Here is a 56,533-nt window from a genome sequence, read left to right on the forward strand (position 1 = left end):
CCCTCGAGGTAGGCGAACTCCATCCCGACGCCCTCGAACCTGCCGCGCGCGGCGATCTCGATCCCCGCCGCCGCGGCCTGCGCGAGCGCGGCGTCGTAGTCCTCGGGCACCCAGGCGGCGTGATGCAGTCCGGGACCGAGACGGTCCAGATGCTCGGCATACAGGCTCACTCCGCCGCGCGGCTCGATCAGTTCCAACTGCTGGCCACCGGCATAGCCGAGCGCCACGGCGATCGTGTACTCCGCCGGGGCGCCGCGCAGTTCGGCGGCGCCGGGACCGAAGTGGACCTCCGGGATGGTGAACCACTCGCCGACCCCGTACCGCGTGCTGAACGCCTGGCAGGCCGCCGCCAGATCGGCGACCACCCAGCAGAGTTGGAAGATCGGACCGCGGGCGATCATCCGCGCCCCCCGAGACGGCTCATCAGACCGGGACACCATCGGTACGCGGCGATCACCGCCCTGTTGTAGTGCGGGAACACGATGTAGGGCTTGTTCTTGCGCATGCCGCGCAAGATGTGCCGCGCGGCCCGTTCGGCACTGATCATCCCGACCGGCATCCGGCGCGCCGCCTGCCGATAGGAGTACCCGGGCAGGTCGATCCCGGAATCGACGATGTCGGTCGCCACCCCGCCGGGCACCGCGACGCTCACTTTGACCCCGGCGGCGGCCGCTTCCACGCGCAGCGCGGTGCTGAGCCCGACCACGGCGTGCTCGGTCATCGCGTAGGCGGCCGACGGCGTCACCGGCGTCAGTCCCGCGAGCGAGGCCATGTTGACGATGTGCCCGCAACCCTGCGCGCGCATCAGCGGATAGGCGTGCCGCGTGCCGTGCACCACCCCCCACAGGTTGACCTCCACGATCCGCTGCCACTGCGGCAACGGCATGTGCTCGACGGTGCCGCCGAGGCGGATGGCCGCGTTGTTGAACAGGAAGTCGATACGCCCCAGTTCGGCCACCGCGCCGTGGATCAGGCGGCGTACCTGTTCGTCGTCGGAGACGTCGACGACCTGGGTGTGGATCGCGGTGTCGGCGGCCAGCCCCACCAGTCCGGCGGCGTCGATATCGGCCGCCACCACCGCGACGCCGCGTGCGGCCAGCAGGCGGCACAGCGCGGCGCCCAAACCGGACGCGGCACCGGTGACCACCGCCACATCAACCACGCCGTACAATTAAGCATCTGTGTTTAACATCGTCAATACCAGTGTTTAGTACAGTGCGGATATGCCGAGCGACGCTTCGCGCACCGCCTTGCTCGATGCCGGGGAACGCCTCATCGCCGAACGCGGCGTCGACGTGCCGCTGCGCGACATCGCCGCCGCCGCCGGTCAGCGCAACAACTCCGCGGTCCACTATTACTTCGCTTCGCGCACCGGCCTGATCGAGGCCATCGTCGAGCGGCGGATGAACTGGCTCGAACATCGGCGCATGCAACTGCTGGCCGCCCACGAAGCCGACGGCCGCGCCAACGACGTGCACACCCTCGTCGCCATGCTCGCGACACCGATCCTCGAACTGCTCGGCCACGACCGGGTCACCCACCTGGGCCGGTTCCTGGAAGTCGTGCGCACCCATCCCGTGGTGGCGGACGCGCACCGTCTCGCGGACGCCGACCGCGCCGCGGTCCGCATCATCGCCACTCGCCTCGACGCGGCGCTGACCGGCCTGCCGCGACAGTTGCGCAGGCAGCGCCTGGAGACCATGGCCACCGTCATGTTCGCCTTGATCGCCGACTACGAGCGCACCCTGGAATCGGGCGTGCGCACCGCCCATCCCGGGGACGCGGCGGAAATCGTGGACATGATCGCCGCCATGCTCACCGTGCCCGTTCCCGAGCGCGCCGTCACCGCGCCCGGACGTTGAGATCAGCGCGGTTCCCGTCGCTCAACCCAGCGTCCGACATAGCCCGACGCCCTGGAGCGCCGCCGGCTCCCGATCACCCTGTGGCCCAGCGGTTTCCGGGAACCTACGGTGCAGCCGCTCGATACAGCGGCGCACGACGCACAGTTCGCTGTGCAACTGGTGCCGCACGGCGGGGTCGCCGCGGTAGGAGAATTCGATGTCCCGCGCCAAGGTCCGGGCTTGCCGGGTCAGCAACTCCACGAAGACCCGAGCCTGGGCGAGGTCGGCGTCTTGTTCCATGCGGTGGCCGATCTGTCGTTCGATACAAGTGTCGGTCGCCCAGTGCCTCCCCGTGCCGCGGTCCTCGGCCGACAGGAGCAGAACATGATGCTAACCGAGCCGCGGCCCCCCGGGTGCCGAAATGGAACCGTTTTCGGCTATCGCGTGGCGACTCGCCATTCGACTCGGCAGTGGCCGGCCCGGCGCCAGGCCGCGCGCGTATCGTGATCGTATGGGCGTCATCGGGGAGCTGTTTCCGGGCAAGAAGCTGACCCACGAAGGCAGCGAAGACAGCGACGGACAGACCCACACGCCGCGATTCGACATCGACCTCGACACCGGAGTGGCGCGGGTGCCGCGCGCGGGCCGCCGCACCGCCGACGACCACGGCGACCGGCCCGACCGAGAAGCCTAGGACCGTCTCCCGTACTTCGGAACATCCGGACATCGGTGGCTCAGCGCATTTCGCACTCCCACTCGGCAACCGCCGCGCATCGCGCCGATCGGCAGCGGATCCGGCACACCCACCCGCACATCGAATTCTGCACACGCAGAAAACATCTCGCTGATCGCAACCGGTTACCCCGCAGACGCGCGCCGGTAGCGTCGCCGCAATGGGCAACGCGGGTGGACGACAGCGGCCGCTGAAAACCGTCACGGGAGTCAGCGGCGCGGTCAGCGTATACACGGCGGCCATCGATCCGACCGCGACCACAGTCGCCTCATCGATCGAGGTCGCGAAGCTCGCCGAACAACACCGATTCGACGCCCTCTTCGCCGCCGACCTGCTCAGTTTCGGCGCACAAGGCGCGATCGGCGCACAGGAACCGTTGATCTTCCTGTCCGCGCTGAGCGCCGTCACCTCGCACGTCGGGCTCATCGCGACGGTGACCACCACCTTCCACCATCCCTACAACCTCGCCCGGCTCTTCGGCACGCTCGACCACATCAGCAACGGCCGCGCCGCCTGGAACGCGGTGACCTCCTCGGTAGGGGAGGAGAACTACGGCGACCAGGACCTGCCCAGCCCCGAAGACCGGTACGCGCGCGCCACCGAATCCCTCGAGGTGATCAACGCCCTGTTCGACAGCTGGCGGCCCGGCGCGCTGACCCCGGACGGACACGGCGGCGCGATCCTGGACCCCACTCGCGTCCGGCCCATCGACCACGCGGGCCGGTACTTCACCGTGCGCGGACCACTGAACATCCCGCCCCTGCCGCAGCGCAGACCGGTCCAGTTCCAGGCCGGGCAGTCCGCAGGCGGCATCGAACTGGGCGCGCGCTTCGCCGAAGTGGTGTTCACCTCGCTGCCCACCCTCGAAGACGCGGTGACCTACACCAAACGCATCCGCGCCCGGGCGAGCGAACTCGGCCGCGCCCGGGGCCTGCCGCTGATCATGAGCTCGTTGCACGCCACATACGGCGCCACCGAAGCCGAGGCCAGGCGCCTGGCCCGGGAACAAGCGGAAGCGACCGACTTCGACGCCGGACGCGCCGCCCTCGCCGACATGCTCGGCGGCGGCGTCGACCTGTCCGGCCTGCCGTTGGACAAGCCTCTTCCCGAAAGTCTGCTGCCCGATGTGGCGTCGGTACACCGTAGGCGCGGCCGGGTAGAGATCTTCAGCAACTTCGCCCGATCGGGAAAGACACTGCGCGAGCTGATCATCGCCGCCAAAGACACCGGCCACTGGGCGGCGGCCGGAACCCCCGAACAACTCGCCGACGCCGTCGAAGAGCGCTACCGGGCAGGCGTTCTCGACGTCATCTCCCTCGGCGGGCTCGCCGACGAACGCACCCGCGACTTCGTCGTCAACGGACTGCTGCCGGAACTGCGCCGCCGCGGCATCCTCGGCACCGACTACGTCGGCGCGACCTTCCGCGACAACCTCGAACTTCCCCCGCTCCCGGAGTGACGCGGTGCGCATCCTGAAAACCTATGCCAGAGTTTTCGTCACCGACCTCGACACCGCCCTGCCGATCTACGAACAGCTGGTCGGCGCGAAGGCGGATCTGCGTTTCGGCTTCGAGGACGCCGAACTCGCCGCGGTCGGCGATTTCCTTCTCATCGCCGGCCGGCCGCAAGACGTCGAGCGGTACCGAACCACGGTCGGCCCGGTGATAGTGGACGATCTCGACGCCCTGCTGCGGACAGTGACCGAATACGGGGCGGAACCGATCGCCGGACCGTTCACCAGCGCCACCGGGACCTTCGTGTACGTCCGGCACGCCGACGGGGCGCAGCTGGAATACGTGCAGTGGTCGCCCGAAACGCGGGCACATGTGCTGGGACCGGATCAGGCCCCAGCCGCTAGCGGCGGGTGAGGACCGGTGTCGAGGTCTTCGACCGCTCCCCGGAGGACGCGCGCCGCGGCGGTTCGGTGTTGCGCACCCACGTGACATTGGCGACCAGATCGTCGTCGAAGACCAGCTCCTCCCACAGCAGCAGCCGCTCGGCCGCGGCCGGTGCAGGCGGCGCCGCTTGGGCAGCGGCCGGACGCGGTGCCTCGGCGGCCGGGCGGGGTGCCTCGGCGGCGGCCGGACGCGGCGCCTCGGCGACGGCCGGAGATTGCGCCGACTCGGCGGGCAGCGGCGTCACCAGCCACGCGAGCGCCCGCATCGGGCTGGAACCGTAGCGCCGACTGCCCTGCGCGACGGCGGCCACCGCGGCGGCGCAGCTGAGTACACCGGCGATCAACGCGACGGGCGTCAGCCCGGCAGCGGCCATGCGCCGATCACCGTTATCCGAAGTGGCCGACGCACCCTCACCGAACAGGCGATGCATCAACCCCGCACCGAGACCTTCACCTGGATCGACCAGGATCCGCAATTCCGGCGCCCTGGCATTCAAGTACAGCAGTCCGATGAGCACCAGGATCGCCGCGGCCACACTGGAACCCATGATCACGTGGGCCAGCACGCGGGTACGCGACCGCACCTGTGCCACCACCGCGAACACGGTGACCATCATCGCGGCCGCTGCCAGCAGACCCCAGGCGCCGCTGATGTTCACGTCACGGAATTTCGACACCGACCACTCGTCGAAACCGTGGGTGACCCCGGTGACCCGCCCGAACGCGTTCGAGCCGGCCTCACCACCCGAACCCGACGCCGACAGCCACGGCTGGAACAGCAAGGCGAAGCCGGCCGCGCTCGCGGCCGCGGCGAACAAGAATCCCCAATCCAGGCCCCGTGGTGGCTTCGCGTCGCGTGCCCTGCCTCCGGAGCCGCGGCTCCGGCCGTATCGCGCTTCGCTTACCTGCCAGGGGGTTGGTTGTACCATTGCTCCAGTTTCGCCGGTGCCGCATGAATTTCCCTGACGCTCAATGCAATAACAGTGGAATTGCCAAAAGGCCGGAAATCGCGGCACATCAATGAGATGTAATTCGATCGGGCGTCATCGGCCATCGACGAAAATCACCGTAAGCAGTGCGGCGACAGCAGGCAAGCGTGATCGATCTCCCACACATCGCCGCAGCTCCCGAGGCATACCAGCGGAGAGTGACCCAACCGATGAGTAACTTTTGGCGCACTGCGTTGAACTCGGCATACGCAGTTTCGCCGCCCCGGCGCAGAACCTCTGCTCACCTCAATTGCTGTGACAGGCTTAACAAGTGCGCAGTGGGACATCGGTCACAAACCCGCACCACACCCATTCGCGCGACCGCACAATCTTCGGACCCGAAGGGCCACATCGGAATTTCCGGACACCGCACGAAGCGGCCACACTCTCAACGCCCCTCCGCCGCCGCACGCGCGTCGGCGACCACGCCGGCGATCTCCGCCAGACGCTCCGCCGGAACCTCCACCGCACCCTCGGCATCCACCAGCACCGCGGTGGGATAGATCGCCCGCGCCAGATCCGGCCCGCCCGTCGCGGTATCGTCGTCGGCCGCGTCGAACAACGCCTCCACCGCCAGCCGCAACGCCGCCTGCTCATCGATATCGCGGTGATACGTCTTCTTCAACGACGACTTCGCGAACACCGACCCGGAACCGACCGCGGTGTAACCGAAACGCTCCTCCTGCCGCCCACCCACCGCGTCATACGACACGATCCGGCCCGCCCGCTGCGGCTCGGCGGCGTCCACGTCATAACCGACCAGCACCGGAATCACCGCCATATCCTGCAACGCCGCAGGCAGATTCGCGCGCACCATCGCCGACAACTTCGTGGCCTTGCCGTCGAACGTCAGCGACGCCCCCTCGATCTTCTCGTAATGCTCCAGTTCCACCGCGAACAACCGGATCATCTCCAGCGCCATACCCACCGTGCCCGCGAAACCGGCCGCCGAGTACGTGTCGGTGACGAACACCTTCTGCATGTCCCGCGTCGCCACCAGATGCGCCATCGTGCCCCGCCGATCACCCGCCACCAGCACACCACCGCGATAAGCGATCGCCACGATCGTCGTCCCGTGCGGCGCGAAATCGAGCTCGCCACCGGCATCGAAACCCACGTCGGGCAACAACTGCGGCGCATACCGGCGCAGGAACTCCGAGAAGGACGCCGCCGGATACTGCAAGCCGAGCGGCAGGTGACTATCGATGGTCATGAATCACCTTTCCGGGCGGAGCGTGCACCACCCGCGAACGCGACACGTGCTCGCCGCCGACGTTACCCCAACTCCACCACCGCACGGCGGCAGCCGACATCGCCCGACCCGAACCCCTAAGCCGGGTCGTCCCCGGCGCACGTATCCGCCGCATCGATCTGCAGACAGGGAACCGGAGCCCGCGTCGGCCGATAAGACGGTGCCACGCCACCCGCACGGATCAACCGGGCATACGCGTCGACGGCATCGGTCGCACGGCGCGTCAACGCCGGATCGGTCAGCACATCCACCGTGTACAGCCCGAACCGCGGCGCATACGAACCCCACTCGTAATTGTCCGTCAGACTCCAGTAGTTGTAGCCGATGACGTTCATCCCATCGGCCTTCGCCCGCTGCAGCCAGTACACCGTGTCCCGCAGATGATCGGCGCGGGTATAGCCATCCGGCCGCACCTGCCCGTTCTCCGTCGGAAGACCGTTCTCCACCACATACAGCGGACGCCCCGGAAACTGGCGCGCATAATGCCGCAACGCGTAGTAGATACCCTCCGGATGCACCGGCAACTCCCACATCGCAGGACCACCCTCCGCGCCACCCTGCGCCGCCTCCCCGGTCTGCGGCAACGGAGCGAAGTAGTAATCCACCCCGATGAAATCCAGCTTCGCCGCGATCCGATCCACGATCGGCTGATTCACCTCCGTCTCCGCACCCGCCACATAACCCAGATTGCTGGTCACCTGCGCACCCGGCCGATAGTGATGGATGACGTCGTAGATCTCGTTGTGCGCCTGCGCGATCCGATCCACCATCACCGGAGCCTCCGGCACGCTGATCCCACCCGTACGCAACTCGGTGCCGACATATGCCGCGGGCTCGTTGAACGTCACCCACAACGGATCACGCGCGGCATACCGCAGCACCACCTTGCGCATGTTCGCCAGCCAATCCTCGACCATCCCGGGATCGCGCCACCCACCACGGTCCGCCGCCCACCCCGGATACACCCAATGATCCAAGGTCAACATCGGCCGCATCCCCGCCGCCACGATCCGCGCGATCACCTTGTCGTAGAACCCGAACGCCGCCTCGTCCCAGGCATGCGGCGCCGGCTGCAACCGCGCCCACTCGATCCCCACCCGATACACCCGCACACCCAGACGCGCCGCCAGATCGATATCGGAGCCATAGCGGCGGGCGAAGTCCACCGAATCGTGATACGGATCCGCCGTCTCACCCGATGCGATGAAACGCGACCAGTTGCTGTCCGGCGCATGACCTTCGGACTGAAACCCAGACGACGCCACACCCCACAGAAAATCCGCATCGAACGCAGGCAGCTCCCGGCTCGGCTGAGCAGCGGAAACGCCCGAAGCCATCAGCACGGCCGCAGCGGCAGACAACGCGGCGAACCCGCGCCGGTGAGTCCGTATACGCATCGCCGTAGCGTAGCTGCGAGATTGCTGAGCGTCGGGCAGGAATCCGCGTGTCGCCGATTGCGCCACCGTCACGATCTACGCGCACCCCAACCCCCCGTCCCGCCCCCCCTCGGAACGCCGCACAACATCACACAAGCGAGGCAATTGACCGAGCGCAACCGCCGCCGATCGACCAGACTTGCCCACGTGACCAGATACGCATTCGATGCCGACCGCGCCGCCCTCGTCGCCACCTGGGCGACCGGACGAGGCGACCTCGCCCAGACGGTGGCCACCCTGCCCCCGCAGGTGACCAGGGACCAGGCAACCGATCTCGCGTCGAACCTCACCACCCTCTCGCGATTCCAATGGCGCACCTACACCCACCCGGCCAGCGCCGCGGGCGACCCCGACGTCCCCAACAGCGAAGCATGGCGCCGCGCCGAAGAACGCCGCAACTTCAAAGAAGTCGAAACCGGCCTGCGCAGCCCCCACCTGCCCACCGACGAAGGACTGCTCGTCTCCTACAGCGGCGTCGTCGAATCCGCCCACCGCATCGGACGCACCCTCCACGACATCGACGACGCCGCCCTGCTCGACACCGTCGCCGCCGAAGTACGCACCGAACAAGAAGCCATCGAATCCGCCGAACGCGGCGACCTCTCCGGCCGCGCACGCCAAGCCGTCGAACTGTCCCGCCCCGACGTATCCCCGGCCCAGGTCCACGCCGCGGACGCACTCCTGCGCGCCGACCCGCTCGGCACCATCGAACTGTTCACCGAACTCGACCCCGCCTCCGCCTCCGTCGCCGCGGCGCACTGGCTCTACGCCGCGGCCGAAGTCGCCGGCGAAGCCGCCAACGTGCCCACCACCGATGTCGTCGCCGAAGCCGACGACCTCGAAGCCCTGCAAGTGGAAACCCCCACCCTCGTACTCGAACGACTCGCCGCGGGCGACACCCCCACCGAAGTCGTCCTCGACCTCATCGCCGAAGCGATGGCCGTACACGAAGGCCGCGTGCCCGCGCCATGGAGCCTCGTCGCCCGCGTCGCCGAAATCGAAGCCCAAGCCCACCGATTCGGCGTCGACGCCGACACCCGCGAAGCAATGCTCACCAGCTTCCGCATCAGCCGCCTCGACCCCGCCCGCCCCGCCCTCGACCTTCTCGAGGACCTCCTCGACGGCATCCGCGGCTGCCTGCTGCTCTACGCCGCCCACACCGACCACGACGACCCCGAAGCCCACTTCGCCGAAGACGTACGCCTGGAAGCCGACGCCGACCCCGAAGACCTCCTCTGAACCCACGGGCGGGACACGGCCACGCCGGTCCCGCCCCTGAACGACTCACGGAAAGACTTCGGCAACCTCCGACGTCAACCAGGTACGCAGTGCTCGATACACCGCCTCGTGATTCAGCAACGTGAAATGATGCGCCGACGCCAGATGCATTCCCTTGCCGACGTCGAACCCGATGCGACGAGTCCGAGCACGACCCGAACCGCTGGGAGTGAGAACCAGCCCGTCACCGAGCACCCGCCCCACCGGATGCCGAGCACTGCGAGTGACCGTAGCGGTGACGAAATAGTGGTCCGCGCCCACCAGTAGCGGAACCTCGCGCACCACCCGGCGACGCAAAGCGTCCACGTCCAGATCACGCCAATCCTCATCCACCAGAGAGCCGTCTCGAAGATCCCGGATGCCCGCGCTACGGCGACGCAACAATCGCCCGAACGGACGAGTCTCGGGAAACCGCGCCAACGCCGCCGACGCGAAATGCACCACCTGCTCCAGCGGCGCACCCAGATGAGGCGAACCCAGGCACACCAGCTGCCGCACCAGCCGCACCCACGGCAATCCGGCCTCACCCGCCACGAAGCACGCGCCCCGAGCGACCAGTCCGCCCATCGAATGACCCACCAGCGACACCCGCTCGATCGGCACCGGCCACCGCTCGACCAAGCACTGCATCAATTCGCTGAGCTGCGCCGCGTTCTCCGAGATATGCAGACCGGAGTTGTACCGGACCTGCAGCGCCGAACAACCGATGTCGCCCTCCAGCCGCTCGGCATAGGTCGGCCCGCCACCCAGACGCCACGCGTGCTCGCTCTCCACCAGCCCGTGCAGGAACACCACGACGTGCGCGCCGGGCCGCTGAACTCGCGCACCGACCGACTCGGCTCGTACGGGCGCGCCGTCGATCCGGAACGTCATCGGCGCGGCCAGAATCGGTCGCGTCTGCTCGAGATCGTCACCGATCAGACCCTGCAGCGCGGCCAGCAACCCCGAGCCGTACACCGTGCGTGACGGCGCTTCGCCGGGCAGGTCCGCCGTCCGCTCGGCGACCATGCCCGCCGCCACCGCCGATCCGCTGACCACACGGTAGACAGTCTCGGCGATCGCATCGTGCATCAACTCGACCGGCGCCGCCGCCGGTCCCACACCCCACCGCACCGCGGCGAACACCCGGTGCGCGATGGCCCGGTGCACGGCGGCGATCCCATCCACCGCTCCGCCCAGTTCGTCACCGGCCAGCCGGGCCAGCGCCCTGACCTCCGCTTGCCGTTGGCGCGCGCTCTCCGTCATGACTTGAGTGTACAAGTGTGCACTGAAAGTGTCCGCGAAACCCTACGGCACGCGCGAGACGGCCACCGCCCGCTCGGTGAGACTGCCGAGATACAACACGCCGCCCTGCTCCACCACGCCGGTCACCATCGAGTAATCGGCGCCTTCCACCTGCAGGTCGTGCACCACTTCGCCCGCGAAATCGACCGCCATCACCCAGACCGTCCGCGCCGGTTTCGGCTGCACCCAGCTGGGCAGCGTCCACACGATGCGCCGCAGGATGCCGGGCAGCGGAAGAAGCCGGTCCAGCAAGGGATTCCGCGGCGATGGCAACGTGATCCAGATCAGGCCGTCGCTGCCGAGGCCCAAGTTGTCCGGGAACCCGGGCAGATTCTCGATCAACCTCTCCCACGTGCCGGCCTCGGGGCCGGACAGCCAATAGCGGGTCAGCCGATAACCGCCGGTCTCCGCGACCACCACGCTGGCGCGATCGGGCGCCAGGACCAGTCCGTTGGCGAACTGCAGATCGTCCATGAGCGTGTGCACCTCGCCTGCCGGATCCCGGCGGAACAGGCGGCCGGTCCCGGAGTGCTCCAAAATGTCGCCCATGTACTCGTCAAGGGAATACCGGCGCGACGACGCCGAGAAGTAGATCGTGCCGTCGGCATCCCGCACGACATTGCTGGCGAATCGCAGGGGTTCACCATCGATCTCGTCGACCAGCACGGTCAGCGTGCCGTCGGTGTCCAACTCCAGCAGCCCACGCTCGAAATCGCAGATCAGCACGCGCCCGTCGGCGTCGGCGTGCAGACCGAGCGGGCGACCGCCGGTATTCGCCAGTTCGTGGACATCGCCGGTGGCCGGATCAATGCTGAGAATCGCGCCGTTCTCGATGCCTGCGATGACCCTGCCATCGGGGGAGAGCACGACATCCTCGGGCCCCGCGCCGGGCAATTCGAGACGCCGGACCGCGGGAAGGGGCGGCGTGCTGTGCGTGCGGCGTGCCCGAGCAGGGGAGGGCGGCGGCGTCCAGCGCTGCGGCTGCATGGTCGAGGCAAGCATGGCCTCAGAGTAGCCGGGGGAGGGCGGCGTTCCGGGACGAAACGGTTCCGGGTAGGGGACCGCCCTCGGCGGGGTGATGAACGAACGAAAGTGGTGAGTAGATTTTGAAAAAATGTCCTTACGTAGATATGCGCATCTAACTATATGATACTAAATCACTCAATATTCCCTGACAGGCCACCACGAGTGCAGCAAGGAGGGGAGGGGGTCACCGGCAAGACTCGAGTACTCCACGCAGTGGCCCCGCGCGCTGTGACGTGGCGACCGCCGGGGCGGGGTAGTGGGACGCCCCGGCGGCAGCACCGAGTTGTCAAGGCTGATGGGTGATGGTGTACCAGAGAATCCCCAGGGTGCCGAGCGTGAACAGTGGTGCCACAAGGAATGTTTCGACCTTGTTCCCGGTGCGATCGATGACCGGAATGCTGACTCGAAGACCGAAGGGCCAGAACAGGCGGCAGCCGCGCTCGGTCAGGCAGTCGCCGAGGAGGTGCGCGAGTGCACCCAATCCGACCGCGAACGGCAGCCAGACCGGCTTGTCGGCGATCCAATGCTCCATCGCGAAGGTGCCCGCGGACGCGAGCACCACGATCGGCCCCCACGCCTTGAAGTTGTTACCGGAGGGGCACAGGTGCAGGGCGCGCACGGCCAGGGCGAGAAGGAAGAAGACCAGGCTCAGGGTGAACCAGCGACCGAGCCAATGCTCACCGGCCCACGTGCCGTAGGCGACGGCCGCGACGAAGGCCAACGAGTGGGTGGCGCCGCGATGGCCACCCGAGACCCATGAGATCACCTTGCACGCGGTGTGCGTGATCGGACCGAGGGTGTGCGAGATCGTCCCGTCGGGATGGTCGGCGTCGGGCAGCAGCGCCGCCCCGGCGGTCAGGAAGACGCCCAGCAGCAGATCGACGGTGCCGAGGCGTCCCGTCGCATCCTGGAGAGCGGGAAACGTCAAGATCGTGACCGGCAGCGTCGCCGCTGCCGCCGACCAGGCCAGCGCGCCACTGGTCGCGTGTGAATGTCCAAGCACCGTTCGAACGTTAGTTCAGCTTGCTATCTGTTTGCGAATGACGTTGTCGGCCCAGGAATCCTGAAGCTGTCATGAGCCGCAAACTAGGACGCGTGGTAACGGGTCGTGGGGGCTGATCGGCAAGAACGACTGGCGGTTGGTGGGCAACAAGTCGGGAGCTACCAGGCTCGGGTTCGCTGTGTTGGAGCCGCCCACACCCGGCCGGATCGATCGCGTGGTGGGTTCGGCGCGCTCGACATTCGATCAGCGATCCCGATCCGCTGGGATCTGATCGCCCAGCAGTACGACCAGATGGTCAAGTACGCGACCGCGCTTGCGGGTAGTTCAATCGCGGTCGGTCTGCCTGTACTGCTCGACACGGATCGGTTCGCTCCCAGATCGCATCCTGGCGAGCGCCAGGCGGCAGTCGTCACCGATCCGGCGATTCAGCTACGCGTTCGGCTCTCTCGCTGCGGCGAGGGCATCGAGCACTCGCGGGTTGGTGACCTCGAGATCGGCCCAGACCAGGTGGTGGTCGGTGTCGGTGGTCTCGACCCCTTGGTTCACCGTCTGGAACTCCCGAGAAGAATAGATTTGGTCCGGCGCGCCGTCCCAGCCCGGAACTGTTCTGGCATCGGGCTCGAGTGCTGCGCTCATACCCATGTCCTCGAAGGTGCGCCCGTACACCATTCCTGGGCGGTCGGTGTTGAGGTCGGCGGCGACTACGGTCGGGCCGTCGACCATCTCGCGTACCGCAGACCCGATCTCTCGAGCGTGCTCGGCCCCGGCGCCCTCCTCGTAGCTGTGCCCGAAAAACCCCAGCGGCGTCGGATGCAGATTCACCACATTGATTCCGCCGACGCTTACACGCTGCGCATACCGGTCGTATGGTTCGACGGATCGACCGCCGACTTTCAAGTCGAGCCGGGTGGTCGGCAACCGCTGCGCCCACGCGTTGTCGATCGGTAACCGGCTGATCACGGCGAGGCTCAGCGTCTTGCCGTCGCTGATGTGTGACGGGCACATCGGGGTCTCGTAGACGTGTGGATAACCGAGCAGTTCGGCCAGTTCCCGAGCTGTCGAGCCGCTCGGACCGATCTCCGATTCCTGCACATTTATGACGTCGGGGCGCAGCCGCCGCACCTGCTCGGCGAAATACGGCAGATCCACCTCGTCGTAGTCGAAGGCGTCCGTCGACAAAGCACGGCGACCACCGGCAATATTCCACGTGACCACTCGGAACGGCCGCCGAGGATCAGCTCCGGCTCCGCCGGACAACTGCTGACTGGCGGAGGTATCTAGTGGAGGCGAAGATGGCGTGTCGCCAGCGTCGAATCTGCCGCGGAACCCTCTGTCGGCGTCGGATAGTCGACGGGCTGTATCCTCGGCTCCACGCGGGAAAGGCCTGATGCCCTGTTCGGCAACAGCCTTTGCGATTCGGGTAATACTGTTTGCCAAAACTCGGGCGGCTTGGAGTGCTACCCGCGCAAGTTCATCGGATCGGTTCAGCAAAACAACGCCCTCGGCGTGCCCGCCAAAGCTTTCTCGTCTTGTTCCGGCGCCGTCGCTGGCGGTCGAGTGGCCATGGGATCCGTGGTCGTCGGTCGTGCCCGGGACTACGACCGGGCCGAGCTCTCCCTGCCATCAAGAGGATGTTTCCTTGCGTATCTTGTCGGTGCGGGGCTGCTGTTGGATGACGGAGTCACTGTGGCTGTGTGGCGTGCTCGCGTTGAAGGATGCGGTAGATCGTGGGCCGGGAGACGCCGAACACCGCGGCGAGGTCGGCGATGGTGTACTCGCCGCTGCTGTGCATGCGCCGCAGTTCGATGCGCTGCTTGGCCGAGAGTTTGGGTTGGCGGCCGCGGAGGCGGCCTTCGGCGCGGGCCACGGCCATGCCCTCACGGGTGCGCATGCGCAGCGGGTCGACTTCGAACTCGGCGAAGGTGGCCAGGATGTCGAAGAACATCTTGCTCATCGGGTCGTGCGGGTCGTACACCTGCCCACCGAGCGACAGCTTGATACCCCGGGCGGCCAGATCGTCACCGATCGCCCGCGCGTCCGGGACCGAGCGCGCGAGCCGGTCGAGTTTCGGCACGACGAGGGTCTCACCGGCGTGGACGGCGCGAGCGCCTGATCCAATCCGGGGGGCTGACAGCTGGTGTCGGTCAATCCATGGTCGAGATAGATGCGTTCCTCGGTGACGCCGAACTCACCCAATCGGTCGCGTGCGGTGAGATCCTGGGGTGTCGGTGGAGCATCGGGCATAGCCGATCAGCGTGCCGGACATGACCGGAAGTGTAACGGATAGAACCCCTTCGTTGAGGACCTATCCGTACGGCCTATGTGAGACACATTCGTGCTCGTGGCGGCCTGCCGTCACTGTCCCGCCGGGGTGTCCGTTGAAGGTTCGGCTAACGGACACACATCCGGCCGTTGAACACGATAGCGACAACGCGCCAGGAACCGTCTGCTACCGACCCCACCTTGCCCCTGGGGCCAGCTTGGGGAGCCCCGGCTTTCCCGCGCGTCCTACTTTGCGGCTTGTGGCAGCTTCAGGATTTCCGGGCCTTGTCGGGCAGGGTAGTTGTCCACATGCGGGGTAGGGGAGGGTTGGTGGGGTCGAGGCGGTAGTCGGAATCCGCAACGGCGGGGAGAGATCGAGCCGACTGAGTGCTTCGACGTTGCGGGAGTTGTTGCGGCCCTGAGGTAACCGACCTTGGTGCAATATCATTGCAATACGCTCCTGTGCGTATATACGCATGTAAAACATCTCCACGTCACATGCAAAATCAGACCACCTACCCATCCAAAGAGCATGGACGCCGAGGGGTAATCCTCAACGGACCCAGAAGAATCGAGTAGCTCGGCGGCGGATGGCTTTCCGCTAGAGGACGTCGCCGATGGTGACGGTGGCCGCGGCCATCACCCGGCGCGCGAGCTCGGGGTAGTCGACGGGGGCGGTGGTGTCGACGGTGACGACCGGAGCGAGTGCGAGGGGTTCGGCCAATCGCGCCCACCGGTCCCAGTCCTGCGCCAGATGCGCGTCGTCCTGGTACAGGTCCGCCCGGGCGCGGCTGCGAAATCGCGCGAGAGCGACGTCGGACGGGACCGAGCACCAGACCTCCACGGCGCGTGTGGCACCGGAGATCGCGATGCCGTTCGCGGCGTACCGCGTGTCACGAGGCTTGAACCACCAGGAGTCGACCACGACGACGCCGGATAACGCGGCGGCCAGCGCCCATACCGCTTCCATCGCGATCGCTCCGACGTTCGGCAAGACAGCGGTGCTGTCCAGCCCGGAGCTCAGTGCCTCTTTGACGAGGTCTTTGCGAATCAGGTGCGCGCGTAGTTCTCGTGCCAGCGGGGGAGCCGACGTCGATTTGCCGGAGCCGGGTAGGCCGTTGACCATGATGAGTAGTTCGCAGATGTGACGAAACCTCCACAGCGCCCGGCGGTGCCGGGTCGGCGATCCTCTCGACCGTCGTGTCGTGATTCTTGTTGCTCCATAGCATGCTCGGCAAGGCGGCGAGCACGATGGGGTGGGCAAGAGGTGAGCCGAAAGTTCGGTCAGTAACTGGATCGCTGGCTATTTCCCAAGGTTGGGGATCCGGACGATGGGGCCCCGCCTACGCTGCACGCATAGCTCGGCCTGATCGATTGCCCGCGTTGGTCGGAATCTTTGGCAGAACGTGTGGCAAATATCTGGTTTCGACACCGGGCAGGCTGAACCAGCGGTAGGCCATGTGGAGGAGGTTGCGGTGGGTGCGGGTCGCGGAGTTCATTTGTGCGGCAGTGTTCCGCTGGCGGATGCGCGGACCGTCTTCTCCGAGGCGGCGATGCGCCTCGGGAAGCATGTGAAACGGATTCCGGACGGCGAGACCGGGATACGGGACAACTGGGTGGTGTGGCAGCTGCCCAAGATGCAGGCACATCCCGACCTGGAAACCGTTCCTCCGCCGAGCCCGGAGTACGGGCCGAGCGAACGGGTGCAGCCCAAGCCCGGCGTGGACGCGGCATCGATCGACTTCGGTCCGTTGGGGTACGCGGAGGCGGCGATGGAATCCTGGCAGGTATTCCAGCAGTTGCGCGCGGACGGCACGATCCCGGCGGGCATCCGGTTCCAAGTGAGTCTGCCGACTCCGATCGCGGTGATCGGGGCGTTCGTCGCGGGCCCGCAGGGGGAGTTGGAACGCCGATACGAAGCGAGCCTGCTCGACGAGCTGGCCGCCATCGTTGCGGCGATACCGGCGGAAGACCTTGCTGTGCAATGGGATGCCGCGGTCGAGTTCGCCATTTTCGAGGGGATCTTCCCGTCTTGGTTCGGTTCGGACTACGCGACGCAGCTGGAGGAAGTGGGGCAGCGTCTGGTCCGGCTGGGCGCCGCGGTGCCCCGACCGGTCGAGCTCGGCTACCACCTTTGTTACGGCGACTTCGGGCACCGGCACTTCGCCGAACCCGCCGACACCGGCCGGCTCGCGGCGGTCGCCGGCCGGATCCTGGCCGGGCTGCAGCGGCCGGTCAACTGGATCCACTTGCCGGTTCCGCGTTCGCGTACCGACACAGACTATTTCAAGCCCCTTGCCGATCTCGCCCTTCCGGCCGAGACGGATCTGCACCTCGGGTTGGTGCACGCCACCGACGGCCGTGCGGGCGCGCTGCAGCGCATCGAAGCCGCCCGTTCTGTGGTCGCCGACTTCGGCATCGCCACCGAGTGCGGCATGGGACGCCGGCCTGCGGAGCAGATTCCGGCGCTGTTCGACCTGCACGCCGAACTGGCCGACATGCTCGGTTGAGTTCCCGGACCGCGGCGCCGGGCCTGTCTTCGGGGTTGGGCCCGGCGCCGAGGCGCGGCCGCGGGCCGGTAGGGTGATGCGTCGGGGCCGGATCAGTCTGGGAATTGGGGGAGTCGGATGCAGGATCTCTATGTGGTGAGTCACCCGCATGCGGAGCACACCGAACATGATCTCGTGGGTGGGTGGTACGACTCGGAACTGACGCCGCCCGGACGGCGCGACGCCGGTCTTGTCGCCGCCGAGTTGGTACGTCGGCGTGACGGTGCGGTACGGCCGGTGCGGATCACGACGTCGGATCTGGCCCGTTGTGTGGAGACGGCGCGATTTATCGAGGCCGAGTTGGGCGTTCCGGTGACGGTTGATCAGCGGTTGCGGGAGATCAGTTTCGGGGAAGCGGGCGGCCGGCCGAATGCGTGGCTGGCCCAGCGGCAGGTTCCCGCACCGGATCACGATCGGCTCGACCATCGTGGGCCGATCCGTGGTGCGGAGACGCGGCGTGAGGTCGCGACCCGGGTGGGCGCGTGCGTGCGTGAGTTGATGGCGGACGCCGAGCACGACCATATCGTCGTCACGCACGGCTACGCGCTGACTTTCGTCATCACCACCTGGATGATGCTGCCGGTGGAGGCGGTCGGTTTCGCGTCGTTCGCGACTTCGCCCGGCGCGATCACCCATTTGCGGCACGACGATTACTGGCGCAACCGCTCGATGGTGAGCCTGGCGGACACGTCTCATCTGAGGGGCGGGGAGGGCTGATTGCTTCCCAGAGGGTCGATGCACGCTAGTTGACATAATGTCGATTATCGGCGCGATTTCGGCGTGGGTCGGCGAGGTGGCTTACGGCTGGTTTTCCCGTTGCTCCGCGGCTTGTTTCGCCGTGCGACCGAGTCGGTCTCCGGGCTCGGGCGGTCGATGTCGTCGCCGGATCGCGGGACGCTCGGCGTGTTCGTCCGGTTGGTGAAAATTTTTCGGTGTTTCTTGCCTTGCTTGCTTAATCTTGGGATTTCTCTAGATTGGCCTCCCCTGAACTAGCTCCGAATTGCATATAAACGTCACAGTGACGAATCTAAGGGTGGGTGGTTGTGCCACCAATGGGTCCAGTGGTCGGTGATTGGCTCTGGTTGTGGTGGCCAGTTGCGGGGACGCTGGGTCGGTGCTGGTTCGTCGGTTGGTCGCGTTGTACGCGGGTTTGTGGTTGTACGGGTTCTCGATGGCGGTGATGGTGCGGGCTGGGCTCGGGCTGGATCCGTGGGATGTGTTCCATCAAGGCGTGGCGCGGCATGTGCCGCTCAGTTTGGGTGCGGTGACGGCGATTACCGGTGTCGTGGTGCTGTTGGCCTGGATTCCGTTGCGGCAGATGCCCGGCTTGGGCACCGTGAGCAATGTCGTGGTGATCGCGGTATCGGTCGACGCGGGACTGGCGTGGTTGCCGTCGTGGGATGCGCTGGTGGTGCGGGTCGGCGCCATGGGTGCCGCGGTGGTGCTGAATGCGGTGGCCAGTGTGTTGTACATCGGGGCGGGTATGGGTCCGGGTCCGCGGGATGGACTGATGACTGGACTGGTTCGGCGGACCGGTCGATCGGTGTGGGTGGTGCGCACGGCGATCGAAGTGGTGGTGTCGACGACGGGGTTCGTGCTCGGCGGCAGTGTCGGCATCGGCACGTTGGTGTATGCCTTTGGGATCGGCCCGCTGATCCATCTGATGATTCCAGCGGTGAACCGATTCCTGCCGGGATTCGCGGCGCCGAAGCCGGCGCCTGTTGTCGAGGTTGCTGCGGAGGTCCCGACCGCGTAGTCGGTTGGCCAGGGCTCCCCTACTCTCTCTCCCGCGAGAGCATCCTAATCGTCACAGTGACGCTTCTAGTCCACCAGTGACCGCTTCTAGTCGCGGATCCGGGGGGAACCCTGCGCGGTGGCCGCGGTACCCACGGTGTTCGAGACGCTGTTCGTTCGGTGTCGATCGGTCATGGCCGGCGGGGTTCGTGGCGCCACGGGTGCCGTGTCCGTGTGTCAGTGGGAGATGTGGGCTTGGATGCCGTCGAGGAGGAAGTCGAGCCCGATCCGGAAGGTATGGTCGGCGTCCAGGTGTGCGGCATCGCGGATGACGGTGGCCAGCGCGGGGAATCGGCCGGTTGCGAAGGTTCGCTGTAGATAGGGTCCGAAGGATACCTGCCACTGTTGCTTGTCCATCCCGGTGGTCCGCTCGGCGCGCCGCTCGGTGATTTCGCGGCGGACCGCGCCGATCACGTACGCGTTGACGGCGTCGACCACGGGCGTGATGGTGTCCACGTCGACGCCGTCCATCGCGGCCACCACGGCCTCTCCCCTGGCCAGCGCGTGCGGCCCGAGCTGGGGCCGTCCTCCGATCAGGTCGGCGAGCCATTCGTGCTGATGGGCGGCCTGGCGGGTGGTTTCGGCGAGGGAGCGCAGCACTTCTCGCCAGTTGTCTCCGGCGGGCCGGATCTCGGCGTAGACCGCATCGACCATCAGGTCGAGCAACTCCTCCTTGGTGGCGATGTAGCCGTACAGCCGCATCGGTCCGACGTCCAGTGCGGCGGCTACCTTGCGCAGCGATACGGCCGCCAGACCGTCCGCATCGGCCAGCCGGATCGCCGCTTCTACGATCCGTTCCCGGCTCAAGGGAGCGGGTGCCGGTCGTTGCGGCGGCTCGGGCCTCTCCCACACCAACATGCCGATGACCATACATCGCACGGTGCGATACAGTGTATCGACACGTACGGTGTATCGAAGGAGGGTCATGGGCATCGCGATCGTCGGAGCCGGGCTGGGCGGGCTGACTCTCGCCCGAGTGCTGCATGTGAACGGCATCGACGCCGTCGTGTACGAACGCGAACTCGCTCGCGACGCGCGTGGTCAGGGCGGCATGCTCGACATCCATTCCGGGCAGCGTGCGCTGCGCGAGGCCGGTCTGATCGACCGGTTCCACGCGATCGCCCGCGGCGAAGGGCAGGACATGCGGCTTCTGGAGCCGGACGGCACGTTGCTGCTCCAGGAGGACACGCCCGACGACGCCCCGCTCGATCGTCCCGAGGTCGACCGCGCCGATCTGCGTGGCCTGCTGCTGGATTCGCTTCCCGTCGACATGGTGCGTTGGGGGCACGCGTTCGAGTCGGCCGACAACGGCCTGCTGCGTTTCGCCGACGGCGGCAGGGCGTCGTATGACCTGCTGGTCGGCGCGGACGGCGCGTACTCTCGGGTCCGCGCGTTGCTCACCGCCGCCCGCCCGGCGCATATCGGCCAGAACGTCGTCGAACTCGGCATTCCCGACATCGACCGTACCCACCCCGATCTCGCGGCGATGGTCGGGCGCGGCAACTATTGGGTGCTCGGTAACGGACTGTCGCTGGCGGCGCAGCGTAACGGCGACGGCCGCGTTCGCATCGGCGTCAGCTTCTATCGCACCGGCGAGGACTGGTTCGCTACCAGCGGGATCCCTTTCGATGATCCGGCCGCGGCTCGGGTGCGGCTGATCGAGTTGCTCTCCGGCTGGGATTCGCGGTTCACCGCGCTGATCGCGGCCTGCGACGACACGGTGGTGGCGCGGTCGATCACCGCTCTTCCCGCGGGTCTGACCTGGCCGTCGAGGCCGGATGTCACGCTGGTCGGCGATGCCGCGCATCTGATGCCGCCGGTGGGTGAGGGTGCCAACATGGCGATGCTCGACGGTGCCGTGCTCGGCCTCGCGCTGGCCGCGCACCCGGACGACGTGCCCACTGCCGTCGCGGAATACGAACGCGAGATGTTCGAACGCACGAGCGTCGCAGCGCGGATGTCCGCACGTATCCAGGAAATCCTGATGTCGCCGGACGCAAGCCGGAGAATGCTCGCGTTCTTCCAACCTGGCTGACCTGTCACCGTCTGTGGTTACGGCCGTCGGGTCAGGGGTTGGCCGTGTGAGCGTGGTGGCGGTTTGGCGGACCTCGCGGCGGGATGGGGTTTCTCGGTGGGTCGGTGGGCTCGCAACGGTTGGTGCGCGCGAGGGTTTGTTGTGGAGCGTTGTCGAGGATTGTGCCGGTGAATTGTGTGGCGATGGGCAGCTTGTGCGGGTGACAATCCGGGTGTGTCCGCTCTGCTGCCCGATGTGGTCGCCGCCGACGTGTTCGCAGCCGGGTCTCAGCCCGTTCTGCGGGGTGAGGCGGTGGTGTTGCGGCCGTGGGTGGAGGCAGATGCGGCGGTGATCCGGGCGGTCTATCAGGATCCGGATATTCAACGCTGGCATGTGCGCGATGTCGTGTCCGAGGGTGAGGCGCTGGAGTTGATCGCGCGCTGGCGGGCGGGGTGGGGCAATGGTGATGGTCCGCAGTGGGCGGTCGTGGTCGGTGGTGTGGTGGCGGCGCGGGTCGGGTTGCGGGGGATGTCGCCGCCGGATGGGTCGGCGGGGATCGCTTACTGGACAGCTCCGGGATGGCGGGGCCGTGGGGTGACGCCTGCGGCGGTGGAGACGGTGACCCGGTGGGCTTTCGGGGTGGGTTTTCATCGGTTGGAGGTGTCGCATTCGGTGCGCAATCCGGCGTCGTGCCGTGCGGCGGTGAAGGCGGGGTTCGCGCCGGAGAGTGTCCGGCGTAGTGCGGGGTTGCACGTGGATGGTTGGCACGACATGCATCTGCATGCCCGCATCCGTCCACCGTAGAGATCTATACGGAACGAGCTGTCCCAGATAGCCTGTGGGAAGTGATCCGGCAGAAGGTGAAAATTGATGAGCGCTACCACCATTGCCCGCCAGTGCACCCTGTGCGAGGCGCATTGCGGAATTCTTGTCACGGTCTCCGGTGATCAGGTGACGCGGATCGAGGGCAATCCGCAGGATGTGCTGTCGAAGGGGTACATCTGCCCGAAGGCGACGGCGATGGGTGGGTTGCACCACGATCCGGATCGGTTGCGTACGCCGGTGCGGCGGGTGGGTTCGTCGTTCGAGCCGATCGGCTGGGATGAGGCGTTCCGGGAGATCGGGCAGCGGTTGCGGCAGGTGCGTCGGGAGCATGGGAACAGTGCGATCGGCATGTATTTGGGGAATCCGGCCGCGCACAGTTCGTCGGTGCTGTACGCGGTGCTGCTGCGGTCGGTGCTGTTGACGCGGAATTTCTTCTCGGCTTCCTCGATCGATCAGTTCCCGCAGGAGTTCGTGGCGTGGCGGATGTTCGGCTCGAATGTGCTGATGCCGGTGACCGATATCGATCGGACCGATCGGCTGGTGATCCTGGGGGCGAATCCGGCGGTGTCGAACGGGTCGGTGACGACCATGCCGAATGCGAAGCAGCGGATTCGGGACGTGCGGCGGCGTGGTGGGAAGGTCGTGGTGATCGATCCGCGCCGGACCGAGACGGCGCGGCTGGCCGATCAGCATGTCGCGGTGGCGCCGGGCGGGGATGTGTATCTGCTGTTGGCGATGTTGCATGTGCTGGTCGCCGAGGACTTGTGTGACGAGAAGGCGATCCGCGCGTCGAGTACGGGCTGGGAGCGGTTGCGTGCGTTGGTGGCCGAGGCGTCGCCGGAGCAGATGGCGCAGTACGCGGGGGTGGACGCGGAGACGATTCGGGGGCTGGCTCGGGAGCACGCGGCAGCGCCCTCCGCGGTGCTGTACGCGCGGATCGGGGTGTGTCAGCAGGTGACCGGCACGTTGACGCATTGGCTGGTGAACACGATCAACGCGGTGACGGGCAACCTGGATCGGGCGGGTGGTCAGATGTTCGCGACGCCGCCGATCGATGCGCCGCGGTATGCGAAGTATCTGCCGATCGGGTACGGGGCGTGGACCGACAGTTCGGGAACCTACAAGTCGTTCCGCTCGGAGTTGCCGGTGGCGGCGCTGGCGGAGGAGATGCTGACCGAGGGGCCGGGCCGGATCCGCGCGATGATCACGTATGCGGGCAATCCGGTGTTGTCCACGCCGCAGCGCGGCCGGTTGGGCGCGGCGCTGGACGGGCTGGATTTCTATGTGGCCGTGGACATGTACGTCACGGAGACGACGCGGCACGCGGACATCATCCTGCCGCCGATCTCGCCGTTGGAGCGCGAGGACGTCAACATCCTGTTCCCGGTGTTCAGTGTGCGCAACAATCTGCGTTTCGACGCGCGGGTGTTCGAGCCGCCTGCCGATGGGCTGGAGGATTGGCAGATCATGGCGCGGCTGGTCACCGAGGTGGTGCCGTTGCCGGCGCGCCGGTTCACCGCGCGGGTGCTGAACGCGGTGTTCGATCGGGTCAGTCCCGTGCGGATCGCGGCGCTCGGGGTGGCGGCGGGGCCGTATGGGGTGTTGCGGCGGGGCCGCCAGGGTTTGACCGTGGGTAAGGCGCGCGCGGCGGCGGGCGGCATCGATTTGGGGCCGTTGCGGCCGAGGCTGCGGTCGTTACTCGGGACGAAGGATCGGAAGGTGCATGTGGCGCCGGAGGATTTCGTGGCGGCGGCACGTGAGGTGCTTGCGGACGCGCGGCGGGGTATGGCGGTGACCGCGCCTGCGGACGGGTACGACTTGAAGTTGATCGGTCGTCGTCATCTGCGCAGCAACAATTCGTGGCTGCACAATGTGCCGTCGATGGTGAAGGGGCGGGATCGGTGCACGGCGTTGATGCATCCGCAGGATGCGGCGGTGCGTGGGTTGCGTGACGGTGAATCGGTGACGGTGCGTTCGCGGACCGGTTCGATCGTGGTGCCGTTGGAGGTCAGCGACGATATCCGGGCCGGGACGGTGGCGATTCCGCACGGGTGGGGGCATCAGGAGCCCGGTGTCGGGTGGACGGTGGCGGCGTCACTGCCCGGCGCGAATGTGAATCTGCTGCACGATCCGGCGTTGACGGACACGTTCTCGGGCACGGCGGCGGTGAACAACACGTGGGTGACGGTGACGCGTGCGGTTGCCGCCGACGAGGAGGGCGCCGGGGTGAGCGAGAAGGTGTCCGCGGTGACCGGCTGAGGCGGTGCGGGTGATGCCGTGTTGCGTCGGCTGCCGGTGCTGCGTGTGTGCGGTGATCCGGTCGCCGACGTCGGGTGCGTTGCTTCTGTGCTGTTCCCCTCCCCTGGTGTGCGTCGTGTGCGGGTTGGAGGCGGGTGCCGTGTTGTGCGAGGGGGCGTACCGGACATCCTTTCTCGGGGGTGCCCGGGTAGAGGACAGCGCGCGAGCAGATCTCGTCGGTGGTGCGGGCAGGTGGGTGCGGAACTGTGGTGCCTCCGGGGTGGTCGGGGCACGGAGCCGTGGCCGATCAGGGTAGCGGATGGAGCAGAAATGCCGTGTGTACACCGCGGTTCGGTGCCGGATCGTCACGCGGGTTCGATGCGGGCGGGGACGTGTTTGTGCCAGGGTGTGCCTGCGATGGGGTCGCGCCAGGTGAGGTCGGTGAGGTCGTTGGGGGCGACGCCGGTGCGGCGGGTGCCGTTGCCGGTGGGCAGGTCCAGGCCGAGGCCGTTGGGCAGGGAGGCGTGGCCGGGTTGCATGCGGTCGTTGGTTTCCACGGTGGCGACGGCGCTGCCGCGGCGGGTGGTGATGCGGGCTCGGTCGCCGGTGGTGAGGCCGAGGCGGGCGGCGTCGCCGGGGTTGAGGCGTAGTGCGCCTTCGGGGTCGCGGCGCCGCCAGGTGTCGTCGCGGAAGATGGTGTTGGCGGTGAAGGAGCGGCGCTCCCCCGCTGCCAGCACGAACGGGAATTCGGGGGTGGTGTGGGTGGCTGGTGTGGTGGCGAGTTCGCGCAGGGCGTGCAGGAGTTCGGGGATGGCCAGTGGGATGCGTTTGTCGGCGTGTGGGAGGTAGTCCCAGGCGTCGTCGTAGTCGTCGAGGGTGAAGGTGACTCCGGAGCGGCCGGCGAGGATGGCGTCGAATAGTGCGTCGGCGTCGCGGTGTCCGGCGCGGCGCATCGCGGCCGGGTAGACCTTGGCGACGCGCTGGGCCAGTGCCCACAGCACGGCCGCGGGGCGCGCGCCGTCGGGCAGGGTGGGGCCGAGGGTTTCGTACAGCAGGTAGGGGGCGAGGCCGCCGAGGGATTTGTTGGTGGCCAGCAGGGCGGCGAAAGTCCAGGCGTAGGGGCGGCGTCCGAGTTTCGCGGCGGTGCGCAGCAGGGCGAGTGTGCCGCGGCCGACGGCGTGGAGTTCGCGTAGCAGTCGGGCGTAGATCTCCGGTTCGGGCAGGGTGCCCGGGAGCGGGTCGAGGACGGGGGCGCGCAGGTGGAAGGTGTTGTGCGGGAATTCGAGGTTGAAGAAGGTGGCTTCCCATTTCTCGAACTGGCTGGCGGCGGGTAGGACGTAGTCGGCGTGGCGGGCGGTTTCGGTGAGGGCGATGTCGATGACGACGACCAGGTCCAGGGTGTGCAATGCGTCGCGGAACGCGGTGGAGTCGGCCAGGGAGTGGGCGGGGTTGGCGGATTCGATGATCATCGCGCGGAAGCGGTCGGGGTGGTCGGTGTCGATTTCTTCGGCGATGGCGTTGCAGGGCAGCATGCCGCCGAACAGGGGTGCGCCGGTGACCGGGCTGCGTTCGACCTCGCGGCTGTAGCCGGCCAGTGGTGCCATCCAGGAGTGGGGTTGCATGGCGCCGGGTTTGGCGAAGTTGCCGGTCAGCAGCCACAGCAGTTTGTTCAGGTAGGAGATGAGGGTGCTGTTGGGGCTCTGCTGGACGCCGAGGTCTTCGTAGGTGGCGACGCTGGTTGCGGCGGCGATGCGGTGGGCGGTGCTGCGCAGGAGGTCTTCGGGGACACCGCAGATGTCGGCGTAGGCGGGGATGTCGATGTGTGCGAGGTCGGCGCGGACGGTGTCGGATCCGGTGGTGTGTGCGGTGAGGAAGGTGTGGTCGAGCAGGTCGTCCTGGACGAGGATCGCCAGGAGGGCGGCCAGGCACCAGGCGTCGGTGCCGGGACGTAGTTGCAGGTGGATGTCGGCGAGGTCGGCGGTTTCGGTGCGCACCGGGTCGATGACGATCATGGTGCGGGCGGGGTCTTTGGCGATCTGTTGCAGGACGGTGCGGGCGCGGGGGACGCCGTGGGACTGCCAGGGGTTCTTGCCGAGGAAGATCGATACTTCGGCGTGGTCGAAGTCGCCGGTGGTGTGGCCGCCGGTGAGGTGGGCGTCGACCCATCCTTCGCCGGTCTTCTCCTGGGCCAGGGCGCTGGAGCGGTAGCGGCTGCCGAGGGCGCGGCGCAGGGCGGTGCTGTAGGCGCCGCCGAGGTGGTTGCCCTGTCCCCCGCCGCCGTAGTAGAAGATCTTGTCGCCGCCGTAGGTGTCCTTGATCGCGGTCAAGCGGGCTGCGACCTCGGAAATGGCGGTGTCCCAGTCGATTTCGGTGAAGGTGCCGTCCGGTTCGCGGCGCAGCGGGGTGGTGAGCCTGGTTGCGCCGTTCTGATAGTGGTCCAGGCGTAGGGCCTTGTTGCAGGTGTAGCCGGCGGAGGCGACGTGGTCTTTGTCGCCGCGGATCTTGGCGAAGCGGCGGTCGTCGAGCTGGATGAGCAGTCCGCAGTTGTCTCGCACAGGATGCAGGCGGTCTTGTGCCATGGTGCGGTGGCGGCGGGGGTGGTCATCGGTTCACCTGGTCGACGCGGGTGCCGTCCAGCCAGGGTTGCGGGTCGGCGAGGAAGGGGGTGTCGGCGAGCCGGTCGAGGTCTTCGAAGAAGGCTCGGGTGGTGCGGGCGGCCGCGGCGGTGGTGCCGACGGAGACGAATCCGGCTTGTTCGGCGTCCAGGCCGCGGGAGAGGGTTCTGTCGGGTCCGAAGTAGACGGCGCGTTTGAGTTCGGCGACGGCGACGGGGTTGCGGGCGGCGAGTCGTGCCGCGGTGGCTTGGGTTTCGGCGAGGAGGTCTTCGGCGGGGACGGTGCGGTGGAGCAGGCCCAGACGCAATGCTTCCTGAGCGGTGTAGGGCTTGCCTTCGAGGGTGATCTCGATGGCTTTGGCGGCGCCGAGCAGGCGGGTGAGGCGTTGGGTGGCGCCGCCGCCGGGGATGAGGTTGGCCAGGGTCTCGATCTGGCCGAGGCGTACGTGGTCGGCGTCGGCGGCGTAGCGCAGGTCGCAGGCGAGGGCGATCTCGTGGCCGCCGCCGAGTGCGGGGCCGTTGACGGCGGCGAGGTAGGCGACGCCGGAGCGGTTCATCCGCAGGGTGGTGCGTTTCCAGCGGTGGCCCCAGACCAGGCCGGCGCCGAGGCCTCCGCCGTGGCGTTCGACCAGGCCCGCGGCGCCGGGTAGGCGCAGCGCGGCGGCGGCGGCACGCAGGAACGGGGCGGCGGCGCGGGCGGGGACGAAGGGGTGGGGCCGTTCGATCATGCCGCTGAGGGCGGCGGGGTCGGCGTGGGTGAGGAAGCGGCCGGGCAGGCCTCCGGTGAGCACGACCGCGCCGATCGTGTCGTCGGTGTCGGCCGCGGCGGTGAGGGTGTCGAGGTCGCGGACGACGGCGGTGGTGACGAAATTCAAGGGTGGTGCGACGACGCGTGCGGTCAGTACCCGCCCGGTCTGTTCGAGTTCGATAGTTTCCAGGTGCAGGTCGGCGGCGGGCATCGGCGGCTCCTTCGGTGCGCATGTCAGCGGTCGGAAGGCGAGATCGTGTCCGCGCGAGGGTGATTCGGGGGTGGCGCGGCCCTTGTTCCCGACTATGGCATTCACCATAGTCGGTGTGTCAAGGGTTGGTGCCTGCTGCGGTGGGTGGGTCAACCGGCGGCGGGTATCAGTTCGTGCAACATGGCGAGGGCGTCGTCGAGAGGCGTGATGTCGCGCTGGACCCGGCACAGCGCGATGGCGCCTTCGAATGCGGCGACCGTCACGGTGGCCAGGCGGTGCGCGCGGTCGGCGGGCACGTCGTGGCGGGTCAGCATCCCGGCGAGGGCTTGTTGCCAGCGGCGGAAGATCTCCCCGGCGATGCGGGCGAACTCCGGGGTGTCGTCGTTGGTTTCGACGGCGACCGCGAAGATCGGGCACCCGGCCCGGAAATCGCTGTCGAGCAGGGTGCGTCGCCACATCGCGGCGAAGCGGTCCAGCGCGGCGGCGGGTTCGTTGTCACCGGTGAGGCGTTCGATGAAGGTCGACATCAGCTCGCCCGCGGTGCCGAGGGCGTCGGCGATCAGTTCGGTGCGTCCGCCGGGAAAGTGGTGGTACACCGAGCCGCGTGGGGCGCCGGTGGCGGCCAGGACCCGGTCGACGCTGGTGGCGGTGGCGCCGTGCACGCGCAGGGAGTCGATCGCGCCGTCGATCATGCGCTGCCGTGCCTGGCCCCTGGGTGGGCGTGGGGCTTGGGTGTTGCGGGATCGACGTGTGGTTGCCATACCGCCATACTATGGCGTCCACCATAGATGGTGTCGTCGTCGCGGACCGGGCCGGCCGGTCCGCGACGACGAGGGTCACGCGGTGGGCTTCTGTACCCGGTTGCCGTGGAATTCCAGCAGCGCCGTGAGGGTCTGCTCGGGTGCTTCCAGTTGCGGGTAGTGGCCGATGCGGGGCAGTTCCACCACGTCGGGGGTGGTGATCAGCTCGCGGTAGCGGCGCGCCATATGGCCGCCGGAGACCGGGTCGGTGACGCCGTCGACGAACCGGATGGGGATCTGAGCCTGCTGCAGCGCGCCCACCCAGCGCTGCCGCTGCCTGCGTCGTTCGGCCATGTAGCGGATGAGCTTGTGGCCGTTGCGTTTTCCGTGCTTGCTGCACCACAGCAGCCAGAATTGGTGCAGTTCGACGTCGGTGGGTTTGGTATCGGGCCCGAACACCGCGGCCAGGCTGCGGTGGAAGGTGCGTTCGCTACCGAGGACACCGACCAGCGGGCCGAGTGGGCTCGCCAGCAGTCGCTGCACCGGGCGGGGGCGGTGCGCTTCGGGGAACAGGCCGCCGTTGAGCAGGAACACCGAGTCCAGCACCAGGGACTCGTCGCCGGCCGCGCGGCGTTCGGCGTCGCGGGCAAGCAGCTCCTGGGCGACGCTGTCGCCGTAGTCGTGGGCGAGGATGTGGTAGCGGCCGATACCCTGTTCGCGCAGCAGATTTTCGTGGATGTCGGCTTGGTCGGTGATGCGGTAGTCGTAGTGACGGGGTTTGGCCGACCAGCCGAACCCGATCATGTCGGGGGCGATGACGCGGGCGAACCGTTCGCACAGACCGGGCCAGATGCGATGCCAGTCCCAGGACGCGGTGGGAAATCCGTGGATGCACACCAGCGTCCCGTCGGCGCCTGCGCCTCCGTCGCGCCAGAAGATCTGGTGGCCGCGATGAGTGTGGCGTCGTCCGTTCGCCCGCCAGGACGCGAACTCCTCCATATCTACCTCCTTGTCGTCGACAAGCATGGCGCGTGGGTGCGCCCGGGCACAGTAGTTCGGTGGACCGCGCACGTGTCATCTACCGTGCGGTCCATTTGCCGATCGTGCGCTCTGGGAGAATTCCACCGTGCATGTCGCGATCGGCCTGGTTGTTCTCGTCGCGTCGGCGGCCGCGTTGGTGGCGCTGGCGCGTCGGTTCGGGGTGTCCGAACCGCTGGTACTGACGGTGGGCGGGGTCGCGGCGTCGTATCTGCCGTTCGTGCCGGAGATCCACCTGGAGCCGGAGATCATTCTGCTCGGTTTCCTGCCTCCTTTGTTGTATACCGCCGCGATCCGCACGTCGCTGGTGGATTTCCGGGCGAATGTGCGCACGATCGCGTTGTTGTCGGTCGGATTGGTGTTGTTCACGACGTTCGCGGTGGCGGTGGTGGTGTGGTGGCTGCTGCCGGTGCCGTTCGCGGTCGCCGTGGCGTTGGGTGCGGTGGTGGCTCCGCCGGACGCGGTGGCCGCGACGGCGGTGGCGCGGCGGATCGGGATGCCGCGGCGGATCGTGACGATCCTGGAGGACGAGTCGCTGTTCAACGACGCGACCGCGCTGGTGGCGTTGCGGACCGCGCTGGCCGCGACGGGGGGCGCGGTGTCGGTGTGGGCGGCCGGGGCCGACTTCCTGCTGGCGGCCGGTGGCGGCGCGGCGGTCGGGGTGGTGGTGGCCTATCTGCTGGCGATGCTGCGGCGACGCATCACGGATCCGGTGATGGACACGACGCTGTCGTTCCTGGCGCCGTTCACGGCGTACCTGCCCGCCGAGGGGATGCACGCCTCGGGGGTGATCGCGGTGGTGGTGTGCGGCATGATCCTCGGGCACAACGCGCCGGTCTGGCAGAGCGCCGCCTCGCGCATCGCCGAGCGCATCAACTGGCGCACGATCCAGTTCATCCTGGAAAGCGCGGTGTTCGTGCTGATCGGATTGCAGGTGCGCGGGATCGTGGAGGGTGCGTGGCACAGCGAACTCGATCACGCCACCCTGGTGGGGACGGCGCTGGCGGTGCTGGCCACCACGATGCTGGCGCGGCCGATCTGGGTCTTCGGCTCCTCGCTGGTGTCGCGCAGTCTCGGCGGCGGCGGCGCGGCGGTGGGAGTGCGTGAGCTGGTGGTGGTGTCCTGGGCGGGGATGCGCGGTGTGGTGACGTTGGCGGCGGTGCTGCTGCTGTCGCCGGACACGCCGTTGCTGGCGGTGCTCAAGCTGCTGGCGCTGGTGGTGGTGGCGGGAACGTTGCTGGTGCAGGGCACGTCGCTGCCGTGGCTGGTGCGGTGGCTGCGGTTGCGTGCGCCCAGTCCCGCCGAGGACGCGTTGCAGAAGGCGAATGTGTTGCAGCAGGCGACGGCGGCCGGTTTGGCGGCGCTCGAACAGCAGATCACACCGGATACGCCGCCCGGGGTCGTGCAGACGTTGCGTGATCGCGTCTCATGGAAGGCGAATGCGGCGTGGGAGCGGCTCGGGCGGGCGGAGTCCGAACAGGTGACACCCACCGCGGAGTACCGGCGGCTGCGGTTGGCGATGTTGCAGGCCGAACGCGAAACGGTGTTGCGGGTGCGCGATTCGGGCCATGTCGATTACGAGATCCTGCAGCACGTGCTGGCGCAGTTGGATCTGGAGGAGTCGATCATCGATCGTTTCGACGAGGCCGAGGAGGAACGCGTCGAACCGCTGGCCGCGCCTGCGGCCCAGGAGGCGTGCGCGCATCTGCGGGAGGCGCCGCTGGTGCGTGCCTACGCCGGGCCCGACGAATGCGCCGAGTGCGTCGCGGAGGGGCTGGCGTGGGTGCATCTGCGGATGTGCCTGGCGTGCGGGCACGTGGCCTGCTGCGACTCCTCGCCGGGCAATCACGCGACGAAGCATCACGGGGCCAGTGGTCATCCGGTGATGCGCAGCGTGGAGCCGGGTGAGGCGTGGCGCTGGTGTTTCGTCGACGAACTGCTCGGGTGAGGGGGCGGGTCAGCGCTGGGCGTGGGAGTAGATCAGGCGTGCGTATTCGGCCAGCAGCTGGTCCAGTGACAGGTTCTCGCCGCCCGCGGCGATCTGCTGGTAGCCGACGAGCATGGCCATGCCGAGCGAGGTGACCACGGCGGCGGTGTCGTCGTCGCGGACGACCCCTTTGATCGCTTTGTGCACGGTGCGCCTGCGGGATTCGTCGACGCGCTTGAGGGCGAGGTTGACCGATTCGTCGTTGGCCGCCCAAGCGCGGATGGCGGCTTCGGCGGCGTGATGCAGTCCGGCGGCGAGGTCGGACATGGCGCGGATGTCGTCGTCGGGATTGCCCTGGTTGAACGGCATGGTGCCCAGGATGCGCACTTGCCGGTTCTCCCAGTGCTCGAGCAGGGCGTCGACGAAGCCCTGCCAGCTGCCGAAGTGGTGATAGAACGACCCGCTGGTGACGCCGAGCTGCCGGCACAGCACGCCGATGTTCAGGCCTTTGAAGCCGAGTTCGGCGAGCACTTCCAACCCGGTGTCGAAGTACTGCTCCTTGGTGACCACTCGTGACATACGCGCGCCGTTCTCTCGTTCGGTCAAGGGGGAAGGGACCGAACAGTACCCCATCGTAGCGTCGCCCGGACCGAGCACGGGAAGTACCGATGCGTATCCCGAGAAGACTCCGCGGTACCTGTTACCTGCTGAAATATCTAGCAACCGGCGGTATCAGGGCTTCGGGTACCCACTCGTCCCATAACAGAGCGAGTGCTCTGTTATGGTGACGATATGCCCCGCCCCCGCACCCACGACCCCGCCGTCGTGCTCGACGCCGCCGAAGCACTGGCCGTTCGCTCCGGCCCCGCCGCGGTCACCACACGCGCGGTCGCCGCGGCCACCGGCATCTCCAACGGCGCGATCTACCACACCTTCGGATCCCGCGCGGAGCTGCTCGGCCGCACCTGGTTGCGCGCCGCGCGCCGCTTCCTGGACCTGCAGACAGCGCTGGTCGACGCGGCGCTGCAACAGCGCGACGGCGTCGAAGCCGTGGTCGCGGCCGCCGAGGCGCCCGCGGTGTTCGCCGAGCGTCACCCGGACTCCTCCCGGCTGCTGCTGGCCGTGCGGCGCGAGGAATTGCTGGGCGAGGTGCCCGAGGCCGTCGCCGCCGAACTGGCCGCCACCGACGCCGTGCTGGTCGAGCTGCTCGTGCGGCTGTCGCGCCGGCTGTGGCAACGCGGCGACCGCCACGCCGTCGACGTCATGACGCTGTGCTTGGTCGATCTGCCCACCGCCGTGCTGCTGCGCCGCGACCGGCTGGCCGATCCGCACGCACGGGAATACCTGCGCGGCGCGGTGCGCGCCGTCCTCGCCGTCGGCCCACCGCCGCTGTGATCCCCGATATCCGAAACCCGGAAGGACCCGCCATGCCCACCCTCGACTACCACGACAAGATCGCCGTCCTCGACCTCGGCGGCGGGGAGAACCGTTTCTCCCCCGAGTTCCTCGACGAGGTCGGCGCCCACCTCGACACCGTCCTCTCCGACGGCGCCCAGGGCCTGGTCACCACCGCAGGTGGCAAGTTCTACTCCAACGGCCTGGACCTGGACTGGCTCGGCGCCCACGCCGAGCGCGCCGAGTGGTACGTCGGGCGAGTGCAGGCACTGCTGGCCCGGATGCTCACCCTGCCCGTGCCCACGGTCGCCGCGCTGCCCGGTCACGCGTTCGGCGCAGGCGCCATGCTCGCCATCGCGCACGACTACCGGGTGATGCGCGCCGACCGCGGCTTCTTCTGCTTCCCCGAGGTCGACATCCACATCCCCTTCACCCCTGGCATGGCCGCGCTGATCCAGGCCAAACTCACCCCCAAGAGCGCCGTCGCTTCGATGACCACCGGCCGCCGCTTCGGTGGCACCGACGCCGCGGCCCTCGATATCGTCGACGCCACCGCCGCCGAGGGAGCCGTCATCGACACCGCCGTAGCGTTGCTGACCCCGCTGGGCGGCAAAGACCCCGTCACCCTCGCCGCGATCAAGAACACCATGTACGCCACCGCCGTCGCGGCATTGACCGGCTAGGAATCCCCGCTGGATTGCCGAAATGTGCTGTGTGTCAGATGGTTCGACACCGTCGAGGTGTGATGACGGCGGTGCTGCGAGCCGGTAGCGGTAGCGCCGCCCGGCCGACCCGATGCGGTCCGAGCGGCTCGTTCCCTGCAGCGCACTGCTCACCCCGGTCGCCGAGGCGAGCGGTACCCGGCGCGACATGATCCGCCGATTCTGTTGCCGGAGTTGCGGTTCCGGGCGCGGTCGAGTTGTCGGCCGCGCACGGCAAACGCGCGAAAACGCCCCACGCGGCGCGCTCGGGCGCTTACGGTCTGACAAAGCCGGGTGTACCGAACGGGGTTGTGCGATGACCGAACCGAACACGTCCTGCGCCGCATTCCAGCGCAGCGCGGCGATCGACCCGGACGCGGTGGCCGTCCGGTCCATCGGCGGGACACAGATGCTCACCTGGCGCGAGTACGCCGACCAGGTGCGGGCGGTCGCGGCGGGCCTGTCCGCGCTGGGTGTCGGCCGTGGCGACACGGTGGCGTTGATGATGGGCAACCGGATGGAGTTCTATCCCCTGGAAGTCGGTGCGCAGCACACCGGCGCCACCTCGTTCTCGGTGTACAACACCCTCGCCCCCGACCAGCTGGCCTACGTGTTCGCCAACGCGGGCAACCGAGTGGTCATCTGCGAGCAGCAGTACCTCGAGCGGATCCGCGCCTGCGGCGCCCCGATCGAGACCATCGTCTGCCTCGATGCCGCCCCCGAGGGCACGGTGGGGCTCGACGAGCTGAAAGCGATGGGCCGTCCCGATTTCGACTTCGAGGCCACTTGGCGGGCCGTGCGGCCCGAGGACGTGCTCACCCTCGTCTACACCTCCGGCACCACCGGCAACCCCAAGGGCGTGGAGATCACCCACGCCAACCTGATGGCCGAGGCGCGGGCCTTCCACGCGGTGCTGCCGGTCGAGTTCGGTGACCGCCAGACCTCCTACCTGCCCTCGGCGCACATGGCCGACCGGTTCTGCTCGCTGTATCTGCAGCAGGTGTACGGCACCCAGATCACCGTGGTGCCCGACCGGTCGCTGCTGCCCGCCGCGCTCGCCGACGTCCACCCCACCATCTGGGGTGCGGTGCCGCGGGTGTGGGAGAAGCTGAAGGCCGCCATCGAGTTCTCCGTCGCCGCCGAACCCGACCACGCCCGGCGCGTGGCCCTGGAGTGGGCGCTGGGCGTGGCGGCGCGCAAAGCCGACGCCCAGCTGCGCGGCGAACCGATCGACGCGCGGCTGGCGGCCGAATGGGCGCGGGCCGACGAACGGGTGCTGGCGGGGTTGCGCGCCAGAATCGGTCTGGACGAACTGAAGTGGGCGATGTCGGGGGCCGCGCCGATTCCCCCGCAGACCCTCGCGTTCTTCTTCGGCATCGGCATCCCGATCTCGGAGATCTGGGGCATGTCCGAACTGACCTGCGTGGCCAGCGCCTGCTCGCCGCAGCAGGCGCGACTGGGTTCGGTGGGCCGGATGCTGCCGGGGATGCAGTGGCGCATCGCCGAGGACGGGGAATTCCTGGTGCGCGGACCGCTGGTGATGAAGGGCTACCGCAAACAGCCGCAGCAGACGGCCGAAGCGCTCGACGCGGACGGATGGTTGCACACCGGTGACATCCTCTCCGTCGACGCCGACGGATATCTGCGGGTGGTCGATCGCAAGAAGGAGCTGATCATCAACTCGGCGGGCAAGAACATGTCCCCGGCCAACATCGAGAACGCGATCAAGGCCGCGACGCCGCTGGTGGGCGCCATCGCCACCATCGGGGACGCGCGCCCCTACAACACGGCGCTGATCGTCATCGATGCCGAGACCGCGGCACTGTATGCGACCGAGCACGCGCTGCCGGACGCATCGGCGGCGGCGCTGGCGGCCGACGCCGAGGTGATCGCCGAGATCGCGCGCGGGGTGGCCGCGGGCAATGCCACGCTGTCGCGGGTCGAGCAGATCAAACGGTTCACCGTGCTGCCGGTGTTCTGGGAGCCCGGCGGCGACGAGGTGACGTTGACGATGAAGTTGCGGCGCAGGCCGATCGCGGACAAATACGCCGAACAGATCGCGCTGCTCTACGCCGAGGAACTCGCCGCGACCGTGCACGAACCCCAGCCGCGGCCATCCCGCGTCGGCGGAGCGGACTCGGTCACAGCGGGAACGTGAGCCGCTGCGGCCGGATGTAGTCGGCCGGGTCGTGCAGGGGGCGCAGTTGCGGTCGGCGCGCGGCGGGGATCTTGTGCAGTTCCGCGCGCAGCGGCGCGTCGTAGGTCGCGGCGCTCGCGGTGAGCCCGGGCAGCCAGTTGTCGTGATGGCTGGGGACGAACAGTGCCGGGCGCAGCGCCTCGATGTAGGTGCGGGGATCGCGCAGGCCGTTGTTGATCTGGTTGTAGCCCTGCACGGCGCCGATCTGCACGTCGGTGGCCGGTAGCGCGGCGAAGGCGTCGAACACCTGCGGCGCGCGTTCGGTCAGCGGCGCGGTCGAGTCGTGCCACACCAGGCTGAAGCCGGGGACCCGGAATTGATACAACAGCACTCCGCCTTCGGGGTCGCGCAGTCGCGGCAGGCCTTGCAGCAGACCGCTGAGCGTCGGCGGGTGGGTGCGCACGACGCCCGGTTCGGGGCGTGGGAGCAAGCGTGGTGATCCGCCGACGGGGTCGGGTGGGGTGCGCGCGGAGTGCAGGTGCCGGATGACGGTCACCTCCACCGTGCCGACGGTGCAGTCCTCCCGGGCGCCGATCGCGGTGGCGGCGTCACCGTGGGGGGCGAGGGGGAAGGTGGGATCGGTGACCTGCGCGGCGATGCTCGCGCAGTGCTCGGCGGTGCCGTGCACGGTGGCGCCGGTGGCCTGCGCGACGCGGCCGGCGTCCCCGGCGTGGTCGAAGTGGCCGTGTCCGATGAAGATGGCCGCCGGGGCCAGGTCCGCCAGTTGTTGCGGGGTGGCCGGGACGTAGCCCGTGCTGGTCAGCCGCGGCACCCACGCGTCGAGCAGCAACACCGAACCGCCGATGGCCAGGGCGAAGGTGGTGCATCCCACCCAGGACAGCACGACGCGGTCGGCGCGCACAGCGCCGTCGGCGGGGTCGACGGTGTCGGCGCCGAAGAATCGGGTGCGCGCCGCGATCGTGCGCGCATCGGTGGGGTCGGCGGCGGGCCGCAGTCGCCCGGCCGCCAGGGTCGCCAGTTTGCCGCCGGAACCGAACAGTCCCGCGCCGGGAAGGCCGCACACGCGCCAACCTCATCACGGGTGCGGTGCTGCGGGCAAGGGGTCGTTACAGGCGGATGCCGAGCAGTGCGTCGGCGGCGGCGGCGATCGTCGCGGGCGCGTCGGTGTCCCGGCCGCCGTAGTCGAGGGCTTGGCGGGCCCAGTTGTCGAGTGCGTCGAGCGCTTTGGGAGTGTTCAAGTCGTCGGCGAGATGCGCGCGCAGCCGGGTGACGGTGTCGGTGGCCGAGGGGCCTGTCTGCAGTGCGACGGCCGCACGCCACAACTGCAGGCGCCGCTGCGCCTGCTCGAGCAGGGCGTCGGTCCACATCCGGTCCTGGCGGTAGTGCCCGGCCAGCAGGGCGAGGCGGATGGCGGCCGGGTCGACATCCTGGCGGCGCAGCGCCGACACCAGCACGAGGTTGCCGCGGGATTTCGACATCTTCTCCCCGTCCAGCCCGATCAGGCCGGCGTGCACGTAGTGGCGGGCGAAGCGGCGGCCCGCGATGAGCGACTCGGCGTGCGCGGCGGAGTATTCGTGGTGGGGGTAGATCAGATCGCTGCCGCCGCCCTGGATGTCGAATTCCGGGCCGATGCGGTTCAACGCGATCGCGCAACACTCCACGTGCCAGCCGGGACGGCCCGGGCCGAAGGGGGCGGGCCAGGACGGTTCGCCGGGCCGCGCCGCGCGCCACAGCAGCGCGTCGATGGGGTCGCGTTTGCCGGGGCGGTCCGGGTCGCCGCCGCGTTCGGCGAACAGCCGCTCCATGGTGGCGCGGTCGTAGCCGGATTCGTACCCGAACTGCTCGGTGGCGTCGGCGCGGAAGTAGACGTCGGGGTATTCGGCGTCCTCGACGACGTAGGCCGCGCCGGAAGCGAGCAGTTTCTGCACGACCTCCACGACTTCGTCGACGGATTCCACGGCGCCGATGTAGTCGCGCGGCGGCAGGATCCGCAGTGCGGCCATGTCCTCGCGGAACAGATCGGTTTCCGCCGCACCCAGCTCGCGCCAGTCGACGCCGTCGCGGGCGGCACGTTCGAACAGCGGGTCGTCGACGTCGGTGACGTTCTGCACGTAGTGCACGTCGTGGCCGGCGTCGCGCCACAGCCGGTTGACCAGGTCGAAGGTCAGGTAGGTCGCGGCGTGGCCGAGGTGGGTGGCGTCGTAGGGGGTGATGCCGCAGACGTACATGGTGGCGGTGGCGCCGGGGGTGACCGGGCGCACCTGACGGTCGGCGGTGTCGTACAACCGCAACGGCGGTCCTGCTCCGGGGACGGTGGGGAGGGCGGTGTCGGACCAGGACTGCATGCTTACGAGGGTAGAGGTGTGGGCGGGATCATCCTTCCCCGGCCCGGTGGCCGCGACCGTCCCGCCGCGGCGGCCGCCCGCCGCGACCTGCGTCTTCCAGCACATCGTGGGATGTCAATACTTACGGTTTCGTTGAATCAGCTGTCGGCGCGGCCGGTGGGGTCGGCGATCGTGTTGGGCGTGATCGCGAAGGTGCCGTCCAGTTCCGGGATGTCGGGATCGGTGTCGGCGAGCGCGATCTGGGTGAACGCGCCGCGCGCGACGTCGAACTCGAGCTCGTGATAAGCGACCGTATCGCCCCAGTCGGCGGAAGGCAACGAGATGAACCGCATCGTGAACCGCCCGGAGTCCACCGAACCCTCGGTGAGGACGTAGACGCCGAAGTGGTTCTCCCCCGCCGAACTCAGCCAGTAGACGCCGTTGTCGTAGAGGTGCAGGTCGGTGTCGGGATAGGGCTTCTTGTCGTAGAGGTGCAGGTAATGCAACGCGATGCGGTAGGTCGGTGCGCCGATGACGATCCGCACCGTCGGTGCCGCGCGGTCGGGAGTGGAGTGGGGCATCGCGTCCTCCTCGTCGCGCCGGCTGCCGGAAGCTTCAACTGTGCCAGGAAACGCCGCCCCCGGCAGTGCCCGCGGTCAGAAGGCGGGCCACGGAATCGGCCGCGACGTGCGCGGCACCGGCATCACCGGCTCGTCGAGCACCTGCTGGGTGCGTTCGATCAACGCGTCGATCTCGGCGTCGGTGATGTGCTCGCTGAGCGTGTCGGCGAACGCGCCCGGCAGCTGTTTGGCGAACGCGGTGATGTCCGCGATCGACGCCTCGTCGATGGGCTGACCGGCCCAGCCCCACAGCACGGTGCGCAGTTTGTGCTCGGCGTGCAGGCAGATGCCGTGGTCGACGCCGTAGACCTGCCCGTCCACCCCTTCCAGCGCGTGCCCGCCCTTGCGGTCGGCGTTGTTGAGCAGCACGTCCAGCACCGCCACCCGGTGCAGCCGCGGATCGTCGGCGTGGATCAGCGACACCTCGTTGCCCATGTCGTCCACTGCGCGCAGCACCTCGCGGAATCCGTCGGGTACCGCGCCCGCCGGGCACAGGTCGATCAGGTCGAGCCGGTCGCCGCGGTCGGTGTGGTTGTCCACGCCCACCACCCAGCGCTGCACCATGCCGACACCGAAAGGGCCGTCGCGCAGGATGGTTTCGGGGATCACGCCCCAGCCGATCGCCTCGGAGATCAGGTAGGAGGCCACCTCGCGGCCGGCGAGGGTGCCGTCGGGGAAGTCCCACAGTGGTCGTTCGCCGCGGATGGGTTTGTAGACCACCCGCAGCGGCGCCGCGCCGGTGCTGTCGCCGACGTCGCAGACCAGGGTCACGTTGCTGGCGGTGCTCACCCGCCCGATCACCGTGAGTTCGCCGCTGTGGAATCCGTCCCCGGCCTCGGCCACCGAATCACTCCTCTAGTTCGGCCGCGCCGAAGATGTCACCGCGTTTGTAGCCGTTGGTGCGCACGCACATGTGCCCGCGCGCCGAGAGCGGCTCCCCGCACAGCGGGCACGGCGGGCGGCCCGCCGCGATCACCCGGGTGGAGCGCAGCGCGAATTCGCGGGCCTGGATCGGGGTGAGGAACACCCGCACCGCGTCGGGGCCCTCCTCGGTGTCGTCGAGCACCACCGACTCGTCGACCTCGGTCTCGGTGATCGCGAGCAGTTCCACCACCACCGCGCCCGCGTCGGCGTCCCAGCCAAGGCCCATGGTGCCTACCCGGAATTCGGCGTCGATCGGGGTGACCAGCGGTGCGTTGTCGCTGACGTCCTCGGCCTGCGGGGGCACTTCGGCGCCGAAGCGGCGCGCGACCTCGTCCAGCAGCAGACCCATCCGGTCGGCAAGCACCTTGACCTGCTGCTTTTCCAGCAGCACGCTGACCACGCGCGGCTCCTGCACCGCCTGCAGATAGAACGCGCGATCGCCCGGCTCACCGACGGTCCCGGCGACGAAACGATCGGGGGTGCGGAATACATGGATTGCGCGTGACACATGCACCTCCTGATACGTGACCCTGAACGACTACCCGCGGTGCGGGTATTCCATAGGACGACCGTCCGGTCGTCTACAAGGAATCTCGGCGCTCCGCATTCCCATTATCCGCACTCCCGGTATTGCCGAGTTCGCCACCGGGGACTGGTCCGGAGGTCTCGGGTTCCGGCGACGCAGACCCCGCCGCCCGGGGTTGCCCGCCGGACGCGGCGAGGGCCGACAGGTCGGCGCCGGTGTCGTTGAGCCGCCAGACGTACGGTGCGGTCGGGGTGTAGCGCACGACGCTGATCGAGGCGGGTTCGACGACGATGCGCTGGAAGCCGTCGAGGTGGATGCCCAGCGCGTCGGCCAGCACCGACTTGATCACGTCGCCGTGGGTGCACGCCACCCACAGTGCGTCGCGGCCGTGCTGCTCGGCGAGGGCGCGGTCGTGTTCGCGGATCGCGGCGACCGCGCGTGCCTGCACCTGCGCCAGGCCCTCACCGCCGGGGAACACCGCGCCGGAGGCGTGCCGCTGCACGACCTTCCACAGCGGTTCGGCCACCAGTTCGGCGATGGGGCGGCCGGTCCACGCGCCGTAGTCCACTTCGAGCAGCCGGTCGTCGAATACCGGTTCGAGCCCGAACTTTTCCGCCAGCGGCGCGACCGTGCGCTGGCAGCGCAGCAGCGGGGAGTGCACGATTCGTTCGATGGGCAGCCCGGCCAGCCGTTCGGCCACGGTTCTCGCCTGCTCCTCGCCGCGCTCGGTGAGCTCGACGCCGGTGCTGCGACCGGCGAGGGTGCGGGCGGTGTTCGAGGTCGACACACCGTGCCGCAACAGGATCACCGTCATGCGGCCAGCCTAGCGATCATGTCGCCGAGACCACCCCGCCCGCCAGCAGACCGAGCAGGATCGCGCCGAGCACGATGCGGTAGCCGACGAACCAGTACAGCGAATGGCGTGCCACGAAACGCAGCAGCCATGCCACCGAGGCGTAGCCGACCGCGAAGGCCAGCACGGTGGCCACCAGCAGTTGCGGGCCGCTGGCGTTGAGTCCCTCTCCGGCGGGTTCGAACGCGTCCGGCAGGCTGAACAGGCCCGAGGCGGTCACGGCGGGGATGGCCAGCAGGAACGAGAATCGTACGGCCGCTTCGCGTTCCAAGCCCAGGAACAGGCCCGCGGTGGAGGTCGCGCCCGAGCGGGAGACACCGGGGATCAGCGCCAGGCACTGGGCGAAACCCATGACCAGCCCGTCGCGGGTGGTCAGTTGCTCGATCGGGCGTTCCTTGCGGCCGAAGTGCTCACCGGCGGCGATGACCAGCGCGAAGAAGATCAGCATGAACGACACCAGCCACAGATTGCGGGCGCCGGTGCGGATCTCGTCTTTGAACAAGAAGCCGAGCACACCGATGGGGACGGTGGCGATGATCACATACCAGCCGATGCGGTAGTCGAGTTCGCGCTGGGCCTGCTCGTCGAGCACGCGCCGGTGGTCGGCGGTGAGGACCGGCAGTTTCGTGGTGGGCTGATCGTGCAGTGGCAGCTGTTGGCGACCGCGCGCGGTCGCCCGCTCGCGCAGACCCGCGAACCAGGCCAACACGATCCGCCAGATGTCCTTGGCGAAGTACACCAGTACCGCGGCCTCGGTGCCCAGCTGGGTGACCGCGGTGAACGAGGCGCCCGCGTCGTCGCCGAAGAAGACCGACGACACGATGCGCAGATGCGCCGAGGAGGAGATCGGCAGGAACTCCGTCAGCCCCTGCACCAGCCCCAGCACCAGTGCCTGCACCCAGGTCATCGACTCGCCAACCACGAACCATCCTCCACTTCCGCCCGAAATACGGGTTGCTACCTGGGCATTGACGCGGCGGCCGGTCGCGTCGCCGGGCCTGCCGCCCCAATCACGCAGCGACAGTACAGTGTCGAGGCCGCCGCAGCGTGCCCGGCTGTTGCGCCGGCCGGCGCGCAGGTACCCAGGTTTCCGGCGCACCGGGGCGCGACCCACTGTGCTGGTGGGCGGCCGGTCGCGTCTCCACACTCTAGGCTTGGCGCCGTGACGAATGCGCGGACACGGTGATGGAACAGCGGACGGTGGGCCGTAGCGGCCTGCGGGTGTCGCGGATGGGCCTGGCGACCCATACCTGGGGTTCGCACACCGACGCCGAGGACGCCGCGGGGCAGCTGGTGGCGTTCGTCGAGGCGGGTGGCACGCTGGTGGACACCTCCCCCGCCTACGCGGGCGGGGCTTCCCAGCGGATGCTGGCCGAGTTGCTCGGTGATCTGGTCTCGCGTGACGAGCTGGTGCTCAGCGGGTGCGCGGGGACCGCGGCGTGGGGGTATACCGATGCCGGGGTGCCCGGGGCGGCGCAGGTCACGGTGGATACCTCGCGGCGGGCGCTGCTGCGGCAGCTGGATCGCACGCTGCTGGAGTTCGGCACCGATCACCTCGACGTGTGGAATGTCGCGGTGTGGGATCCGCGGACTCCGCTCGAGGAGGTGGCCTCGACGTTGGAGCAGGCGGTGCGGTCGGGGCGGGTGCGGTACGCGGGCGTGCGCGGGTTCGGGGCCTGGCAGCTGGCCAGCCTGGCCGCGGTCGCGCCGGTGACGGCGGCGCAGACGCCGTATTCGCTGCTGGCGCGGGGTGCGGAGGCCGATGTGGTGCCCGCGGCGCAGTTCCACGGGGTGGGGGTGATCGCCTCGGCGCCGTTGGCGGGCGGCATCCTGACCGGCAAGTATCGCGACGGTGTGCCCGCCGATTCGCGCGGCGCCGACGAGGCGACCGCGGCGGAGATCCGCAGTGGTCTCGACGAGCGCGCCACCCGGGTGGTGGATGCGCTGGTGACCGCGGCGGACGGGTTGGGCACCTCGCCGTTGGCGGTGGCGCTGGCCTGGATCCGGGACCGGCCGGGTATCGCGAGCATGGTCGTCGGCGCCCGCGACATCGGGCAGCTCACCGGTGTGCTGGCCGCGGAGACGCTGGAGCTGCCGCGGGCGATCGCCGCGGCCCTGGACGACGTCAGTGCGCCCGCCGAGTGACACAGATTAGCCTTGCCCGCATGAGCACTGCAGCGACCGGGGGTGGGCGTGGGAACGGAGTCCGAGCCGGGTGGTGGCGTGCCGTCGCGGCGTTGTTCGCGGTGGGCCTGCTGGCGGGGACGGTCGCGTGTGGCGCCGACGCCGGGTCCTCGCACGGCGGGCACGGGCCGACGACGGCGACGCTGACCGATCTGGATCCGGTGCCCATCGGGCCGGAGCCCACCCCGGCGCTGCCGGTGACGGTGCGCTCGTACGACGGCACGCAGGTCACCGTCACCGACGCCTCCCGCATCATCGCCGTGGACCGCTACGGCACCCTCGCCCAGATCGTGTACGCGCTGGGGTTGGGGCCCAAGCTGGTGGGGCGCAGCACCTCGGCGGCGTTTCCGGCGGTGCGGGATGTGCCGAATGTGGCCGGGGGCAACGGGTCGCTGAATGTGGAGTCGGTGCTGGCGATGCGGCCGTCGGTGTTTCTCACCGACACCACCAGCGCCGCGCCCGCGGTGCGTGAGCAGTTGCGCGCGGCCGGGGTGACGGTGGTGTATTTCGATCCGGAGCGGACGATGGACGGGGTGGTGCCGCAGATCGAGGCGGTGGCGGGCGCGTTGGGGGTGCCGGAGCGGGGGCAGGCGCTGGCGCAGCGCACCCGCGACGAGATCGCCGCGGCCGCCGCCGCGGTGCCCACGCAGGATCCGCAGCTGACCATCGCGTTCCTGTATCTGCGGTCCACCGCGATCACGATGCTGGCCGGGCCGGGGTCGGGGGCGGACGCGTTGATCGCGGCGTTGCGTGCGCGGGACGCGGGTACCGTCGCGGGGTTGAAGGAGCCGTTCACCGCGATCACCAGTGAGGCCATGATCGGTGCGGCGCCGGATGTGCTGCTGGTGATGTCGGACGGGTTGAAGTCCGTCGGCGGTGTGGAGGGGTTGCAGAAGGTGCCGGGGATCGCGCAGACCCCGGCGGGGCGCGACCGGCGGGTGGTGGACATGTCGGATGCGGTGTTGCTGAGTTTCGGGCCCAACACCGGCCGGGTGATCGCGGCGTTGAGTGCGGCGGTGTACGGCACCGGTCACGCATGAGTGTTTCGGGGACGCAGACGGCGCGGCCGCCGCTGCCGAAATCGCGGGGCCGTTCGCGGGTGCTGCTGGTGTTCGTGGTCGCGGTGGCCGGGCTGGTCGCGCTGGCGGTGGCGTCGGCGGCGATCGGGCAGGTGCCGACGACACCCGCCGAGGTGGCCGGCAGTGTGCTGCATCGTATCGGGCTGGATCTGGGGCCGATGCCCGCGCATCCCGCGGGTGAGGTGACGCTGTGGGAGGTGCGGTTCCCGCGGGTGGTGCTGGCGATGCTGGTGGGTGCGGCGCTGGCGACAGCGGGTGCGTTGTTGCAGGGTGTGTTCGCCAACCCGCTGGCCGAGCCCGGTGTGATCGGGGTGTCGGCGGGGGCGGCGGTCGGTGCGGGCACGGTCATCGTGGTGGGCGGGGCGTTCGTGGCGGCGTGGTCGGTGGCCGCGGCGGCGTTCGTGGCGGGGTTGGCGACCACGTTGCTGGTGTATCTGCTGGCGCGCTCGGGCGGCCGCACCGAGGTCGTCACCCTGGTGTTGACCGGTGTCGCGATCAACGCGTTCGCGGGCGGGTTGATCGCGTTGCTGCTGTTCGTGGCCTCCCCCGCCGCGCGCGATCAGATCGTGTTCTGGCAGTTGGGGTCGCTCAATGGGGCCACGTGGGAGTCGGTGGGTGTGGTGGCGCCGCTGAGCGCGGTCGGTGTCGCGGCGGCGGTGCTGCTGGCGCCGCGACTGGATCTGCTGGCGCTCGGGGAGTCGGCGGCTCGGCATCTGGGTGTCGATGTGGAGCGGTTGCGTCGCAACGTGATCGTCGTGGTGGCGGTGCTGGCCACCGCCGGTGTCGCGTTCACCGGCATCATCCTGTTCGTCGGGCTCATCGTTCCGCACCTGGTGCGGATGCTGGTCGGTCCCGCGCATCGGATCCTGATCCCGCTCAGCGCCGTCGTCGGCGCGGTGGTGCTGCTGGCCGCCGATGTCGCCGCCCGCTCGCTGGTCGACAACGCCGACCTGCCGTTGGGCATGCTCACCTCCCTCATCGGCGGTCCCGTCTTCTTCTGGCTGTTGCGCCGCACTCGAGCTCGCTCCGGGGGCTGGGCGTGATCGGGCATCGTCGAGTGGCGCATGGCGGCGGTGACTGCCGAGAAGTGCTCGCGGCGGTGTGCCACTCGACCGGAGGTGTGGGGTGAGGGTGCGGAGGGTGCACGAGGTGCCGGGGTGGCCGGTGCGGGGGGATGTGACCGTGCGGGCGTCGGGGGTGAGCGTGCAGCGGCGCGGAGGCGGGCAGGCGCGGCGGGTGCTCGACGGTGTGGATTTCGAGGCGGTCGCGGGGCAGGTCGTGGCGCTCGTCGGGCCCAACGGCGCCGGTAAGTCGACGCTGCTGGCCGTGCTGGCCGGGGAGCTGGCGCCGAGCGCGGGGACGGTGGAACTCGATGGGCAGCCGTTGGCGCACTGGACGACGCTGGACATGGCCCGGCGGCGGGCGGTGCTGCCGCAGACCCACACCGTCGGGTTCCCGTTCACCGCGCGGGAAGTGGTGGCGATGGGCCGCGCGCCGTGGGTGCGCACCGAACGCCGCGAACACGACGAGCAACAGATCGCCGCCGCGATGGCCGTCACCGACGTCGCGCATCTGGCCACCCGCTCGTTCCCCACCCTGTCCGGCGGTGAACGCGCCCGGGTCGCGTTGGCGCGTGTGCTGGCGCAGGACACCGCGACCCTGCTGCTGGACGAGCCGACCGCCGCCTTGGACCTCGGCCACCAAGAGGCAGTGCTGCGTCTGGCCGCCGAGCGTGCCGCGGTGGGTGCGGCCGTGGTCGTCGTCCTGCACGACCTCGGTGTCGCGGCCGCCTACGCCGATCGGGTGGCCGTCCTGGATGCCGGTTGTATCGCCGCGGACGGCCCGCCCCGGGAAGTGCTGACCACCGAGCTGCTCACGAAGGTCTACCAGCACCCGGTGGAAGTGCTCGACCATCCGGTCACCGGCGCCCAACTGGTGCTGCCGGTCCGCCGCTGATCGAGTCGACCCGCCGGTCCTCTCTTCCGTGCCGGGGACCTGTGCCGAACGGTGGTGTGGATGCCACGGCTCGAGCATCAGGCCTATGCCCGAAGCCGCGGCGACCGTCCGGTGTGGGGCGGCCCGGGGTGGTCGGGCATACCGGGCGCACCGGCGATCGTCAGCGTCGCCCGGTCGCGGCGCGGCGCACCCGACGCTTCGGCTGCCGGTCTTCCAGCGGCCGACGCCGGTGGCGCAGGGGGAAGCGGACCGGCGCGACCTACCGCCAGACCAGTTTCAGCACCGCGGGGGTCAGCAGCATGCGGATCACGGTGGCGTCGAGGATCAGCGCGGCGATCATGCCGTAGGCGATGTATTTCATCAGCACCAGATCGGAGAAGCCGAACGCGCCGGTGACCACGATGAGGATCGCGGCGGCGGAAGTGATCACGCTGCCGGTGTGGGCGATGCCGTAGCGGATGGCCTCGGGCGCGTCCGCGCCGGCGGCGCGCGCTTCGGACACGCGCGACAGCAGGAAAACCTCGTAGTCGGTGGACAGCCCGAACACCACCGTCACGATCAGCGCCAGCACAGCGAACATCAGCGGTCCCGGCGTGAAGTGGAAGATGCCCGCGCCGTGCCCTTCGACGAACACCCAGGTCAACACGCCGAGGGTGGACACGAGGCTGAGCGCGCTCATCGCGACCGCCTTCACTGCCAGGACCACCGAGCGGAAGGCCGCGTACATCAGCGCCAGCGCCGCGGCGACGAGGATGGCCAGCAGCACGGGCAGGCCGTCGAGCAGGCCGTTGATGCTGTCGCGTTCCAGGGCCGGTACCCCGGCGACCATCACCTGCACGCCGGGCGGTTCGGGGATGGCGCGCAGCGCGGCGATCACGCGGTCGGCGTCGCGTTTGTCGGTCAGCCCGGCGGCGAGCACGTTGAGGCCGTCTTTGGTGGGTGCGGCGGGTTCGAAACGTCCGGTCAGGCCGGGGACCTGGTTGGCGGCGTAGCGGATGTCGCCGAGCTGCTGCGGGTCGGCGCCGAGGACCACCAGTTTCAGCGGTTCGGTGCGGAAGCTGGGGAACAGGGCGTCGAAACGTTCCTGCGCGACTCGCGCCGGATTGTCGTCGGACAGATAGCGTTCGCTCAGCCCGCCGAATTCGATGTGGCGGATCGGGATGCTCAGTGCCAGCAGGGCCAGCACGATCGGCACCGCGACCGCCCAGGGGCGGCGCATCGCCCACAGTGCGAGGCGGGAGAAGAATCCGGCGTCGATCTGCGCTTCGGTCCTGGTGCGGGAGAACCGCTTCCAGCCCAGGAAGTCGATGCGGTGTCCGACGATGCTCAACGCCGCGGGCAGCGCGGTCACCGACAGCAGCGCGGCCAGCAGCACCGAGCTGATGCCGCCCAGCGGCACCGAGCGCAGCACGCCGTTGGGGAAGATGAACAGCGCGCCGAGGCTGAGGGCGATGATCGCCGCGGAGAACAGCACGGTGCGCCCGGCGGTGGCGACGGTGCGGGCGGTGGCTTCCTCGACGGAGTGACCGGCGGCGAGTTCCTCCCGGAAACGGGTGACGGTGAACAGGCCGTAGTCGATCGCCAAGCCCAGGCTGACCAAGGTCAGCACGGCGCTGGCGAAGACGTTGACCTCGATGTGGTCGGTCAGCGCCCGCAGTCCGCCCTGGGTGCCCAGGATCGTCATGCCGCCGATGAGCACCGGCAGCAGCGCGCCGACGACGCCGCCGAACACGAAATACAGCAGGATCGCCACCAGCGGCAGCGCGATCATCTCCGCGCGTCTGATGTCGCGCTGCATGCCGGTGTTGATGCCCTCCACGATCGGTTGCAGTCCCGCCAGTTGCACCGTGGTGCCGCCGGGGCCGCCGCCGGCGCGCCCGGCGCCGAGGTGGTCCTTGATCGCCAGGTAGTTCTCCACCGTCGCGGTGCCCGAGCCGCGCAACCCGACGCTGGCGAAGGCATGGGTGTGGGTGGCGTCGGTGGCCTGGGCGGAGAACGGGCTGTCCCAATAGCTGTCGATCTTCTGGATGCGATCGGGATAGGTGGTCAGCAACCCGGCCAGGTGCCGGGTGACCGGGCCGCGGACGGCCGGGTCGTCGACGGTGGCGCCGTCGGGGGCGGTGTAGAGCAGGATCAGGTCGCTGTCGGTGTCGCGGCCGAAGGTGTGGTCGGCCAGTTCGGCGGCGGCCACCGATTCGCTGCTCTCGTCGAACCAGCCCTCCTGGGTGAGCCGTCCGGCCAGGTCGCGGCCGTACCAACCGGAGACCAGGACGAACAGGACGAAGAAGCCCAGGACGAGGACACGGTGGCGGTGCACGAACCGCCCCCACCGCAGGGATCCGGAACGGTGCATCGCGTCGCGGCGCCCGGTCAGCCGCAGGCCGGGGTGCGGTAGTCGGCCGAGCGCAGGATGCCGCACAGGTCGGTGCGGGAGATCTTCCACGTGCCGTCGATGAGCACGAAGTGCACGACGGTGGTGCGGACCGCGGCGCCGGTGCCGTCCTTGTCCAGCCGCATGGTGGCGGTCAGCGTGCCGTCGTGGTTGTCGAATACCGGGTCGGTCACCCCGTAGACGGCGCGGGGATTGTCCTGCAGCGCCTTGTACATGTCGGGGATGGCTTGGCGGAAGGAGTCGCCGTCCTCGATGAGGGCGGTGCGTTCGCTGTCGGGCAGCGCCGGGTCCAGCGCCCGCTTGATCTGGGCGTCGAGGTCGGCGGCGGTGGGCAGCGGCGGGTGGGCGGCGCTGGAGGAGGCGGCGATCGAGGACGACAGCGAGGCGTTGGCCGAGGAGCGGGCGGCGTCGACGGCGGCGTCGTCGGTGCCTCTGTCGCAGGCGGCGGCGGCGGCCACTGCCGTCAGCAGGCCCGCGACGGCGAGCGCGGTGCGGGCGAGTCGTGTGTGGGTCATCGCTTCCTACATACCTTCGATGACGGAGCTGATCCGTCCCAGCAGGGCACGCACGGTCGTGACGTCCCGTTTCGCGGCGGCGTCGATCGTCGCGGCGTCGGGGATCATATCCCGCACCAGGGCCGCGATACTGCGTTCGTCGTCCAGGTCGATGTCGGCGACCGTGGCTTCGGCGACTGCCAGTACGTCCTCGGGACCGGGGACGGCGTCGGCGAGATCGCGGCGGTAGATCTCGAGCGTCAGGGTGGCGCGCACGGTGCGGAAGGTGAAGGGATGGCCGTCGGCGGTGGTGCCGAAGCCGTGCGCGTACGCGCCGACGGTGATGTCGTCGATGACAAATCCCGACGTATGGTCGGCTTTCAACCCGGATCTCCCTGTATCGGACGGTGTGGTCTCCACCGTAACTCCGGTTACCGACATTCCGCTCGAGCCGACACCCCGGTCGGTCGGTTGGTTGCGTCATCATGGTCAGATGGGGAGGTTGCGGAAGATTCGTCGGTAGAAGGAGTTCGGTCGATGCGCCCTCGCGCCTGGCTCGTCTCGGCATTCGCGGGTGTGGCGGTGCTGGTGCTGTCGGCCGGATGCTCCTCCGGCGCCGGCGGTCCCGACCTGCCGACCCGGGAACCGGCCACCGCGGCGCTCGCGCCTGCGGTGTCGACGCCGCCGGCCGGGCGGGTGCTGCCCGCAGGTCCGGTCGCCGAGCTGGCCGCCGATTCCGCCGGTGGGTTGCTGGCCGCCCTGGACGGGGCCACCCTCACCGTCGTCGACCCGGAGGCGGCCCGGCCGGTGGTGCGCACGGTGACGTTGCCCGAGCGCGCCAGCGGTCTGACCGCGGGCAGGCCGGGTGAGATGCTGGCGGCCGCGCCGGGACGGGTGCTGCGGGTGGAGCTGGCCTCCGGGGCGGTCACCGCGGTGGCCGTGGACGGCGAGGTGCGGTCGGTGCTGGCCCGCGCGGACGGCGGGCTGCTGGTCGGCACCGCCGACGGCCGGGTGCTGGATGTGGCGGCCGACGGTGCGGTCACCGCCACGGTGTCGGGGCTGGTGTCGGCCGACGAACTGGCCGAAGCCGGCGGCGAGCTGACCGTGCTCGACCGGCGTCAGACCGCGATCTTCGAGCTCGACTCGGGTGAGCAGCGGCCCGGATTGGCGTTGCGGGCCGGTGACGGGGCCACGCGGCTGATCGGCGACACGCGCGGCCGGTTCGTGGTCACCGACACCGCGGGCGGCGAACTGCTGGTCTACACCGCGGGACCGCTCGTGTTGCGCCAGCGTTTCCCGGTAGGATCTTCGCCTTACGCACTCGCCTACGATCAGCGGTCCGACACCGTGTGGGTGACGTGCACGCAGCGCAACGAAGTCGTCGGATTCGACTTGTCGACTGGTATACCGAAGGAAGTGGGCCGCTACGCCACCGTCCGGCAACCGAACTCGGTGGCCGTCGAGCAACGCACCGGTGATCTGTTCGTGGGGTCCGCGACCGGCGACGGTCTGCAACGGATCGGTGCGGAGGATCGGAAGAGAGGGCACTGATGGCTCGGACACCACGCGCGGGCGAGGATTCCGCGGGAGCTGCCGATCCGGCAGCACACCGGGGGCGCGGGCGCGCACTGCCCGCGGGCTGGGAGACCACCAGCGACGACTACGAATACGTGCCGCTGCGGCTGCCACCGGATGTCACGCGGGTGACCGCGTCCATGCGGCTGGCGATCCAGGCCGAGTTCGGCGGCTGGGAACTCTCGCGGGTGCGCGCCTACACCGACGGCAGCAGGCGGGTGCTGCTGCGGCGGCGAAAATCCGCCCTACTACCCCAGCCCGAACCCGGAATGTGAGCCGATGTACGCCCTGCTACTCCGACTGATGTTCCTGGTCGCGCCGGAACGCATCCATCATGTCGTCTTCGCTGTCATGCGGTTCGCCGCCTGGTTCGCGCCGTTGCGCTGGACCATGAGCAAACTTCTCGTCACCCGTGATCCGATCCTGCGCGCCGAGGCGTTCGGGGTCGAGTTCCCCGCGCCGCTGGGGTTGGCCGCCGGTTTCGACAAGAACGCCGATGGCGTCGACGCCTGGGCGCCGCTGGGGTTCGGTTTCGCCGAGATCGGCACCGTGACCGCGCAACCGCAGCCGGGCAATCCCGCGCCGCGGCTGTTCCGGCTGCCCGCCGACCGTGCCCTGATCAATCGGATGGGTTTCAACAATCACGGCGCGGCCGCGGCCGCCGAACGACTGCGCGCGCGCCGCGGCGGGGTGCCGATCGGCGCGAACATCGGCAAGACCAAGATCGTCGAGCCGCAGGCCGCGGCCGCGGACTACGCCGTCAGCGCCGCCTTGCTGGGGCCGCTGGCCGATTTCGTGGTGGTCAACGTCAGTTCCCCGAACACGCCGGGCCTGCGGGATCTGCAGGCGGTGGAGTCGCTGCGCCCGCTGCTGCGGGCGGTGCTGGACAGTGTGCGGGTGCCGGTGCTGGTGAAGATCGCCCCGGATCTGTCCGACGAGGACATCGACGCGGTCGCCGATCTGGCTGTGGAACTCGGTTTGGCGGGCATCGTGGCCACCAACACCACCATCCGCCGCGACGGTCTGCGCACCGATCCGGCGGAGGTGGCCGCCATGGGCGCGGGCGGGTTGTCCGGCCCGCCGGTCGCCGATCGTTCGCTCGAGGTGTTGCGGCGGCTGTACCGGCGGGTGGGTGATCGGCTGGTGCTGATCTCGGTCGGCGGCATCGAGACCGTCGATCAGGCGTGGGAACGCATTCTCGCCGGGGCGACGCTGTTGCAGGGCTACACCGGGTTCATCTACGGCGGCCCGTTCTGGATGCGCCGCATCCATCGGGGCCTGGCGCAGCGGTTGCGCGCCGAGGGGTATCACAGCATCGGTGAGGCCGTCGGAGCGGAGCACACGGCGCACGCCTGAACCACGGTGCTCAGCCGTGCACGAACGGTGGTTCGGGAGTGCGCACTCGACGGGTCCACGGGCTGTGCCCCGGCGGTGCGGGATCTCCCTTGGGTCGCAGTTCCCGGCCCAGCCGCGCCGCCATGGCCTTGGCGAGCAGGATCACCGCGTGATCGCGCAGGATGCCCAGTTGGTCGGCGTAGACCTCGACGCGGGCCTGGGTCATGCGGTCGTGCACGACGTCGGGGTCGCTGAGCAGTTCGTCCAGCGACATCCCGGCCAGGGCCTGGATGCGGGTCAGCCGCCGGTCCGGTAGCCAGCTCAGCCGCCAGCTGTCGGGCGCGTCGGTGTCGCGGTAGGCCGATTCCGGGGTTATGTCACTGGTCATCGTCCATTCGGTGGTGTGGATGGTCATCGCGGTCTCCGGTGCGACAGGTGGAGTGAGGCCGGCTCCAGGGCGCTGAGTCTGATGGTCACGAATGCCTCGCGTCGTGCCTGCGCTGGTGCGGCGCGGTGGGGCCGCCGCTTCGGGTATTCCGCCGTGGCCGGCGGTGTGGTCGGCCGGGCGGAGCAGTCCGCTGCCCGGCCTGGTGGTCCAGGGGGCGGCTCGCAGGTGTGCGGCGGTCGGGGGAATCGCGGCGCGGGGCGAGCGGGGTGGAGAGGGGCGACCGGGGTGTGCGCGGTCGGCTCCGTGTGGTGGCCGGCGCCGCGCGGGTGGCCGGATTCGTGGCTCCGGCCGCGTGGCGGGCGCGACGCCCAGGGTGCGAGCCCGAGACGGTGCTTGCTTGCGCACCGGCGGGGTGCGGGCGATGACGGGTGCGTTGCCGTGCGGGGTGTGCGCCGGCTCGTTTAGTCCATCACCGGCTTCGGCACCAGCTCGGTATCGGATCCGGCGGGGCGGTGTCGCCGCCGCCGTCGCGGCTGCCGTATCTGAAGAATCATCCTGCTCACCAGCCCTCCCGATGTGTCTGGTGGTGCGATGGGGATCGCCACATCCAGTGTGGCATTTGCCGTTCCCCGCGCGCAATTGCCGTTGTAGTTTGGTAATTGACTATTTGCCCGCTGGCTAAACCCGATTTGCGTGGCCAACATGTGCGCGATGCCCCGGTGTCGCGCCGATAGAGGAGGGTGGCATCGCCATGGTCCCGCAGGATTCGGGGATGGTTGCCGTTCGCAATATCCTCACCCGGTTGTGCAAACGGTCGGGGCTGAGCTCGGATCGGTTGCGCAGCACCGAAATCGACGTGCTGCCCCTGCTGGATCTGCTGGCCGTGCGGCAGTACGCGCGGCGCGCGGGCATCGATCGGGAAGAGGCGGTGCTGCCGCTGGTGCGTGATCTGGCCCTGCGGCTCGACCCCACCGACCGGCTCGTCGTCGACGCGGAATTGTCGCTGGGTTTGCTGCGTGAAAACCCGCCCGCCGGTGTCGATCCCGGCCTGCTCTACGCCGCGGATCTGGGTGAGCGGCGCGAGTACCTCGCCGAGCAGTGGGCGGTGCTGCACGAAGCTATTGGGGCGCAACCGGTTCCGGACACGCTGACGGTGCGCTCGCTGCGCGGGGCTCCCGAGCGCCGGGCGTTCACCGAGCTGGCCGCGCAGCTGGCCACGGCTTCGGTGTTCGACGGCGCGCACGTCGTCGACTTCGGTGCGTCCGCGCAAACCGTTGTGAGCGAACCGGTTGCGTCGGAATCCCGCGGTGTGGTCACGGTGATCGGTGACGCGGTGATCGACCACCTGTATGTGGTCGACCGGATTCCCGGGCCCGGAGGCACCACACGCGGCAGCTATCGGGAACATCCCGGCGGTAAAGGGCTCGCCCGTGCGGTCGCGGCGGCCCGGCTCGGACTGCGGGTGCGGCTGATCTCGGCGGTCGGCGACGACGACGCAGGCGGCCGCATCCTGGAATACCTGCGCAGCGAACGCGTCGACACCGAACTGGTCAAAGTGGTGCCCTACGCCCCGACGCCGGTGACCGCGGTGATCGTGGCCGGCACCGGAGCGGCGAGCACGATCGGCTGCAAGGACGAGCGAATCCGGTTGAGCGCGCAGGATCTCCGCAGCGACGCGATCCGCTCGGCGATCGCGGCGTCGGAGGCGGTGTTGCTGACCTTCGAACAACCCACCGGGGTGATCGAGCAGGTCATGGGGCAGTTGCGCGGCCTGCCGCAGCGGCCGCTGGTGATCGTGCATCCGGCGCCGCGGTTGGAGCGGCCGCAGTACCTGTATCAGCATCTGGGTGTGGTCGATTACCTCGTCGGTGGCGACAAGGACCTGCGCGCGCTGGCGATGGCCTCCGACGACGCGCCCTCGGACGGGGAGCAGACCGCCACCCGGCTGCGCGCCCTCGGTGTCGGCGCGGTCTGCGCGATCCAGGATTTCCGGTGCGTCGTGTGGTCGGACCAGCTCAGCGAGCGATTCCAGCCGTTCCCGACGGCGCTGGAGGACTCGGTCGGCGCTCACGCTGCCTTCTCCGCCGCCCTGGTATATCGTCTCGTTTCGACGCGCCGCCCCGCCGCACGCAAGGACTACGTCTGGGCGACCGCCGCAATGGTGGCGACGCAATCGATCGGGGATGTCCCCGGGGCAATGCCACTGGTGAGTGAGGTCGAGCGAATTTACAAACTCGCTACGGAGGAGCATTGACCAACGTTGTGGATCCTGCCGACACCGAACATCGGTTCCGTCGCAACGGGCAAGATCTGCGAGTTCGGGTGGTGGAGTTGCGCGGGGGCGGTGAGCAGGGGCATCTGTTGCTGTTCGGCGCGGTCGCCGACGGCTGCCTGGTGCGGGTGCATTCGCGTTGCCTGTATGGGGAAGCGCTGCGGTCGCAGGACTGCGACTGCGGGCCGGAACTGGACAAGGCGCTGGATCTCATCCAGGCCGCCGGCTCCGGAGTGCTGGTCTATCTCGAGCAGGAGGGACGTGGCGCGGGGCTGATCGCCAAGGCGCTGGGTTACCGGGAAAGCGAGCGCTCCGGCGCGGACACCTTCACCAGTTACGAGACGCTGGGCTACCCCGCCGACGCCCGCACCTATGTGACCACCGCCCGGGCTCTGGCCGACCTCGGCCTGCGTTCGGTGCAGCTGCTGACCAACAATCCCGCCAAGGTCGACGCGCTGCGGCAGGAGGGGTTGCAGGTCACCGCGGTACCGCTGCGCACCAGGGCGCTCAGCGAGCGGGCCCGCGACTATCTGGAGGCCAAGCGCACCCGGCGCAAGCACTGGATCCCGACCGATTCCGCGCCGTGGGCACTGGACGACGACGGCGACCGCGCCGCCGCCGAGCAGCCCACGGCCGTCGATCCGGTTGTGATCACCCCGGGTGACCACGTTCGTCCGCGGCCGGGGCCGGGCTCCGCGCCGGATCTGATCGGTGCCTGAAGGTTTGTTGAAGTTTGCCCCACCCCGTCTGCCGCATGTGGCTACCATGAGTGAGCCGCGCCACATGTGGCGCGCCGACTCGTGAGAGGCTGACAGCGCCATCGCCGCGCCGTGTCAGGGCTTCGAGTCCGGATCGGGCGCCGGCGCGGACCGGCCCCGGTTCACGCCAGCGCTACCGGGAACAGGGATATGACGACAACAGAAATCGGATACGCGCACCAGTCGGGCAAAACGGTCTACACCGTGCCGGCCGCATTCCAGGAGACCGCGCGGCTGCGCCCCGACCAGATCGCCTTGCGCAAGGTGGGCGGCACCCAGGAATACACCTGGCGCGAGTACGCCGAACGGGTGCGCTCGATCGCCGCGGGCCTGGCCGGCCTCGGCGTCGGCCACGGCGACACCGTCGGCATCATGCTCACCAACCGCCCCGAATTCAATCTCGTCGACACCGCCGCGCTGCACCTGGGCGCCACCCCGTTCTCCATCTACAACACCAGCTCCCCCGACCAGATCTCCCACCTGTTCACCAACGCGGGCAACAAAGTCGTGGTGACCGAACAGGTGTTCCTCGACCGCATCACCGCGGCCGGAGCGCCGGTGGAGCACATCATCATGGTCGACGGACCCGCCGAGGGCGCCGTCACCCTGGAACAGGTCGAGGCCGCACCCGCCGGCGACTTCGATTTCGACGCCGCCTGGCAGGCCGTCGGCGCCGACGACCTGGCCACCCTCATCTACACCTCCGGCACCACCGGGCCGTCCAAGGGTGTGGAGATCACCCACCGCAACGTGCTGGCCCAGATCATCGTCCTGGTCAACGGCCCGCTGCAGGTCGGCATCGACGACCGCGTGGTGTCCTACCTGCCCGCCGCCCACGTCGCCGACCGGATCTCCGCCCACGCGCTGAACCTGCTCACCGGCATCCAGATCACCACCGTG

The 56,533-nt window shown here is 69.0% G+C and carries 53 protein-coding genes and 1 pseudogene (2 of these 54 running past the window's edge); 25 read left to right on the forward strand and 29 right to left on the reverse strand.

The window, feature by feature from the left end; translation table 11 throughout:
* Positions 1-401, reverse strand: partial view of a VOC family protein gene (locus ACWEKR_RS04675; RefSeq protein WP_452353305.1) — the 5' portion only. 103 nt of this gene lie to the left of the window's left edge; the window shows 401 of its 504 coding nt (coding positions 1-401); its start codon is at positions 399-401; the stop codon falls past the left edge of the window.
* Entirely contained in the window at positions 398-1,162 is a 765-nt protein-coding gene (locus tag ACWEKR_RS04680) for an SDR family NAD(P)-dependent oxidoreductase (RefSeq protein WP_452353306.1), read from the reverse strand. Before ACWEKR_RS04680 ends, ACWEKR_RS04675 begins: the two co-directional genes overlap by 4 nt.
* A 61-nt stretch (positions 1,163-1,223) precedes the next feature.
* Between ACWEKR_RS04680 and ACWEKR_RS04685 the strand changes: the two genes are divergently transcribed.
* Complete coding sequence (locus ACWEKR_RS04685; protein ID WP_452353307.1) at positions 1,224-1,862, forward strand: helix-turn-helix domain-containing protein; 639 nt, start codon at positions 1,224-1,226, stop codon at positions 1,860-1,862.
* A 21-nt stretch (positions 1,863-1,883) separates the two neighbouring features.
* On the opposite strand, the gene ACWEKR_RS04690 is transcribed toward ACWEKR_RS04685, so the two are convergent.
* Entirely contained in the window at positions 1,884-2,141 is a 258-nt protein-coding gene (locus tag ACWEKR_RS04690) for a hypothetical protein (protein ID WP_452353308.1), read from the reverse strand.
* 211 nt (positions 2,142-2,352) lie between these two features.
* Here ACWEKR_RS04690 and ACWEKR_RS04695 point away from each other — a divergent pair, with 211 nt between their 5' ends.
* From ACWEKR_RS04695 to ACWEKR_RS04705, 3 genes are all read left to right on the forward strand, one after another.
* Positions 2,353-2,535 (forward strand): hypothetical protein, encoded by a 183-nt coding sequence (locus ACWEKR_RS04695; protein WP_452353309.1) that lies wholly within the window; start codon positions 2,353-2,355, stop codon positions 2,533-2,535.
* A gap of 199 nt (positions 2,536-2,734) precedes the next feature.
* On the forward strand, positions 2,735-4,033 hold the full coding sequence (locus ACWEKR_RS04700; RefSeq protein WP_452353310.1) for an NtaA/DmoA family FMN-dependent monooxygenase: 1,299 nt from the start codon (positions 2,735-2,737) through the stop codon (positions 4,031-4,033).
* A 4-nt stretch (positions 4,034-4,037) separates the two neighbouring features.
* Positions 4,038-4,442 carry a VOC family protein gene (locus ACWEKR_RS04705; protein ID WP_452353311.1) on the forward strand — a complete coding sequence of 135 codons (405 nt, stop codon included), beginning with the start codon at positions 4,038-4,040 and terminating at the stop codon, positions 4,440-4,442.
* Here ACWEKR_RS04705 and ACWEKR_RS04710 read toward each other — a convergent pair.
* The 3 genes from ACWEKR_RS04710 to ACWEKR_RS04720 all read right to left on the reverse strand — a co-directional run bounded on the left by ACWEKR_RS04710 (position 4,429) and on the right by ACWEKR_RS04720 (position 8,109).
* Complete coding sequence (locus ACWEKR_RS04710) at positions 4,429-5,400, reverse strand: hypothetical protein (RefSeq protein WP_452353312.1); 972 nt, start codon at positions 5,398-5,400, stop codon at positions 4,429-4,431. The two genes, ACWEKR_RS04705 and ACWEKR_RS04710, sit on opposite strands and share 14 nt — an antisense overlap.
* 448 nt (positions 5,401-5,848) lie before the next feature.
* Positions 5,849-6,673, reverse strand: coding sequence for a proteasome subunit beta (prcB, locus tag ACWEKR_RS04715; RefSeq protein WP_452353313.1), 825 nt, complete (start codon positions 6,671-6,673; stop codon positions 5,849-5,851).
* A 116-nt stretch (positions 6,674-6,789) separates the two neighbouring features.
* Positions 6,790-8,109 (reverse strand): family 1 glycosylhydrolase, encoded by a 1,320-nt coding sequence (locus ACWEKR_RS04720; protein WP_452353314.1) that lies wholly within the window; start codon positions 8,107-8,109, stop codon positions 6,790-6,792.
* A 186-nt stretch (positions 8,110-8,295) separates the two neighbouring features.
* On the opposite strand from ACWEKR_RS04720, the gene ACWEKR_RS04725 reads away from it, so the two are divergent.
* Complete coding sequence (locus ACWEKR_RS04725) at positions 8,296-9,387, forward strand: hypothetical protein (RefSeq protein ID WP_195087517.1); 1,092 nt, start codon at positions 8,296-8,298, stop codon at positions 9,385-9,387.
* Positions 9,388-9,432: 45 nt separating this feature from the next.
* Here the strand turns inward: ACWEKR_RS04725 and ACWEKR_RS04730 are convergent, their stop codons facing one another.
* From ACWEKR_RS04730 to ACWEKR_RS04755, 6 genes are all read right to left on the reverse strand, one after another.
* Positions 9,433-10,671, reverse strand: coding sequence for a lipase family alpha/beta hydrolase (locus ACWEKR_RS04730; protein ID WP_452353315.1), 1,239 nt, complete (start codon positions 10,669-10,671; stop codon positions 9,433-9,435).
* A gap of 42 nt (positions 10,672-10,713) precedes the next feature.
* Positions 10,714-11,712 (reverse strand): SMP-30/gluconolactonase/LRE family protein, encoded by a 999-nt coding sequence (locus tag ACWEKR_RS04735; protein ID WP_452353316.1) that lies wholly within the window; start codon positions 11,710-11,712, stop codon positions 10,714-10,716.
* Positions 11,713-12,022: 310 nt separating this feature from the next.
* Positions 12,023-12,739: a metal-dependent hydrolase gene (locus ACWEKR_RS04740; RefSeq protein WP_452353317.1), complete on the reverse strand. Its 717-nt coding sequence runs from the start codon at positions 12,737-12,739 to the stop codon at positions 12,023-12,025.
* A 429-nt stretch (positions 12,740-13,168) separates the two neighbouring features.
* Positions 13,169-13,954, reverse strand: coding sequence for an endonuclease/exonuclease/phosphatase family protein (locus tag ACWEKR_RS04745; RefSeq protein ID WP_452353318.1), 786 nt, complete (start codon positions 13,952-13,954; stop codon positions 13,169-13,171).
* A 466-nt stretch (positions 13,955-14,420) separates the two neighbouring features.
* Positions 14,421-14,813, reverse strand: a complete 393-nt coding sequence (locus ACWEKR_RS04750) for a recombinase family protein (RefSeq protein ID WP_452353319.1) — start codon at positions 14,811-14,813, stop codon at positions 14,421-14,423.
* A 789-nt stretch (positions 14,814-15,602) separates the two neighbouring features.
* Entirely contained in the window at positions 15,603-16,127 is a 525-nt protein-coding gene (locus tag ACWEKR_RS04755) for an AAA family ATPase (protein ID WP_452353320.1), read from the reverse strand.
* Positions 16,128-16,476: 349 nt separating this feature from the next.
* Between ACWEKR_RS04755 and ACWEKR_RS04760 the strand changes: the two genes are divergently transcribed.
* The 3 genes from ACWEKR_RS04760 (at position 16,477) to yczE (ending at position 19,306) form a co-directional block, all read left to right on the forward strand.
* Positions 16,477-17,511, forward strand: a complete 1,035-nt coding sequence (locus ACWEKR_RS04760) for a hypothetical protein (protein ID WP_452353321.1) — start codon at positions 16,477-16,479, stop codon at positions 17,509-17,511.
* Between the two features lie 117 nt (positions 17,512-17,628).
* Positions 17,629-18,267, forward strand: a complete 639-nt coding sequence (locus ACWEKR_RS04765; protein ID WP_452353322.1) for a histidine phosphatase family protein — start codon at positions 17,629-17,631, stop codon at positions 18,265-18,267.
* Between the two features lie 397 nt (positions 18,268-18,664).
* Positions 18,665-19,306: a membrane protein YczE gene (gene yczE, locus ACWEKR_RS04770; protein ID WP_452353323.1), complete on the forward strand. Its 642-nt coding sequence runs from the start codon at positions 18,665-18,667 to the stop codon at positions 19,304-19,306.
* 215 nt (positions 19,307-19,521) lie between these two features.
* Here the strand turns inward: yczE and ACWEKR_RS04775 are convergent, their stop codons facing one another.
* A complete protein-coding gene (locus tag ACWEKR_RS04775) occupies positions 19,522-20,202 on the reverse strand; it encodes a TetR/AcrR family transcriptional regulator (protein ID WP_452353324.1) in 681 nt (226 codons plus the stop codon).
* 67 nt (positions 20,203-20,269) lie between these two features.
* Here ACWEKR_RS04775 and ACWEKR_RS04780 point away from each other — a divergent pair, with 67 nt between their 5' ends.
* The 3 genes from ACWEKR_RS04780 (at position 20,270) to ACWEKR_RS04790 (ending at position 24,442) form a co-directional block, all read left to right on the forward strand.
* A complete protein-coding gene (locus ACWEKR_RS04780; protein WP_452353325.1) occupies positions 20,270-21,379 on the forward strand; it encodes an FAD-dependent oxidoreductase in 1,110 nt (369 codons plus the stop codon).
* Positions 21,380-21,592: 213 nt separating this feature from the next.
* The gene (locus ACWEKR_RS04785) at positions 21,593-22,162 is read left to right on the forward strand and encodes a GNAT family N-acetyltransferase (protein ID WP_452353326.1); all 570 of its coding nucleotides are present in this window, start codon (positions 21,593-21,595) and stop codon (positions 22,160-22,162) included.
* A 66-nt stretch (positions 22,163-22,228) separates the two neighbouring features.
* Positions 22,229-24,442, forward strand: coding sequence for a molybdopterin oxidoreductase family protein (locus ACWEKR_RS04790; protein ID WP_452353327.1), 2,214 nt, complete (start codon positions 22,229-22,231; stop codon positions 24,440-24,442).
* A 344-nt stretch (positions 24,443-24,786) separates the two neighbouring features.
* On the opposite strand, the pseudogene ACWEKR_RS04795 reads toward ACWEKR_RS04790, so the two are convergent.
* The 4 genes and pseudogenes from ACWEKR_RS04795 to ACWEKR_RS04810 form a co-directional block, all read right to left on the reverse strand.
* Positions 24,787-27,026, reverse strand: a pseudogene (locus ACWEKR_RS04795) (molybdopterin-dependent oxidoreductase).
* Entirely contained in the window at positions 27,023-27,994 is a 972-nt protein-coding gene (locus ACWEKR_RS04800; protein ID WP_452353328.1) for an enoyl-CoA hydratase/isomerase family protein, read from the reverse strand. The pseudogene ACWEKR_RS04795 and the gene ACWEKR_RS04800 overlap by 4 nt, the downstream one beginning before the upstream one ends.
* A gap of 149 nt (positions 27,995-28,143) precedes the next feature.
* Entirely contained in the window at positions 28,144-28,755 is a 612-nt protein-coding gene (locus ACWEKR_RS04805) for a TetR/AcrR family transcriptional regulator (protein WP_452353329.1), read from the reverse strand.
* Positions 28,756-28,830: 75 nt separating this feature from the next.
* On the reverse strand, positions 28,831-29,733 hold the full coding sequence (locus ACWEKR_RS04810; RefSeq protein ID WP_452353330.1) for an alpha/beta fold hydrolase: 903 nt from the start codon (positions 29,731-29,733) through the stop codon (positions 28,831-28,833).
* A gap of 127 nt (positions 29,734-29,860) precedes the next feature.
* Between ACWEKR_RS04810 and ACWEKR_RS04815 the strand changes: the two genes are divergently transcribed.
* On the forward strand, positions 29,861-31,720 hold the full coding sequence (locus tag ACWEKR_RS04815) for a Na+/H+ antiporter (RefSeq protein WP_452353331.1): 1,860 nt from the start codon (positions 29,861-29,863) through the stop codon (positions 31,718-31,720).
* A 9-nt stretch (positions 31,721-31,729) separates the two neighbouring features.
* Here ACWEKR_RS04815 and ACWEKR_RS04820 read toward each other — a convergent pair whose 3' ends face one another.
* Complete coding sequence (locus ACWEKR_RS04820; protein ID WP_452353332.1) at positions 31,730-32,278, reverse strand: TetR/AcrR family transcriptional regulator; 549 nt, start codon at positions 32,276-32,278, stop codon at positions 31,730-31,732.
* Positions 32,279-32,491: 213 nt separating this feature from the next.
* Here ACWEKR_RS04820 and ACWEKR_RS04825 point away from each other — a divergent pair, with 213 nt between their 5' ends.
* The 3 genes from ACWEKR_RS04825 (at position 32,492) to fadD11 (ending at position 35,953) form a co-directional block, all read left to right on the forward strand.
* The gene (locus ACWEKR_RS04825; protein ID WP_452353333.1) at positions 32,492-33,094 is read left to right on the forward strand and encodes a TetR family transcriptional regulator; all 603 of its coding nucleotides are present in this window, start codon (positions 32,492-32,494) and stop codon (positions 33,092-33,094) included.
* Between the two features lie 32 nt (positions 33,095-33,126).
* On the forward strand, positions 33,127-33,777 hold the full coding sequence (locus ACWEKR_RS04830) for an enoyl-CoA hydratase-related protein (protein ID WP_452353334.1): 651 nt from the start codon (positions 33,127-33,129) through the stop codon (positions 33,775-33,777).
* Between the two features lie 334 nt (positions 33,778-34,111).
* Positions 34,112-35,953, forward strand: coding sequence for a fatty acid--CoA ligase FadD11 (fadD11, locus tag ACWEKR_RS04835; protein ID WP_452353335.1), 1,842 nt, complete (start codon positions 34,112-34,114; stop codon positions 35,951-35,953).
* Here the strand turns inward: fadD11 and ACWEKR_RS04840 are convergent.
* The 7 genes from ACWEKR_RS04840 to ACWEKR_RS04870 form a co-directional block, all read right to left on the reverse strand.
* Positions 35,937-37,016 (reverse strand): MBL fold metallo-hydrolase, encoded by a 1,080-nt coding sequence (locus tag ACWEKR_RS04840; RefSeq protein WP_452353336.1) that lies wholly within the window; start codon positions 37,014-37,016, stop codon positions 35,937-35,939. The two genes, fadD11 and ACWEKR_RS04840, sit on opposite strands and share 17 nt — an antisense overlap.
* 43 nt (positions 37,017-37,059) lie before the next feature.
* Positions 37,060-38,298, reverse strand: coding sequence for a cysteine--1-D-myo-inosityl 2-amino-2-deoxy-alpha-D-glucopyranoside ligase (gene mshC / locus ACWEKR_RS04845; protein ID WP_452353337.1), 1,239 nt, complete (start codon positions 38,296-38,298; stop codon positions 37,060-37,062).
* Between the two features lie 137 nt (positions 38,299-38,435).
* Positions 38,436-38,858: a hypothetical protein gene (locus ACWEKR_RS04850; protein ID WP_195087480.1), complete on the reverse strand. Its 423-nt coding sequence runs from the start codon at positions 38,856-38,858 to the stop codon at positions 38,436-38,438.
* A 75-nt stretch (positions 38,859-38,933) separates the two neighbouring features.
* Positions 38,934-39,740, reverse strand: a complete 807-nt coding sequence (locus tag ACWEKR_RS04855) for an SCO1664 family protein (protein ID WP_452353338.1) — start codon at positions 39,738-39,740, stop codon at positions 38,934-38,936.
* A 4-nt stretch (positions 39,741-39,744) separates the two neighbouring features.
* Positions 39,745-40,329: a DUF3090 domain-containing protein gene (locus ACWEKR_RS04860; protein ID WP_039798216.1), complete on the reverse strand. Its 585-nt coding sequence runs from the start codon at positions 40,327-40,329 to the stop codon at positions 39,745-39,747.
* 73 nt (positions 40,330-40,402) lie between these two features.
* A complete protein-coding gene (locus ACWEKR_RS04865) occupies positions 40,403-41,161 on the reverse strand; it encodes a histidine phosphatase family protein (RefSeq protein WP_452353339.1) in 759 nt (252 codons plus the stop codon).
* Positions 41,162-41,177: 16 nt separating this feature from the next.
* Entirely contained in the window at positions 41,178-42,107 is a 930-nt protein-coding gene (locus ACWEKR_RS04870; protein WP_452353442.1) for an undecaprenyl-diphosphate phosphatase, read from the reverse strand.
* A 278-nt stretch (positions 42,108-42,385) separates the two neighbouring features.
* Here ACWEKR_RS04870 and ACWEKR_RS04875 point away from each other — a divergent pair, with 278 nt between their 5' ends.
* The 4 genes from ACWEKR_RS04875 (at position 42,386) to ACWEKR_RS04890 (ending at position 46,419) form a co-directional block, all read left to right on the forward strand.
* Complete coding sequence (locus tag ACWEKR_RS04875) at positions 42,386-43,345, forward strand: aldo/keto reductase (protein ID WP_195087473.1); 960 nt, start codon at positions 42,386-42,388, stop codon at positions 43,343-43,345.
* 20 nt (positions 43,346-43,365) lie between these two features.
* Positions 43,366-44,424: a heme/hemin ABC transporter substrate-binding protein gene (locus ACWEKR_RS04880; protein WP_452353340.1), complete on the forward strand. Its 1,059-nt coding sequence runs from the start codon at positions 43,366-43,368 to the stop codon at positions 44,422-44,424.
* Positions 44,421-45,506, forward strand: coding sequence for a FecCD family ABC transporter permease (locus ACWEKR_RS04885; protein ID WP_452353341.1), 1,086 nt, complete (start codon positions 44,421-44,423; stop codon positions 45,504-45,506). The genes ACWEKR_RS04880 and ACWEKR_RS04885 overlap by 4 nt, the downstream gene beginning before the upstream one ends.
* Before the next feature lie 82 nt (positions 45,507-45,588).
* Positions 45,589-46,419, forward strand: a complete 831-nt coding sequence (locus ACWEKR_RS04890; RefSeq protein WP_452353342.1) for a heme ABC transporter ATP-binding protein — start codon at positions 45,589-45,591, stop codon at positions 46,417-46,419.
* A 259-nt stretch (positions 46,420-46,678) separates the two neighbouring features.
* Here the strand turns inward: ACWEKR_RS04890 and ACWEKR_RS04895 are convergent, their stop codons facing one another.
* The 3 genes from ACWEKR_RS04895 to ACWEKR_RS04905 are packed head-to-tail and all read right to left on the reverse strand — an operon-like array spanning position 46,679 to position 49,689.
* Positions 46,679-48,772, reverse strand: a complete 2,094-nt coding sequence (locus ACWEKR_RS04895) for an MMPL family transporter (protein ID WP_452353343.1) — start codon at positions 48,770-48,772, stop codon at positions 46,679-46,681.
* Positions 48,773-48,789: 17 nt separating this feature from the next.
* The gene (locus ACWEKR_RS04900) at positions 48,790-49,326 is read right to left on the reverse strand and encodes a hypothetical protein (protein ID WP_452353344.1); all 537 of its coding nucleotides are present in this window, start codon (positions 49,324-49,326) and stop codon (positions 48,790-48,792) included.
* Positions 49,327-49,332: 6 nt separating this feature from the next.
* The gene (locus tag ACWEKR_RS04905; RefSeq protein ID WP_452353345.1) at positions 49,333-49,689 is read right to left on the reverse strand and encodes a hypothetical protein; all 357 of its coding nucleotides are present in this window, start codon (positions 49,687-49,689) and stop codon (positions 49,333-49,335) included.
* 153 nt (positions 49,690-49,842) lie between these two features.
* Between ACWEKR_RS04905 and ACWEKR_RS04910 the strand changes: the two genes are divergently transcribed.
* The 3 genes from ACWEKR_RS04910 to ACWEKR_RS04920 are packed head-to-tail and all read left to right on the forward strand — an operon-like array spanning position 49,843 to position 52,236.
* Positions 49,843-50,856 (forward strand): YncE family protein, encoded by a 1,014-nt coding sequence (locus tag ACWEKR_RS04910; protein WP_452353346.1) that lies wholly within the window; start codon positions 49,843-49,845, stop codon positions 50,854-50,856.
* Positions 50,856-51,155, forward strand: coding sequence for a DUF5703 family protein (locus ACWEKR_RS04915; protein WP_452353347.1), 300 nt, complete (start codon positions 50,856-50,858; stop codon positions 51,153-51,155). The genes ACWEKR_RS04910 and ACWEKR_RS04915 overlap by 1 nt, the downstream gene beginning before the upstream one ends.
* Before the next feature lie 4 nt (positions 51,156-51,159).
* Entirely contained in the window at positions 51,160-52,236 is a 1,077-nt protein-coding gene (locus ACWEKR_RS04920; protein ID WP_195087456.1) for a quinone-dependent dihydroorotate dehydrogenase, read from the forward strand.
* 10 nt (positions 52,237-52,246) lie between these two features.
* On the opposite strand, the gene ACWEKR_RS04925 is transcribed toward ACWEKR_RS04920, so the two are convergent.
* Positions 52,247-52,630 (reverse strand): hypothetical protein, encoded by a 384-nt coding sequence (locus tag ACWEKR_RS04925; RefSeq protein ID WP_452353348.1) that lies wholly within the window; start codon positions 52,628-52,630, stop codon positions 52,247-52,249.
* A gap of 745 nt (positions 52,631-53,375) precedes the next feature.
* Here ACWEKR_RS04925 and ACWEKR_RS04930 point away from each other — a divergent pair.
* From ACWEKR_RS04930 to ACWEKR_RS04940, 3 genes are all read left to right on the forward strand, one after another.
* Positions 53,376-54,857 carry a carbohydrate kinase family protein gene (locus ACWEKR_RS04930; protein WP_452353349.1) on the forward strand — a complete coding sequence of 494 codons (1,482 nt, stop codon included), beginning with the start codon at positions 53,376-53,378 and terminating at the stop codon, positions 54,855-54,857.
* Positions 54,854-55,594: a GTP cyclohydrolase II gene (locus tag ACWEKR_RS04935; RefSeq protein ID WP_452353350.1), complete on the forward strand. Its 741-nt coding sequence runs from the start codon at positions 54,854-54,856 to the stop codon at positions 55,592-55,594. The genes ACWEKR_RS04930 and ACWEKR_RS04935 overlap by 4 nt, the downstream gene beginning before the upstream one ends.
* A gap of 189 nt (positions 55,595-55,783) precedes the next feature.
* A protein-coding gene (locus ACWEKR_RS04940; protein ID WP_452353351.1) for an AMP-dependent synthetase/ligase crosses the window boundary here: on the forward strand, positions 55,784-56,533 show its 5' end (the start). The gene runs 1,083 nt beyond the window's last position; 750 of the gene's 1,833 nt are visible here — the first part of the coding sequence; it begins with the start codon at positions 55,784-55,786; the stop codon falls past the right edge of the window.

Source organism: Nocardia sp. NPDC004573 (assembly GCF_053602135.1).

Bases quoted from the DNA above. Each gene is read 5' to 3' on its own strand.
- ACWEKR_RS04880 (WP_452353340.1), top strand. From the start codon at position 43,366: ATGAGCACTGCAGCGACCGGGGGTGGGCGTGGGAACGGAGTCCGAGCC.
- ACWEKR_RS04830 (WP_452353334.1), top strand. From the start codon at position 33,127: ATGCCCACCCTCGACTACCACGACAAGATCGCCGTCCTCGACCTCGGC.
- prcB (WP_452353313.1), bottom strand. From the start codon at position 6,673: ATGACCATCGATAGTCACCTGCCGCTCGGCTTGCAGTATCCGGCGGCG.
- ACWEKR_RS04685 (WP_452353307.1), top strand. From the start codon at position 1,224: ATGCCGAGCGACGCTTCGCGCACCGCCTTGCTCGATGCCGGGGAACGC.
- ACWEKR_RS04885 (WP_452353341.1), top strand. From the start codon at position 44,421: ATGAGTGTTTCGGGGACGCAGACGGCGCGGCCGCCGCTGCCGAAATCG.
- ACWEKR_RS04930 (WP_452353349.1), top strand. From the start codon at position 53,376: ATGGTTGCCGTTCGCAATATCCTCACCCGGTTGTGCAAACGGTCGGGG.
- ACWEKR_RS04870 (WP_452353442.1), bottom strand. From the start codon at position 42,107: ATGACCTGGGTGCAGGCACTGGTGCTGGGGCTGGTGCAGGGGCTGACG.
- ACWEKR_RS04865 (WP_452353339.1), bottom strand. From the start codon at position 41,161: ATGACGGTGATCCTGTTGCGGCACGGTGTGTCGACCTCGAACACCGCC.
- ACWEKR_RS04735 (WP_452353316.1), bottom strand. From the start codon at position 11,712: ATGCTTGCCTCGACCATGCAGCCGCAGCGCTGGACGCCGCCGCCCTCC.
- ACWEKR_RS04720 (WP_452353314.1), bottom strand. From the start codon at position 8,109: ATGCGTATACGGACTCACCGGCGCGGGTTCGCCGCGTTGTCTGCCGCT.
- ACWEKR_RS04900 (WP_452353344.1), bottom strand. From the start codon at position 49,326: ATGACCCACACACGACTCGCCCGCACCGCGCTCGCCGTCGCGGGCCTG.
- ACWEKR_RS04820 (WP_452353332.1), bottom strand. From the start codon at position 32,278: ATGTCACGAGTGGTCACCAAGGAGCAGTACTTCGACACCGGGTTGGAA.
- ACWEKR_RS04805 (WP_452353329.1), bottom strand. From the start codon at position 28,755: ATGGCAACCACACGTCGATCCCGCAACACCCAAGCCCCACGCCCACCC.
- ACWEKR_RS04825 (WP_452353333.1), top strand. From the start codon at position 32,492: ATGCCCCGCCCCCGCACCCACGACCCCGCCGTCGTGCTCGACGCCGCC.
- ACWEKR_RS04700 (WP_452353310.1), top strand. From the start codon at position 2,735: ATGGGCAACGCGGGTGGACGACAGCGGCCGCTGAAAACCGTCACGGGA.
- ACWEKR_RS04730 (WP_452353315.1), bottom strand. From the start codon at position 10,671: ATGACGGAGAGCGCGCGCCAACGGCAAGCGGAGGTCAGGGCGCTGGCC.
- ACWEKR_RS04925 (WP_452353348.1), bottom strand. From the start codon at position 52,630: ATGACCATCCACACCACCGAATGGACGATGACCAGTGACATAACCCCG.
- ACWEKR_RS04765 (WP_452353322.1), top strand. From the start codon at position 17,629: ATGCAGGATCTCTATGTGGTGAGTCACCCGCATGCGGAGCACACCGAA.
- ACWEKR_RS04790 (WP_452353327.1), top strand. From the start codon at position 22,229: ATGAGCGCTACCACCATTGCCCGCCAGTGCACCCTGTGCGAGGCGCAT.
- ACWEKR_RS04800 (WP_452353328.1), bottom strand. From the start codon at position 27,994: ATGCCCGCCGCCGACCTGCACCTGGAAACTATCGAACTCGAACAGACC.
- ACWEKR_RS04775 (WP_452353324.1), bottom strand. From the start codon at position 20,202: ATGTTGGTGTGGGAGAGGCCCGAGCCGCCGCAACGACCGGCACCCGCT.
- ACWEKR_RS04875 (WP_195087473.1), top strand. From the start codon at position 42,386: ATGGAACAGCGGACGGTGGGCCGTAGCGGCCTGCGGGTGTCGCGGATG.
- ACWEKR_RS04920 (WP_195087456.1), top strand. From the start codon at position 51,160: ATGTACGCCCTGCTACTCCGACTGATGTTCCTGGTCGCGCCGGAACGC.
- ACWEKR_RS04690 (WP_452353308.1), bottom strand. From the start codon at position 2,141: ATGGAACAAGACGCCGACCTCGCCCAGGCTCGGGTCTTCGTGGAGTTG.
- ACWEKR_RS04755 (WP_452353320.1), bottom strand. From the start codon at position 16,127: ATGGTCAACGGCCTACCCGGCTCCGGCAAATCGACGTCGGCTCCCCCG.
- ACWEKR_RS04910 (WP_452353346.1), top strand. From the start codon at position 49,843: ATGCGCCCTCGCGCCTGGCTCGTCTCGGCATTCGCGGGTGTGGCGGTG.
- ACWEKR_RS04780 (WP_452353325.1), top strand. From the start codon at position 20,270: ATGGGCATCGCGATCGTCGGAGCCGGGCTGGGCGGGCTGACTCTCGCC.
- ACWEKR_RS04810 (WP_452353330.1), bottom strand. From the start codon at position 29,733: ATGGAGGAGTTCGCGTCCTGGCGGGCGAACGGACGACGCCACACTCAT.
- fadD11 (WP_452353335.1), top strand. From the start codon at position 34,112: ATGACCGAACCGAACACGTCCTGCGCCGCATTCCAGCGCAGCGCGGCG.
- ACWEKR_RS04850 (WP_195087480.1), bottom strand. From the start codon at position 38,858: ATGCCCCACTCCACTCCCGACCGCGCGGCACCGACGGTGCGGATCGTC.
- ACWEKR_RS04695 (WP_452353309.1), top strand. From the start codon at position 2,353: ATGGGCGTCATCGGGGAGCTGTTTCCGGGCAAGAAGCTGACCCACGAA.
- mshC (WP_452353337.1), bottom strand. From the start codon at position 38,298: ATGCAGTCCTGGTCCGACACCGCCCTCCCCACCGTCCCCGGAGCAGGA.
- ACWEKR_RS04895 (WP_452353343.1), bottom strand. From the start codon at position 48,772: ATGCACCGTTCCGGATCCCTGCGGTGGGGGCGGTTCGTGCACCGCCAC.
- ACWEKR_RS04915 (WP_452353347.1), top strand. From the start codon at position 50,856: ATGGCTCGGACACCACGCGCGGGCGAGGATTCCGCGGGAGCTGCCGAT.
- ACWEKR_RS04710 (WP_452353312.1), bottom strand. From the start codon at position 5,400: ATGGTACAACCAACCCCCTGGCAGGTAAGCGAAGCGCGATACGGCCGG.